Raw genomic sequence first — 54134 nt, 5'->3', positions numbered from 1 at the left:
CGTTTGGCATCGCCACCGTTCTGCTGATCCTGGCGTTGTTCGCGCAAAGCCTGCTCGCGCGTTGGCGCGGCAGGCTGATGGAAGCGGGCAGCAGGGGCAGGCGAGTGCTAGGCGTGTTGATCGTGCTGGTCGGCCTGTTGATCATCACCGGTACCGATCGTCACCTCGAAGCGGTGATCATCGGCGTATTGCCGGATTGGGTGACCAATCTCACGACGTCGCTGTAATCAACTGGCCAATCGCACTACGCGCTCGGCTATCAGTTCTGGCCGATAATACGGCCCGATTCCGCGTCGATCTGTACCCGGACCTTTACGCCTGCGTCATTCCTGGCTTTGGCGGTCCAGACACCGTCGTCGTAATCGACATCATGCACGTGCGTATAGCCTTCCGAGGAGAGCATGGCGCGGACGTCCGTTTCGTTAAGTCGTGAAACCTGCTTGTTCGGATAAGCCTCGCCGGTAATCGGGTCCACGCGTAGCTTTACGTGTGAACCATCGCCACTGTGCGCGCGTGCTGTCCACACGCCATTCCTGAAATCCACATCGTGCACGTCCGTATAACCCTGCTGGTTCAGCTGCGTGACGATTTGCTGCTGCGTCAACGCATGCGGCTCATCTTGTGCCATGGCTGCGCCAGCACAACCCAGTGCCAAAGCTAGGGTCAACGAAACAATCTTCTTCACGGACGTATCCCCGCTACCAGTGATGAGCTGGAGTTTTGGTCTCAAGCAATCAATCGGTAGTGAAGAAAAGATTAGCGCGATGGAGAACGTTCATGCTTGGCAGCATGGGCGGTTCAGCACGCATGCTGCCAGACAAGCGCGAGCAGCGATTGGGTGCCCCAAAGCTGTTCGGGACACCCGATCATCGGTCAGCTGGCGTCGTTTTCGAAGGCGGCCATGGCGAGATCGGCCTCCGTCTGGTCCGGGCTATCGGCGAACATCTGTTCGAACCAATTCAAAGTATTCCACTGATCATTGATGCCCTTGTACATGTATTCCTCTTGCAGCTTGGAATACTGCGATACCGGGCCGGGACCATTCTGCGGGGTCTGGCCCTGCTTCTTCTGGTCCAGATAGGTGCTGACTTCAACCTGGGCGGTGATGTTGTTGTACTTTTGCGTTTCCCAGCGCGCACGCAGATAGTCGGCGGCAATGGCGAGATTGGAGTCGTAAAAGTAGGCGGGCGTCCAGCGCATGTTGCGCAGGTCTTCGAACGACTTCTCAATGTCGCCGCCGTTGCGAGTCATGGCATCCTTGATGTAGGCATCGACCTTGCTGCGATCTTCCGGTGTCCAGGTGGTGGCCTGCTTCTTGTAATCGTCGATGCCCGATTGGATCACTTCCTTCGTCACCGCCGGATCCATGTCATGAACGCTCATGATGGACTGGCCATAGGTGTCGACCAACTGGTCGATGGTCGGCTGCAGCTCCGTCTTGTGCCGCTGCGGCAACGAAGCAATGTCATCGCCGATTTCCTGCTTCACGGCGGCACGAATCGCCTGCGCATCGTTCCACAGCACGCAGGGATCGCCCGCTTTGAGGTCGCTATTGTATTTGTCCACCGCGATATCGAGCGGCGACTCGCTATCCGGCGGTTCGGGGCGTTGATGAAAAATCATGGGAGCGTTTGCACTGATGGCAGAAACCATGGCCGTCGTCCTCGCTCTTGGGGGAGTGCAGGCGAGGCTAGCTATTTGCCGCTTCGAGGCGCATCTGGGGGCTTCCCGAGGTTTGCGCATCCAGCAGAGGACGGTCGAAAGAGCACGGAAATTGACCTGGTTAGTCGCGCTACCCCGCCAGGTCGACCTAAAAAGTGAGGCCGCTAGTCGCGCTAACACATTTGTGACCCTTAGGTAATTTGGGGGCGTATAACCTCTGCGCTGTTGGAGGGTGGGCTAGTGAAACTGCTTGCGATCTTCGTTGTGCTCCTGATCCCCGCCTCCGTTGCCGCGGCGGATCTGGTTAGGCGACCCGGCGCATCCATTTGGATCGCGCCCAGTACCTACAATCATCGCTTTACATCGGAGGCCGGCGACTGGTCTGCACCGCCCGCGACTTGGCACATCGCACAGTGGAATATTCCCAAGGACCTTGTCGGATCGAAAACTGCGCCGCCCGGCGCAGCATGGGATATCTCCAACTCTTATGGCCGCGTAGGTTTTATACCCAGCACCGGGGGCTACCAGCTGGCGCAGAACGGAGCCAAGTTACCAGCCTGCGGCACTGAATATGATCTGTTCCTTGAGCCAACGGATAGTGCAAATTATCCAGGCTATCCCCCTGGAATCATCCAGTCGATCAGCTTGAATGCCGCGTCTTCGATAAAGTTGAGCGCGGGCATCAACTTGGTCTATGAGTCGGTGACCGATCGCTGCGCTACACCCCATGTCAACTATGTCGCATATATCGCGTCATTGGAGTTGAATAATGCGGTACACAACCAAAGGCTCTTCATTCAAATCGATGTGAGAGACTCCCGACAGACACTGAATCATTACAGATCGTGGTGTCCAGGATATGAGACCGACGCTTATCCAAGGCAATTTTGTGAGGATACTGACGTTCGTAATTTTGGGGTTCCTGCTCTTGTTCCTGGCAATGGCCGCGCCTTCTTCACGATCGACCTATATAACGAGCTGCGAAATCTCATCCAGTCAGGGCATGTAAAATCGAGGGCATCGTCTACCAATCCGTATGATGTAAGCCTCGACACCGATCTGTCGCACTGGAAAGTTTCGCGCTTGTACGTTGGTCAGACACTGCAAGGCAGCGCTGTGGCGACATCACAGTGGGATTCGATTGGGCTGGTCGTGCAATAAGAGGCAAATGTCCGGCTTTCGCGTAGGCTGGGATGACAATCCCAGCTTCGGGATGCCGCTAGGAAAGCTGGGATTGTCATCCCAGCCTACGTGCTTCTCCCGGCAGCGTCGTCGTAGGCAGGTGCGCGCAGCGACGACGCTGGTCTGGCATCAACGTTTGCAGACCACGTCTGCTTAGTTATTTTCTGATGCTTCGCAGTGGTCGTTGGGGCAGGCGAAGTCGACTTCTGCGCCGCGGCCTGCAATCAGCCCGATATTAGGGCGTGTATCGACGAGTTGTCCGCCTTTCTCCAAGGTCACGGTATAGTCGCCCATGGGCAATGAGTTGATTTTGTAGCGTCCCTTTTTGTTGACGGTTTCATGCCGGTGCAGCCCCAGGGAACTGGTCGCCGTGACCACTTCCCCCGCGGGGGCTTGGCCGAAAATGGTGGACGAGGTTGCCTGTGCGTGCGCAGCCGAAGCAGGCAGGAAGCAAGCGACACCCAGTGCAATGGCGATGACCCCGCTGCACGTGGAAAGCGAACCGGAACGCGAGAGACTGCTGAAAGACACGATGTTGCGCATGGAAACTCCTGTATTACTCGTGACAAATCGGACGATTGCGCAAGTCGTATACGGCCTTGTTCACTGGCCGTCGGCTGGCGCCATGCTTGTTGATAAAGCAATACCGGTTTGTGCTTCCCTGCATCGGCTGTTCGCGTTACCGCGCTCCCTGTGCGCTGGGCAAGATATGTCCAGCGGTAATGGACCCATACCCCGATGGGTCGTTGAAAAAGTCGGACTTTTCCCCGGCCGATAATTGGCCATGAATGGCTTGGCTGTCAAATGCCTTTTGCCATACGGTGGTCAAAGGGGGCGTACTTCAATGCGTAGGCTGGGATGATAATCCCAGCTTTCCGCGCGGCATCCCGGATGCTGGGATTATCATCCCAGCCTACGCGCTAGTGCTTACTCAACGAGAGCGGCGCTTGTCCGGCTAGCCGAAGCGCTGTCTCATAGGCCGCATCGCGGCCCGCGTTCCAATCTTCAAACCTGAGCGGCACGATGTAGTCCGGCTGCAGCGTCTTGACCCTGACCGGATAAAACCAGTTGAGCCAAAAGCATTCCCGCCAGCTATAGCAGGGGTGCGCGTAGTCGTGCTTCGCGGTTTGGTAGAAAGCACACACTTTCAGGTTGGGTAGACAGGCTCTGCCGCCCTCGGAGAAAAAGGACAAGCGATCGCCGACCGGTTCGCCGACGATAGTGACCCGATCGCCTCCAGCGTCTTTGACGAACGCGGCCGTGGTGATAGCAGCAGAAAAGGTCAGCGAATCGGTGAGCACGAAGATGCGGCCGCGCGGTGCGAGCAAGTTCGGCAATGCATGGCTGAAGTGCCAAGTATTGGTGTAGTCGCCACCACCGTCGCCACGCAGATCGAGAATCACGGCGCAAGGTGGGGTAGCACGGAGAGCTGCCTCTGTTGCGACGAGAAATGGCGCAATTTTTTGACCATCGGCATCCCCGATGCTCTGCAATCGCACGACCTTCGCACAACTCCCTTCGGCGGAAAACAAACGATAGGGATTGTCGAAGTCTCGCCACGTTTCCGGCAACATCGCGGACTGCGGGTGGTAAGCGCTCCAGTCTGGCTCGTCGCTATCCTTGTTCGGCTCGGGCGACAACCAGCGCTCGCTGGAAGGCATGCTATCGCCCTTGCGCTTGGCATAAGCAGCCAGTCGGTGGGTCACGGTTCGACCGTCGGGCAGTGTGACGGTCCAGGTCGAAGCATCGGGGTTTGTGGCGATACCCAGGCCGTACAGCAAATCCTGCACAACGAGGAAAGCCGCATCATTCTCGCGCCGGAAGCCAACTACGCCGCCCCTGAGTGTGTCCAGTTGCGGCAATATCTGATCGATCATGTGCCCGTCGATGCTGTCCACGCGACCGCCAAGCATGTCGCGATAAGCCGGAGCCGCCCGAGTTACGTAGTAGCCTTCCGCGAAGCGTGTCACCCGCAGCGGAACCATTCGCGTGCCCTCATCGGATATCGCCGCCACGCGAGAATGGCCATTGTCGGCTAGCGCCATCAATTGCATTAGCGCTACGTGCAGCTTGGGCGATGGCAGCGCATCCGGTAGGGATATCAGATCGGCGAGGCGCGCTTCGGTAGCTTTCCGTGCAGCCGGCGAAAAAGCGCGATCAAGTGCTATCACCTTGGTGAAATAGTTGAGATCTTGCCGCTGTGCTTCGAGAGGAGACGTTGGCTTCGGATAATCAGCGCTCGGCGCAGAGGGGTGGAAATGGAAGCGAAACGTCAGGACCAGTCCGCCCCAGACCAAAACCAGGGTTAAGGCTACGCCTGCGAGAATACGAATTATTCGGCGGAGAATGGCACGCACTGATCACCTCTTTAGTTCAGCTCATGACTCTCAGTAGCATCAGCAGGTTGCATCGGCGGTCGAAAAAGTCGGTAGTGCCGTAAGTAACAGGAGATCAAAGGGGCGAGAACCTGTGGCATTCCCGCGATTTTTGGCAGTCATTCCCGCGTAGATAAGCACTAGGGTGATACCGTTTCAGAGCGAGTCGTCATTCTGGCGAAGGCCGGAATCCAAGCTTCGTACTTGCCATGGATTGACCGGCTTTCGCTATTGAAAAGCGCCTCGGTCTTCGCCGGTATGACGAGCAAAAGCATGGGCGCTGATGCAACTGTCAGGGTCGAATCTGCGGAAAAGTGTCCTCAATCGCCTTCATGGATTCGATTGCCCCGTTTGCCGAGTTGATGAAATAATGCCTCGGCTTTTGCCCCAGGCGTTCAGTCAATCTGTTGATGCCGGCTCCCCAGGGATTTCGGGATCGCGCGCCATTTCTGAAAGGAGAGCATCATGAAGAAGCTCAACTCGAACGGGATCAAGACTGCGGACCAGGAATGGTACGGGGTCGACAAGTTGGGGATCCTCTATCCAGCAGTCTCAAGCTGCGTTACGGTCACATGCGTCGTCAAGGGAGGGCTGGCGGGGTTACACCTAGCGTCGTTGGCTTTCCCGGCAGTCACAGACGCGGACATCGCTGAATACGGAAAGGTCGCTCAAGGCGCGACGGCAATGTACCTCGTGGGGATGCTTTCGCTCCGTTGGGAAGATGACTCCAAGGAGTCCAAGAGGAATTTTACGGGGCTGAAATATGGCGCCGCTGACGGCGGAACACTGATCGCCCGCCTGCGCGAGAAGACGGGTTTCACCGGAGTCGTGTGGGTAAAAGACACGTCGAGCCTGGCCGGCGAATTGGAGATTACCGCAACCCTTGCTGAGGGCGCCGTCATTTTCAAGGTGGCCGCCACCAACCTCGCCGAACAGCGGTTAGCCGATTTCACCTCCATCGGTGGCGACGTGATACTCCCTCCGCCGAATAACTCGTCTAGATGCGTCATCCTTTGACGCTGGGGCGGGAGCCGGGGGACAGTGTCCCCCAATCCGTCGCAGCGGCCCACTTGGGCGAATAGCTGGGCATAGCGCCTATAGCCCATCTGGGTGAGGAGACAGCCAAGCGCCGAATTTGTTACGTGCCACTGACACGTCGAACTCGGTGGGGAAAAAAAGATCAGCTCCGCCGTCGTAGGGAGCGAACGCCGCACGGCGGGCCGGGTTAAAAATCATCACTCGGCCAGTTCGGTCATCGGCCACTGCGCGTAAGAGCGAATCATGCTTTGCCTCTCCCCAGGTGAGCGGAGTACCAAAGAAATGAATTTCGTCATCCTCGTCTCCGGCCTGCATGAAGTGGGTCATTATTTTGGGAAGGGCGACATCGGCTTCCGATTCATTCCATGCTCCATCCTCGCCAAATCGCATCACGACCAAGAAGCATGCTTCATGCTCACCTAGAAGCATTCTTGCCGCCGCATAATTGCGATGAAGTATCTCCTGATACTCACGCTCCGTTTCAGCATATCGCTTCGACCCCGGAAGGCTGTGAATGCGAAGCCACCGACTTGAAACGGTGTGTCGACAGAGATAACCGGCCGGCAATGAGCCGGGAAAGGCGCTTTCCCAAGAAGCGAGTATCGAACACGGTTCCACGCTATGCCCTGCGTTTGAGGTAAGCGGCCGCTGCCGCAACGGGCCAGATGCTACCGCGACCCAACCATAGCGATCCACTTGAGCGAACAGTCGGCCGACAGTGCCCGTTTCACTGGTTGGGCGAGAACGGGCACATAGCTGAGGAATATCGGTGAAAAGATGGATGAGTCCTTTTGCCGATTTGTCGCCCTGGAGAAATCGGTGACTATTGACCTGGATGGCGAAATGGCGGCTCCATTGCTGTGCTGCATCCGGCGCTGAATCTTCTCCGCACCTTGAACAACTCGTGGTGGCTTGACTGAATACTATCGCCTGACGCGCAAGGAGAATTACCCCGGTAATGGCTAGCGCGAGTGCGCGTATTGTAGAAGGCATAAGAGCGCCCTACTCGTGAGTTCGAAAGTAGAACAATATGACTTCGTGTTTTTTGCTCACTATTGCGTTGTTTGATAGACACGAAGTCCCAGGAAAACGCCGTCCGTGCCGAACAAAAGTGCCATCAGCCCCTTCTTATCCGCGGATTGCGGATTTTTCACGTTTGGCAAGTCGTAGTTGTAAACATACACGTATCGACCGTCCGAATTGTGGTCCTCATGAAGTGGCTTACCAAGCACAGCTTTCACCTCTGCAGCCGTAGTTTGCCCCCGTTGGAATGAGTTGACCGTTTTAACATCCGTAATCGTGTCAGCCAGTGCCGACAAACAACAAAGACAGAGCATCAGCCCGACAAATAACGCTTTCATATTTCCCCTTGAGATTTGGATGGTTGTTGCACGCGTCGTACGTTTAGTCCGCTACGGGTCGAAAGACCACCACCGCTCTGCTCCCTGCAAGCGTTAAAAAAAACCGCCTATTTGCGCGTACAGCGTTGGTCTGCTGCATAGGCGTGGCGGTTGTGTTATTCGCAGTATCTGAGAAGGGCCTATCCTCTTCAACCGTTGGTGGATGAACAGATGGCGGCCGTATCAACTTTTTGGCAAATGGGCACCATACGGTGCGCTGTCGCCAAAACAGAAAAGGGCCTTTCGGCCCATTCTTACGCAACAGCTGGATTTAATGGTGGCCGGGGACGGAATCGAACCGCCGACACGGGGATTTTCAATCCCCTGCTCTACCAACTGAGCTACCCGGCCACAAAACTGCCATGCGTTGCATGGGAGCCGCTCATTAAATCGGATGTGGGCGATTACGTCAAGACTTAAGCCTCCGGTGGCTTGTAGCCCTCGGGCTTCTTCGCCTCGCCCCCGAACAGGAATTTCTCCATTTCCCCGTTTGGAGCCAAGTGAGATCGATGGCGTGGAGTCCCTTAGAGTTTGGGTCGCACCCGTTTCGTTGCCAAAGTCGGCATGAAGATCGATTTGTTCTCAAAGAAACGAGCTTGTGCTTCAAGGCTCGGATAGTGAGGGACTTCAAGCATCTTCAAGACGTCAGCGCCTTGCCCCAGAGCAAGCAGCCATCGCAAGAGGTTGTCTGGGGTGGGGGAGGGAGGCTCACGGTCATTTGTTTGATGTCCCTTCCCTTGCGCGTGCGCGGTCAGCTCTGTCCGATTGCCGGGATCTCAGGTTCAGCGCTATGCGATGGCCAGGCGTGACCTGGTCGTCGCAATTTGATAAAGACCACCAAATCAATGGCTTGAAGGGGTTTGAGGTGGATTGGTCATCGATAACATAACATTTGCACGATAACATCACTAATGTTATCGTGCATTTACGATGTTATTGAACTACGCGCCATGAATGCCCTCACTAATCGTGTCCAAACCTATCTCCAAGCCTTGGGGCTTCCGACTAGCGACGTGCGTCAGTGGCAGGGACAAAAGAAACTCCCCTACTACTTGCAGGACGCCTTCGATTTCGGCGAGATCGAGGTAGCAGGGCGGGACATTGTGCTCGCTCTGGACAAGCGCGGCATCGTGGCTCCAGCCCGAGAGATCAGGAATCGCTTGGATGCAGTGGAAGCGGTTGCTCAACGTAGAGCGGTTTATGTGGCGAGCGCTTTGGCGAGTTATCAACGTCAGCGACTCATTAAGCAGCGCGTCCCGTTCATTGTGCCTGGCAATCAGGTTTACCTGCCGGAAATAGGTGTGGTTTTGGATGAGCGCACGCGGGCACGGCAGGTTGTCGCCACTGACCCGATCACGATTGCGCCCGCAGCTCAGGCGATGCTTATTCGGTTGTTGCTGGACCCGATGCGACTGAAGGAGTGGCAGGCTGTACAGGTTGGTATCGACTTAGGCTATACGCCGATGACGGTAACCCGTGCCGTGCGAGAGTTGGTTGGAGCGGGCTTGCTGGACGCGCACATGACGGGGCGCTTTCAATACGTCGCGTTGAAAGGCTTGCATGCCGAGGTCTGGCGGCGTGCAAAGCCACTGCTCCGCACGCCGATCCATCGAATGGAGTGGATGCTCAGCACACCGCAGGCTAACAACAGAGTCCGACTTGCTGGTTTGAGCGCGCTAGCAGAGCACACGTTGCTGGCAGAGCCACGCATGCCGATCTATGCCATGACGCGGGCCGATTGGAAGCAGTTACAGCCGCCTAAGAACGAACGGGTGCCCGCTGGATCGGATGACGCCTATGTAATCCAGGTGTGGAATTACTCGCCTACTTTGCAAGGCGAAGGAAAAACGGTGGACCCACTTTCGCTAATCCTCAGCTTAGGCGAGCATCACGATGAGCGAGTCCAAGCTGCGATCAACGAACTCAAGGAGCAATTGCCATGGTGAGAGGGCTCGATCTGTTCAAGGCTCAATTCTCTGAACATACGCAGGAGTTTGTCTTGATCGGGGGCACGGCGTCGACCGTGGTCATGGAGCAGGCAGGACTAGAGTTCCGCGCTACTAAGGACCTCGACGTGGTTCTCCACGTCGAGGTTTTAACGCCAGCGTTCGGCGAGAAATTTTGGGCATTTGTCAAAGCGGGCGGGTATCAGGTGCGCGAAACAAGCACGACCGAGAGGCGCCATTTTTATCGCTTTCAAAAGCCAACCGATCTGAAATACCCCGCGATGATCGAGCTTTTTGCGCGGAAGCCTGATCTGATGCATCCGATCGCCGATGGCACTCTTACGCCGATTCCGTTCGAAGATGACATCACGAGCCTATCGGCCATCCTTTTGGATGATGATTACTACAAGTTCATCATGGATGGCCGAGTTGTGATCGATGGACTGCCGCTGGTGAAGGAAGATCGCATCATTGCTTTAAAAGCTGCGGCCTGGATGGAATTGACGCAGCGCAGGAACAGTGGCGAGAAGGTGGACTCTGCCAACGTCCGTAAGCACATCAACGACGTGCTGCGTCTATCTCAACTGTTAACGCCAGATACAAGCATCTCGATTCAAGGAAAGATTTTAGAGGACATGCGAAGGTTCATTGACGCAGCACGCGCCGAACCCAATCTCGATCCAAAGCAATTGACCATCAATACCACGGTCGACACCTTACTGGATCGAGTTGCGGAAGCCTACGGCATTGCCTGACCGTGCAATAAGGCGTTGCTGGTTGCGGCCAGCAATATCTCGCAGGCTCAACCTGGCCTCGACGATTTTCATCGCGCGGACTTAAAGCGTGTGGGATTCGCTATCGTCTCAAGCTGGGATGCGCTTGGACTACCAAGCCAGGAGGCTGCCATGCGTGGCATGGCAGTCGCTTGCTAAATTGGATATGGCGGGTTACGTCAAGACTCGGCTTCCGGCGGCTTGTAGCCCTCGGGCTTCTTCGCCTCGCCCCCGAACAGGAATTTCTCCATTTCCCCGCCCAGGAACTGGCGTGACTTGGGATCCAGCGGGTTGAGACGGTATTCGTTGATGAGCATGGTCTGGTGGGCCAGCCACTGCTGCCAGGCGGGCTTGGAAATCTCCGCGAAAATGCGTTGCCCCAACGGGCCCGGCCAGGGGGCGAAATCCAGGCCTTCGGCGTCGATGTCGAGCTTGGCGCAGTGAACGGTACGGCTCATCGGACTATCTCTGTTCGTTTGTTTACAACGCGGTGGGTTCTGGCAGCGCCATCAGCAGCGAGCGTACCGGGGCAGGCAGGCCCAGCTTGGGCAGCTCGGTGGTGGCGTACCAGCGTAGGTCGACATTATCGGCGAAGGCATGGGCGGTTGTCGCGCCGTACTTGGGGAGGCAGGCCGATGGCTGGGCGGGTTCGGATGGGCACGGCGTCTTGGATCGACAAGACGCTGGTGTCCAGGAAAGGGTCTTGCCGCAAAGGCCGCTCGGTGGTTGGCGAAAGACTCCATGCTGCAGTTTTCAACCGCGGCGTCAGGCAGACGCGTCAGCTAATCCAGTGCACCGTTCAAAGAATCGCCATTTAAAACCCGCATGTCTTTCGGGATCTCATAGGTGCGATCAAAGCACATCCAAAAAATCATCAATTCGTGCTTTATGGAGGCGATGGTCTTTGGTTTTATCCAGATGGAAAGAACCCTGGCGAGTGGCAACGCCATGAGGGCGGCGATGACGTAAATCTCTATGTCCAGCATGCCAAGAAATGCCTCGACATCAATGGAAGCGGCAAAGGGCGCTGCTGCGACACTCATGCACATAAGGCCGAAAACAATAAGGGCTAGCACTCTCATAAGTGAGGCTCTGGTACCTGGCCGCATCAATTCTTGAACGAGATTTCTTGGCTTGAACCACTCTGGATTGAGCCAGTCATCCCTCAATCGCGCCAAGGTCCGTGCCAGTTGTCTTATATACGCGTGAAGCATGGTGAGTCGCACTCCATGGCCACCGGCATCAATGGTAAAACAAGTTGCTTGGCATGCCAAAGTGGATGTAGTCAGCTTACTGGGGGAAATGCTGCCGCGATTAGTCAAACTACTCTGATGCCAGCAACGGCAGTACTTCGTCGACGAGGAAATCTATCCTCATCGAAAGCCTCGAAGCATTTTCTTCAGTGGGTGCGGCGTCCACTGGATAGACTTGACTGAGATCACTGCCGGCTTGAACGGCGATTACCCAATCCTTCATCAAACTGCAGTAAGTCAACAATGCATCGTGAGGATTCTTATCGTCGTCTGTCACCAAGTATGCAGATGGCAAGTCACCAACAATCACCCAAAGCCATTCTTCGACTGCTTTCTCCTGCTCAAGCCGCCGGGACACCTTAAACAGGAATATCTCGACCAATCCGCCTATGCCGTAACAGAAGTACTCATCCCTTACACCGTCGCACCAATGGAAGGACTCCAGATAGCTACGGGCTTCCTCTGCGGCCTGGTTAAATAGCTCTGTCTCCTCACCATCCTCACCGAGCATCTGCGTCAAGGAAACTGCTTGAGCTTTATTCAGATCCATTGGCGTCAGCTCTCATTCTGGGCTGGATGGGGCGGAGGCTGCAGGGATGGGGTGCAGGACGTCCGCGTTGCTTTGACATTCATCCATAAGAAATGCTCAACGCAACCAGCGGCTCCCCAATGCAACTCTTTACGACGCGGTAGGTTCCGGCAGTGCCATCAACAGCGAGCGTACCGGGGCAGGTAGGCCCAGCTTGGGCAGCTCGGTGGTGGCGTACCAGCGTAGGTCGGCATTATCGGCGATGGCACTAACGGTTGTCGCACCGTCGAACAACAGAGGCTGGATTTGCAGGCGATAGTGGCTGAAAACGTGCACGAAGGGCGTCAGCGATTGTGCGTCGTCGATGCGTGCATGCCGCTGTGCTTCGCGCCAGGCGTCGTCGGTGCCGTCGGCTTCCGGCAGGCTCCATAGGCCCGACCACACGCCTTGTGGGCCGCGCCGCTGCAGCAGCACGCGGCCATCGCTGTCACGCAGGATCAGCATGGTCGTACTGCGGGTGGGGATGGTCTTGCCTGGCTTGGGTGTCGGCAGCTGCGCGGTGAGATTGTCGCGGTGTGCGACACAGTCGGTCTGCATCGGACACATCGCACATAACGGACGCGTGCGCACACAGATGGTCGCACCCAGGTCCATGATTGCCTGCGTGTAGTCGGCAGTGCGTTCTGCTGGCGTGTGGGCCTCTGCGCGCTGCCAGAGTTGCTTCTCCACTTCACGCTCGCTTGGGTGCCCAACGATGCCGTGATAACGCGTAAGCACGCGTTTCACATTGCCATCGAGTATGGGAAACCTGAGCCCATAGGCCTGGGCCAGGATCGCACCCGCCGTGGAACGGCCGATGCCGGGTAGTGCCGCCAGCGCATCAAAATCACGCGGCAGTTCGCCGGCATGTTGTTCCACGCACGCTTGCGCGGCGCGATGCAGAAAGCGCGCACGACGGTAGTAGCCAAGGCCCGACCATAGCGCGAGCACCGTATCTTCATCCGCAGCGGCCAGGTCGTGCAGCGTGGGCAGCTGCTGCACGAAGCGCTGAAAGTAGGGGATGACCGTGACCACCTGCGTTTGCTGCAGCATGATTTCGGACAGCCATACGCGATAGGCATCGCGCGGATGCTGCCAGGGCAGGTCGTGGCGGCCGTGGTGATCGAACCAGGCGAGCAGGGCGGAGGCGAAGGAACTCACTGCGGTGGTGCTACAGGAGTTGTGGCAGCTGGCGCGGTGCTTGCCGCCGCTGCAGGCATCGCGTCGCCGGTTTGCACACTCAGCCCTTCGATATGGACCTTGCCTAGATCGAGCTTGGCCATGTCGATCTGGCCGTTGCCTGGAGGCGTGGACAACTTGGGGCCTTGCGGACTGGCAAGCTGGTTCCACCACTGCGCAAGCAAGAGCGGTGGCAGTTCCAGATCGATGTGGTTGTCGGCGCCGAGCAGCTTCAGGTGCAACAGCAAAGGTTTGTTCTGCGCGGCAGGCGCAAGCACGATGGCGGCATCGTAGTCGCCTTCGCCGGCCAGATGGAATTTGCCCTGCAATTGCATGGATGCATCGGTCGAACCCATCCAGCGCGCACGGCCGGCCAGGTGCAAGGTGGTAGCGCTGGTATCGGAAACGTGGATGTCGATGGCGTCCAGCTTCAGCGCGCCATCGACAATGCTGGGCACGCTGGAGAATTGCCAATTCAGCGGGGTGCCATCGGTTTCCTTGGCGGACAGGCTGACCCAGAACGCCTGGCCCGGCGCAAGGCGTCCGGTATCGAGCGATACATTGCTGAGCCATTCGCTGTTGTTCTGCACCACGCTGCCATTGCGGATGCGCACGCCGGTGGCGATGCGGGGAATCTGTTGCGGCACCGTGGCCGACTGCGGTGGCAGATTCATCAGCCATGCTTGCAGCGCATTCAGATCCACTCGCGGCGAGTTGATCTGCATCCGCGAGATCACCACCTCGTGCCCGAAGACCGTGTTCCATGGCAGTGCCAGCTGGCCGTTGGCCGCCAGCAGGATGGGCATGGCGTTGGCGCCCGCGTTGCTGGCGGTGAGCGTGATGCCTTCAAGTTGCAGGGCTGGGCGTGGAAACAGCGTCGGGCTGGCCGGGCTGGACAGCGTGAGCTGCAAGCCCGCTTCGTGCGCCTGCTGCTTCAGCATCGCGGTGAAGCGATCGGGTTGCAGCAGCAGGTACAGCTCCACCACCACAACCAGCACGACGCAGCCAATGATGCTGGCCAGGGCAATCAGCAATAGTCGCAGTGGACGCGGGATCGTCATCAGGCTCGCGCGAAATCGGCGGGAAGCAAACCGTCGACATAAGCTTCTGCATCGAATACCCGCAGGTCCGTCGCGGTTTCGCCCAGGCCGACAAAGCGGATCGGCAGGCCGAACTCGCGCGCCAGCGCGAACACCACGCCGCCCTTGGCAGTGCCATCGAGCTTGGTCACCACCAGGCCGGTAACGCCGACGATCTGGCGGAACTGGCGCACCTGGCTGATCGCGTTCTGTCCGGTGGTGCCGTCGATCACCATCAACACTTCGTGGGGTGCTTCCGGGTCGAGCTTCTTGAGTACGCGCGCGATCTTGCCCAGTTCGTCCATCAGGCCGCCTTGGGTATGCAGGCGGCCGGCGGTGTCGGCGATCAGCACGTCGGCATTGCGCGAGCGTGCGGCCTGCAGTGCATCGAAGATCACGCTGGCGGCATCCGCATCCTGGCCTTGCGAGATCACCGGCACCTGGTTGCGTTCGCCCCAGGTCTTCAACTGCTCGACCGCGGCAGCGCGGAAGGTGTCGCCGGCGGCCAGCAGCACCTGGTGTTGGTCGTCGCGCCAGCGGCGGGCCAGCTTGCCGATGGTGGTGGTCTTGCCCACGCCATTGATGCCGACGGTGAGCACGACGAACGGCTTGTAGCCGTTGACGTCCAGCGGTTTCTGCACCGGTTTGAGCAAGGCTGTCAGTTCCTGCCGCAGCGCCTGCAGCAGGGCGTCGGCGTCGGCGAACTCGCGCTTATGCATGCGCTTGCGCAGGTTTTCCACCAGCGAGGTGCTGGCTTCGATGCCGACGTCGGCGGTGATCAGCGTGGTTTCCAGTTCATCCAGCAGGCTGTCGTCCAGCTTGGGATGGCGGGCGAACAAGGAAGACAGCCCACGCGCAAAGCTGCTGCCCGACAGGCGCTCGCGCCAGCCTCGCTTGGCGGATGACGCCTCGGCCGCGGGCTCGATGGGGGAGGGGCTTTCCGCCACGGGCGGTGCCTCAGGCACAGGCGCCTGCGCAGCTTCAGCAGCTGCCGGCGTAGCCACTTCCTCGTTTTCCCCGGCGCCCTGGTCGGCGGGTTTCTTTTTCCAGAACTTGAGCATGTGGGGAGCAATTCAAAGACAATGCCGCACATGCTAACACCCCCATCCGTACTGTCCGCTGAGGCCGCCGCCGCATGAAGGCCATGCCCGGTCGAATCCGCATCATCGGCGGCAACTTGCGCAACTCGCGCCTGAACGTGCCCGATCTGCCCGGGCTCAGGCCCACGCCGGAGCGCGTGCGCGAAACCCTGTTCAACTGGCTGGCGCCGACGATTACTGGCGTCCGCGCACTCGATCTGTGCGCCGGCACGGGTGCGCTCGGCATCGAGGCGCTGTCGCGCGGAGCCGCAGCAGTCCAGTTCGTCGAGCCGGAGCGTGCCTTGGCGGAGGCCCTGCGTGGCAACCTCGCCCGGCTGAGGGCGGATACTGCAGAGGTGGCGCTGATGGACGCCACGCAGTTTCTGCGGGGCACACCACGGGCGTATGGGCTGGCCTTTCTCGATCCGCCGTTTGCCGCGCAGCTTTGGACGCCGCTGGCACGGCTGATGGAGCAGGGCGGCTGGCTTGCCGAGGGGGCGCAGGTTTACGTGGAGTCGCCGCGCGACCAGCCGCTTGCGCTGCCGCCGAGCTGGGTGCTGCATCGGGAGGGGCACGCCGGTGAGGTGCGTTATGCGCTCTATCGCCGCTCGCAAAACGATCCGTTAAGCTAATGCCTTCCTTGCCCGCAAGCCTTCCTTAAGTGAACCAGCCGCCGGTCAATAAACGCCTCGCCGTCTATCCGGGCACTTTCGACCCGATCACCAACGGCCACGCGGATCTCGTCGCGCGCGCAGCGCCGCTGTTCGAACGTATCGTGGTGGCCGTGGCCGAAAGCCCCAACAAGGGCAAGGGGCCGGGCTTCTCGGTACAGGAGCGCATCACGCTGGCGCGCCTGGCACTGGCGGACCTGCCCAACGTGGAAGTGCGCGGCTTCGATTGCCTGCTGGCCCAGCTCGTGAGCGAACTCGGCGCCGGCGTGATCATTCGCGGACTGCGCGCCGTGTCGGATTTCGAGTACGAATTCCAGCTGGCGAGCATGAACCGCCATCTCATTCCGCAGGCGGAGACGCTATTCTTGACGCCGGCCGAGCAGTACAGCTTCATTTCTTCCTCGCTGGTGCGCGAGATCGGTCGCCTCGGCGGCGACATTACCGGTTTCGTGCATCCGGCGGTTCAACAAGCCATGCGGCAGCGCTGGCAACAAAAGCAACCCGAAACCGAAGGGGACAACTATGCGTAAACTCACTCTGATCGCCACCGCCCTTGCGTTGACCGGCTGCATCGCCCTGTCCGCCTGCAACAACCAGCAAAATGACGGCCAGCAGCAGGCGCAGCAGCAGCAACAGGTGACCAAGCCCACCGATCCGAACGACAGCAAGGCCTGGGGCGCCTACCTTGGCCAGATCATGCAGAAGAACATGCAGGGCATGACTGCACCGCAGCCGTACGCCTACCTGGTGCCGGCCGGCGACACCGAAGAAGCCAAGGATGCCCGCGATCGTCAGCTCAGCAACATCCAGGACATCGTGGCGCGCGGCGTGCTGCCGGGTAACCTGCTGGCGGTCGGCGGCCCGGATTCGGGCAAGACGGCCGACGTGGTCACCACCGCCTTCAAGGATGCCAAGGCCGGTTCGTTCAAGGGCGTGATCGTGGTCGTGATCGGCGACAAGGCCGACCAGCAGCGCGTGGAAGACGTGCTGAAGCCGACGAATGCGACGATCCGCTACGTGCAGATGTAATCCGGCAAGATCGAGGCGGCGTAGGCTGGGATGCCAATCCCAGCATCGGGAGCGCACCGGAAAGCTGGGATTGGCATCCCAGCCTACGCCGCTAACGCAAAACTTTCGGCCGGCCCATGTAAACTAGGCAGGCATGTCCCTCAAGATCCTCGATACCTGCGTCAACTGCGACGTCTGCGAACCCGTCTGCCCGAACAAGGCGATCTCGCTCGGCGAGGACTACTACGTCATCGATCCCGCGTTGTGCACGGAGTGTGTCGGCCATCACGATGAGCCGCAATGCGTGGTCGTATGTCCGGTGGAATGCATCATCATCGATCCCGCGCATACCGAATCGCGCGAGCAACTCGAAGGTAAATACCAACATCTGATGGAGACCAAGGGATGAGGCTTGCATTGCGCTGGCGCGTGCTGCTGTGTGGCTTTCTATTGGGCACAAGCGGCGCATTCGCCGCGGATCAGCCCGCCCCGTCCACCCGAGCAGTACAGCTGGCGCAGCGCCCCGGCCATGCCGGCATTGCCAGCGCCAACACGCTGGCCACGGAAGCGGGCTTCGAAGTGCTGGCCAAGGGCGGCAACGCTTTCGACGCGGCGGTCGCGGTGGCTTCCACGCTGTCGGTGGTCGAGCCGGAAAGCTCCGGCATCGGCGGCGGCTTCATGGCCACCATGTACGTGGCTTCCAGCAAGCGCACCGTGTTCATCGATGCGCGCGAAACGGCGCCGGCCGCGGTCAATCCGAAGGACTATCTCAATCCCGACGGCAGCCCCAACCGCGATACCGCGTTGAAGGGGCCGTTGTCGGCAGGCATCCCCGGCGAGCCAGCCGGCCTGGCGTGGCTGGCCAAGCACTACGGCAAGTTGCCGTTCACCGTCTCGCTGGCGCCAGCCATTCGCACGGCTCGTGACGGGTTCAAGCCGGATGACCGCCTGCTGCATTCGATCAAGGAAGAGCAGCAGGACCTTGGCCGCTGGCCGGCTTCGGCAGAGAAGTTCCTGCCGGGCGGCAAGGTGCCGGCAGCCGGCGAAATCTGGCGCGATCCGGGCCAGGCGCACACGCTGGAGCTGCTGGCGAAGTATGGCGATGCCGGTTTCTACAGCGGCGAAACCGCGCAGAAGCTGGTCGATGCGGTACGCGCAGCCGGCGGCAACTGGACGCTGAAAGACCTGGCTTCCTACCGCGCGAAAGAGCGCACGCCCATTACCGTCGACTATCGCGGCTACCAGATCATCACCGCGCCGCCGCCGTCCTCCGGTGGTGTGGCGATTGCCGAGATTCTCAACATCCTGTCCGGCTTCAATCTGGACAAACTGGATGAAGCGCACCGCGTGCATCTGGTGATCGAAGCGATGCGCCGCGCGTTCCGCGATCACAACGATTATCTGGGCGATCCGGATTTCGTGAAGATGCCGCTGAACATGCTGTTGTCGCCGTATTACGCCGACGGCCTGCGTCAGACCATCCTGCCGGACAAAGCTACGCCTTCGTCGATGCTGGCGCCGTCCAGCGGCCAGGATCCGGGCATGCATACCACGCATTTCTCGATCATCGATGCCGACGGCAACATGGTCGCCATGACGTGCACCGTGAATTACACCATGGGCTCCACGTTCGTGGCCAAGGACACCGGCGTGCTGCTCAATGACGAAATGGACGATTTCGCGCTGGTGCCGAACAAGCCGAACGTCTACGGCCTGCTGGGCAGCAAGGCGAACGCGCCGGAGGCCGGCAAGCGCATGCTGTCGTCGATGACGCCCAGCATCGTGATCGGCCCGGATCGCACGGCGGTGATCGGCTCGCCAGGTGGCTCCACTATCATCACGCAGGTGCTGGAAGGCATGCTTGCGATCATCGATGGCGGCGACGCGCATCAGGCGGTGGCAAAGAAGCGCTTCCATCACCAGTTCATGCCTGACGTCGTGACCGTCGAGCCAGGTGCGTTCGATGCGGCGACGCAGAGCAAATTGACGCAAATGGGCTACACGTTCAGGCAACGCGACCCGTGGGGCTTCATGAACGTGGTGATCTGGGATCGGCGCAGCAACAAGCTGGATGCGGCGAGCGACCCGCGCAGGGATGATGGTCTGGGCAAGGTGCAGTAGCGCCCAAATTTGAGCGTAGGCTGGGATGGAATCCCAGCATTGCCATGCATGAGCTGGGATTGTCATCCCAGCCTACGCAAGCAGGCCGCAGTGCAGGGACGAGCAGCGAAATGCGATTAGGTGTTCCGGAAAATCTTCATGCAACTGTATTCCCTTGACGGCAATACCCAACAACTCGACGGCGGCGCGATGTTCGGCAATGCGCCCAAGGCCATGTGGTCGCGCTGGATCGAACCCGACGAGGCCAACCGCATCCCGCTGGCGTGCCGTTGCCTGCTGGCCAAGGATCTGGAAGGTCGCCACGTGCTGTTCGAAACCGGCATCGGCGCTTTCTTCGAGCCGGCATTGCGCGAGCGCTACGGTGTGGTGGAAGAGCACCACGTGCTGCTCGATTCGCTGGCGACCGTCGGTTTGTCGCATGAAGACATCGATGTAGTGGTGCTTTCGCATCTGCACTTCGACCACGCCGGCGGCTTGCTGGCGGCATGGGAACAGGGCAAACCGGCACGGTTGTTGTTTCCGAACGCGCGTTTCCTGGTCGGTGCCCATCATTGGCAGCGTGCGTTGAAGCCGCATCCGCGCGATCGCGCTTCCTTCATTCCCGAGTTGCATCAGCTGCTTCAGGACAGCGGGCGACTGGAACTGGTGGCGGGCGAGTATTCGCAGACGCTGGGACGGGCCGTGCGCTTTCACTTTTCCGACGGCCATACGCCTGGCCTGATGTTGTCGGAAGTGGCCGGCGTGGTTTTTTGCGCGGACCTGATTCCAGGGCGGTCCTGGGTGCATCTGCCCATCACCATGGGCTACGACCGTTTTCCGGAGGCGTTGATCGACGAAAAACGCGCCTTCCTGGAAGACAAGCTGGCACGCAATGTGCGGCTGTTTTTCACGCATGATCACGCTTGTGCGGTAGCGCGCGTGACACGCGACGACCGCGGGCGCTATGGTACGGCTGACGAACAGCCCGAACTGCGTGGCATCGTTTAAAAACGCCAACAGCCCTTAGCCGGAGGTTTGATGAGCGGCGAGCCAAAGCCACTCTCGATCCGTGAATTGTTGCTGCCTGCCTTGGGCGCGGTGCTGCTGCTGCTGGGCGCGGGGGTAGGGGCAGTGGTCGAAAGGGGCCAGCTCGATTACAGCGCGCAGATGAAACGGCACGGTGGCGACGTGCTGGATCTGGGTGGCGGCGGCCGTCCGGATGTGAGCCTGCAGGGTTACATGGTGCGTGTGGTCGGCCCCTTGCAGGTGGTCGAGGCACCGCTCGATCCGCAGTTCAACCAGCAATCCGAGCAGCCGACGCTGATACGCCATGTTCAGATGTTCCAGTGGCGCGAGCTTCGCTACGGCGATACGCCTAGCTATGAATTGGATTGGCAGGATCGTCCCGTCGATTCGGAAGCATTCGAGCATCCGCAAGGGCACGTCAATCCCGCCAAATTTCCGCTGGATGGGGCCCAGTTCGACGCGGGCCTGGTGCGCTTGAACGATTTCGTGCTCACTCCGGCCCTAGTGCATGCGCTGTCCGGCAGTGAACCGGTCAAGCCCGATCTGCGCCGACTGCCCAGCAATCTGGCCGCGAGCTTCAGTCTCTATCAGGATGGCTTGGTGACCAGCCCCGTGCCGTCGCACCCGCAAGTCGGCGATCTGCGGGTGACATGGGAAGCCGTGCCGGCGCAGATCGTCACGGTCGTGGCGCGGGTCGAAGGCAACAGGCTGCTGCCCGCGGCTGATGCGACCGACGGCGTCGGTTTCGCCGTGCAACCGGGGGATGTGCCGCTCTCGGTGATTTTTCCCGATACGCCGTTGCAGCCCGAGTATCCCTGGCCACGCCGGGTGCTGGCTGTGCTGCTGGCCGGCTTGGGCGCAGCCTTGCTGTTGCGCTGGCACTACCGGCGCGTCGACGCCATCCTGGCACCGGCCATCGCCATCCTGGTGATCGGAGCGGTTGATGCGGTGCTGTGGCTCGGCAATGGCAACTCGACCGCTGCGGCCTGGTTTGGGCTCGCCGTGGTGGGTGCGGCGCTGGGGTTTTGGCGCGCGCGCGCCCTAAGGGTCACCGCTTAGGCGATTGCCGCCTTCCTGCCGTGAATACGAGCTTGCGTCGGCCCTGTAGGGTCCGGCCGCCCGTTGCGATGCAGGGCCCTTAGGCCGCTTTCACCCCCCTTGCGTTCGGGCTCGCTTTGGACTAAAACATATATAAACACGTATTTCGCTAATGAATATAGCGGCGATGTCGCAAGGAGCGGAAACGGCATCGCGTGGAGATGAAAGAGGGCGGCCCCATCGAGCGGACCGGACCCTCAAACGGGACGATGCAGTACTGGGTGATGGAGCGAGGCCGTTTGACTTCCCCTGTTTCTCAGTCGGTGCTCGAACGAGCCTGATCATCGACATGCATTTTGGGGGACCCTCAAATGCGCAACGCCAAATGTTTCAAGCTGGCCAGGAAATGGAAAGTGTCGCTCAAGCGAACGCGGGCGGCCGAGGAAGGAGGCGAGCCTGGCCATCGCTTCAGGAATGCCGCGTTTCAAACCCATGCAACTGCTCTACATGAGCGCCCTTGCGCGGCCGCAAAATACACCTGCATCCGGGGCGACAAGCCCGTCGGGCCGCTCGCCAGCCGGGGAAGAAGCATCGGCTATGAGCTGATCGACAACGCAAGAGTCTTCAGCGAGTTGTCGCATGACGTGGTGCGGCTGATCGACGAGGTGGGCCACACCACTTCGAAACTGGTTCCGCCGGACACGCTGGATTGCCAGGAAACGCATCATTTTTCCCTGCTGGCCAGTCAGGCGCTGAAGAACGCACAGCGAGGCTCGGCCACGTGCAAGCAGATCGATACGATCATCGCCGACAGCGTGGATCGCATTCGCCAGGGCATCATCGTGATGGAGCAGGCAGGCCTGCAAATGCTCCAGGTGATCGATTCGGTGATCCAGGCCTCCGAGGTCACCAGCTTCATGGGCGGCGTACGCTCGTCCGCCTCCCAACCTACCCCTGATTTCGTAGATGAAGCTGACGATGGCGGCCTGCTGTTGCTGGAAAGCGTCGTGGCGGTGCAGGATCTGAAGTGCTGGGCGCTCGTGCTGAAGAGAAATCTGCAAACGCTGCGTTTGTCCGGGTACTACGAGGAGGCCTATGCGACCCAGCAGGTTGGCAACGCTAGAGGGTAGGCTGGGATGTCAATCCCAGCATCTGCGAGTCTGTCGGAAAGCTGGGATTTTCATCCCAGCCTACAAGAGCTTTAGCTGAAGGACTCGGCGTGCTCGATGAACCACAATCCCGCGAACAGTTTCGGGTCGATCGAATAGCCATCTTTCGCACGAGCTAGCAGCCATGCGCCGGCTTCGCTCCGCGGCACTTCGTGCACGATGATGTTTTCGGTGGTGTCGCCGCCGCCGTCGCTCACTTTCACCAGATCGTGCGCGCGCACGAAAGCGATCATTTCATTGCTCATGCCGGACGATGACGGGCCTTCGTGCACAAAGCTGACGCGGCTGCAGCGATAGCCGGTTTCTTCTTCCAGTTCGCGTTGCGCGGCCACGAGCGAGCTTTCGTGCTGCTGATCGGCCAGGTCGCCGACCAGGCCGGCCGGCATTTCGATGGTGAATTTTTGCACGGCTACGCGGTATTGCTCCACGAACAGCACTTTGTCTTCCGGCGTTACGGCAAGGATGATCACGGCGCCGCCGGGGTTGTTGCGTTCGGCGTATTCCCACCGGCCACGTCGGCGCAGGCGCAACCAACGCCCCTGGTAGAGCATTTCGGAGGGAGCGTCAGCGTCTTCGGGTTTGCGTTGGATGTCGTTCATGAGAATCGTTTTCGCCATAAAGCCTTGTCCCCCATTATGGAAGCTCATGCACGGGGTAGGAAGGCATTCATCTAGGGAAAGCCCTAATTGCGGCGCGATGGCGAAGAATCTCAAATGTCGGTGATTGCCCCCAGGATTAGAGGTCCGCGATGCGTCCCGCAGATTCCGGCTCCGTCTCCGTCACGCCCTACGTTGCGCCTCCGGCCCCGGCCCCGCAATACACAGTGCAGCCGCACGACACGGTACAAAGTGTCGCCGCCGCTTACAGCGTCACCCCGGAAGAGCTGGCGCGGACCAACCACATCGACGTAAACAGCGATCTCTCGCACATCACGGTGCTCAGCTTGCCGTCCAATGCGGTGGCGCCGGCGCATAACGATCAGCCGCCAGCGCCACAAACGCCCTCGCAGAAGACCGATGCCGCGATCGCTGCTTACGATGCGGCCGTCAAGCAACGCGACGACGACGTTCGCAACGCGCCACACAATGGCGCGATCCGGCAGGACATTTCCACCTCGGACTCCGCTGCCGTGGATCAGGCCAAAAAAGCGATGGACGCGGCGATCCAAGATGAAATCGGTGGCCAGATTGCCAGTCGCAATAGCGGCGTGCCTGCCGAGTTCCAGACGCCCACCGACCAGATCATCAAAAGCGCTGGCGACGCCATCGCAGCTCGGCACCAGGGGGATTCGGCGGCGCAGTCGGCCATCAGCGCCTCGGTCGGCGCCTATCAGCTGCAGCAGCAAACCAATGCGCTGATTCCCTCGTTCTCCGGCCCGTGGAGTGCCAGCGACAAGCTGGCCGCGCTAAGCAATAACCTGCACGGACAATCTCAAGACGTTATCGATCACGTCATTGCCGACCCTCGCGTGCAAGGCTGGATCCAGGATGCCGCCAAGGAAGCAACCGGCAAGCCGACCGTAGACTGTGCCAAGGATCTCGCCGACCTGGTGCAGAAAGTGCCGCCGGATCTCGCCCGGCAAGTTATCCAGGCCTGGTGGACTCCTTCGGATGCCAATGATCTGGCGGCGCAATTGTCGCCAGGCAACGTTGCCACTATCGCCGCGACTGACAAAGACACGTACAAGAATCTTTCCATCATCTACGGTGCTTTGGGTGACGATCCGCAAAGCCAAACGCTGAAGCAGCAGATTGCGAGCACGATCGCCAGCCAGCAGCAGGACAATCCTACGTTCGCCCAGCGCACATTTACCGACGCCATCAGCGAGGGCGGCAATGCGCAGCTGGCCATCGACGTGGCAAGCCAAATGCAGGCCGCAGGCAAATCGGATGCCGCCAGGAGCATCCTGTCTGCAGCAACGATGGGGACGCACAATCTGCAAAAGCAAACGCTGGCGCAAGACGTGCAGGCGTATGCCAAGCAAACGCAGGAACTCAATGAGCTGATCAAGGATCTCGGTCCGGGCCTGAGTCCGCAGCAGGAACAGCAGGCCATCAACTCGTATATGGCCTCCAAGGGCAAGGATTGGCAGGATCAGCTCGGCTCGATCAAGGACAAGCTGGTGAGCGATTCACGCGCATTCAGCAATGACCTCGGCGAGCTGCTGGACGTGCCGGACAATCTCAAGGCTTTTGCCCCGACGCGGGACGGCTTGGGCAAGCTGACCGACGACGACACTACGCGTCAGGCGATCGCGTTTGCCGCCTCGCAAGACCCAAGCATTTTCGACGGCAAGGATGCCGGCGAAGCCGCCAAGCTCATGATCGAGGTTTCGCATAAGAACAAGGAGTTTGTCACCAGCATCGGGCCGGCCTATCTCTCACGCAACTTGCTGCCCGCGCTTGCCGGCCTCAATCCCAATGATCCGGCCAGCGTAGCCAAGGTCAACGGCGCGCTGGCCAATCTCAAGGAGGTTGCCGGGTTCATGGGACTGCCCCAGTCCGATATCGAGGAGGGCACCAAAAAGCTGCAGGAGGAAATTGAAGCGCTCAAGACGGAGTCGCTGGCGGACGCCTCGCAGGGCAAGGGCATCAATGCGGTGGCCGCGACGCGCAACGAGCTGAGCGAAATGAAGGAGATGAGCTTCAGCAGCGGTCCTGCAGGCGTGTTGTTCCGCGCCGCCGCGCTGGCCATATCCGGCGGTGCGCTGCTCAATCAGAGCGGCACGACCGCGGACGATCCCAGCACCAAGAACCAGCTTGCCGAGCTGGCGGTCTCGGTGGGCGCCGTCCAGGATACGGCGGCCTTCGGCACCGCGGTCGGCATGGTCGACCGTAGCGGCGGCGTGGGCAAATGGGCGCTGGGCGCGAACCTGGCGGGGCAGGCCACCGAAAAATTCATCGGCATCCTCAACGTTTTGTATTTCGCCAATTCCGCTCAGGAAGGCTACGAGAAGCACGATATGCCCACGGAGGTCTTGTCGCTGGTGGGCGCTGCGGGAGTCGGTTTAAGCGTATTCGGCGGTGCCGATGCCCTGGGTGGCATGGCCGGTCCCATCGGCTTGGGTATCGCCGTGGTTGCGTCGTTGGGCATCGGTGTAGCCGAGCATTACGCCAACGAACGCGAATATCACGAAGCGGAAGACAAATTCCTGGAAGGCGCAGGGATCGAGGACGCAGGCGCGCGCTCACAGATGATCAGCGTCGGCGGCGAACAGCTCCAGGCCATGCGCGATCGCGGTATGTCGACGCAGGAAATTCAGGACATCGCCAAGAACAACCCCGAATGGATGCACATCGCCTACACCAATGATCCACTCGGTCGCCCTTATTGATGCGACATGGAAAGATCAGGCGCTGGTAAGCGCGCGCAGGCGGTTACGTGTCAGGGGGCCAAAACGAAGCTGTTCGCATAAAGCTTCGAGCGTGTCCATGCCGCGCTGCCGTACCAGTAGTTCGGCGCCGCCTTCGATCGGGGCATCCAGGGCGATGCGCGTGAGCCGACGATAAAGCCTGGCGGCATCGGCGTGCTCGCGCAGTTTCGCCGCGCAACTGGCCGCGCCTCGCAAGCGCAGGAAGGGCACTTCGTCCACGCGGTCGAGCAACGCGTCCAGGCTGCCGAAATGCGCGAGCAGTGCAGCAGCTGTCTTCGCACCAATGCCCGGCACGCCGGGGATGTTGTCCACGGCGTCGCCACATAAGGCAAGGTAATCCGCTACCTGCGCAGGATGCACGCCCAGCCGCTCGAACACGCCGGCCGGCCCCCAACGCAGGTTGCGCGCGAAATCCCATTGCTCGTCATGCTCGCCAAGCAACTGGCCGAAATCCTTGTCGGCCGAGACGATCACGCTGCGGAAACCGTGCGCGCGCAGGCTCCATAGCGTGCTGCCGATCAGGTCATCCGCTTCGAAGCTGTGGTCGATCATCATGCGAATGCCGAGCGCCTCGGTTACGGCGCGGCACAATACGAATTGCCTTTCCAGATCGGGAGGCGGCAGCTCGCGGTTCGCCTTGTACGCCGGATAGATGGCATTGCGGAAGGACGTGGTGAGCGAGGCGTCGAAGGCGACGGCCAGGTGGGAGGGCTTTTCCCGCTCCAGCAGTTCGCACAGAAAGCGCGTGTAACCGTGCACCGCGTTGACCGGATGACCGTCGACATCGTGAAACTCGTCCGGCATCGAATGCCAGGCGCGGAACACGTACAGGCTGCCGTCGATCAGGTGTGCGGTAGGCAGGTTGGATCGCACGTGCTTAGCCCTTCCACTCGGTAAGGAGGTCGTCGAGCGCAGGGCGATCGCGATCGGGAATCTCGGTTTGCGGCGTGCCGACGTGCACGAAGCCGATCACGCATTCGTTGTGCGCCAGGCCGAGCAGTTGGGCCACTTCCGGATCGTAGGCGGCCCAGCCGGTCAGCCACTGGGCGCCGAAGCCGAGCGCATACGCTCCTTGCAGGATGTTGTAGGCCACATTGCCGGCGCAGAGCTTCTGCTCGATTTCCGGAATGCCGTTGTCGTGGTCGATGCGCGCGATCACCACCATCACTAGCGGCGCGAAGGTATAACGCAGGCGTTCTTTTTCGCGCTTGGATTCGGGCAAGTCCGGATCGCGCCGAATCGCGCGTTCGGCCAGCAACGCACCGAACTTCAGCTTGGCGTCGCCGCGTAAGGCGATCAGCCGGAAGGGGACGAGCTTGCCGTGATCGGGAACGCGAATGGCAGCTTCCAGCACGGTGCGCAGGGTGGCCGCGTCGGGCGCCGGCTCGCCGAGCTGGCGGGAGGGCGCGGAATGGCGTTGCTGCAGCAGGGAAAGCGCGTCGAGCATGGGGAGGGGGTCTGGGAAAAGGCTTATCGTACAACCGTCTGCGTCCAGTCACGATGCCTTTCAGTCACGCAGACTTGGGATCGGCGCGGAACATAGAATCCGCGTACCTCCAAGGAGCGCACCGTATGAAGCTGCTGCTAGGTTTGGCCGCAAGCCTGCTGATCGCTTTCGGGTCTGTATCGCACGCTGGGCAAGCTGCGATCGGCGAAGGGGATTTTTCCACCGATGACGGTGCCCACATCCACTATTGGCAGGCCGGGCAGGATCATGCGGCGCCGGCCCTGGTGCTGATCCCCGGCTGGACGCTCAGCGCAACCCTGTGGCACGAGCAATTGCAGCGGTTTTCCGCGCAGCGTCGCGTGATCGCGGTGGACTCGCGATCGCAGGGGGCGTCATCGATCATGCTGACCGGCAATACGCCAGAGCGGCGCGCCCAGGATCTGCACGAATTGCTGGCCTCGCTGGGTATCCATCGCATTGTGCTGGTGGGCTGGTCACAAGGTGCCCAGGATGTCGCCGCCTACGTGCAGCAGTTCGGTACGGACTCGCTGGCCGGCGTGGTATTCGTGGATTCGCCGGTTTCCGCGGGCACGAACGAAGTGGATCTGCGCAAGGAGTTCACCAAGGCCATTCTTGCCGGCCTGTCGCGCTATGCGGCTCAGCCGGCCGATTACAGCGCGGGCATGGTGCGTTCCATCTTTCGGCATCCGCCGCCCGACATCGATGCAGTGATTGCGCAGGCGCAACGCACGCCGCCCGCAGTGGGGGCCGCCATGCTGGTATCGGATATCTTTGGTGCCGATCGCCGGCCGGCATTGTCCAAGATCGACCGCCCTACGCTGGTGATCGCCGCAGGAAGTTCGCCCTTGCTTGAGGCGCAGAAACAAATGGCGGCAGCTATTCGCGGCGCACGCTTCCTCGTCTTGCCGAACACGCGGCATGCCTTGTTCGTGGATGATCCACAGGCATTCGACGCAGCGTTGCAGCAACTGCTGGATGCCGCGGGCTCAAGCTGAAGGAGCCAGCCTGAATCCTTCGGGCAGCAGGCTCCCCACCGTCGTCTGCCGTCGGGCGCCGGCCGTGTTGGCCAGCAGCACCGGCATGTCGCCAAGGCACAATTCGGCCAGCACTTGGCGGCAGGAGCCACAGGGCGTCACCGGCTCCGGCGTATCGGCAATGACCGCGATGGCGATGAAATCACCCGGTTTGTAGCCGGCTGCGATGGCGCTGAACAGCGCGGTGCGTTCGGCGCAATTGCACAAGCCGTAGGCGGCGTTTTCCACATTGCAGCCAGCAAACACGCTGCCATCGGTGGTCTGCAAGGCGGCGCCCACCTGGAACCGGGAGTAGGGCGCATAAGCCAGGTCGCGCGCGCTGCGGGCAAGGTCCAACAGGGTAGTACCGTCGAACGGCTCGGACACCTTGGGATTCCTCACGGGCCAGGATCTGGCTGCTCAGTCTAACCCGCGCATAGGCTAGGATGGGAAGACTCATCCGCAGGAGATGGCCGATGTCGTTCACCGTGTCCGCATTGCGCGAAACCGCTGCCGGCGAACGCCGTGTGGCGATTACGCCGGAAGTGGCAAAGAAACTGCTTGGCAAGGGACTGCGCGTGCTGCTGGAACACGATGCGGGAAAGTCGGCGGGCTTTCCGGATGCCAGCTATGCGGACGTCGCCTTCGGCACCGGCGCCGAGGTTATGGCGCAGGCCGATCTGCTGGCTTGCGTGTTGCCGCCCGATGACACGGCACTGGCTGGTCTGCGCGAGGGCGTCGTCGTCGTAGGGCAGTTGCGTCCACACGGTGCGACATCACGCGTTTCGACGCTCTCGCAGAAGAAGCTAACCGCGTTCGCACTGGAGCTGTTGCCGCGTACCACGCGCGCGCAGGCCATGGACGTGCTGAGTTCGCAAGCCGCAGTGGCAGGGTATCGCGCCATGCTGATCGCCGCCGAGCACGCGCCGAAATTCTTTCCCATGCTGACCACGGCCGCAGGCACCATCCGGCCCTCGCGCGTGTTGGTGATCGGCGCTGGCGTGGCCGGCTTGCAGGCCATTGCAACGGCGCGGCGCCTCGGTGCGCAAATCGAGGGCTACGATGTGCGCCCGGAAACGCGCGAACAGGTCGAGTCGCTGGGCGCGAAGTTCCTGGAGTTGGGTGTGAGCGCGGCGGGTAGCGGTGGCTACGCGCGTGAACTCACGGCAGAAGAGCGCGCTGCGCAGCAGCAGGCTCTGGCAGAGCACCTGAAGGTCTTCGACGTGGTGGTCAGCACGGCGGCCGTTCCAGGGCGTGCAGCGCCAAAGATTCTCACGACGACCATGATCGAAGGCATGAAACCCGGCGCCTTGATTGTCGATCTTGCCGCCGAAAGCGGCGGCAACTGCGAACTTACGCGTCCTGGCGAACGGATCGAGCACGGTGGCGTGACCATTCTCGGCCCGCTCAATCTCGCGGCCGGCGCGCCGTTGCATGCTTCGGAAATGTACGCGCGCAATATCTACAACTTTGCCGAGTTGCTGGTACGCGACGGCGCCTTGCAGCCGGATTTCGAAGACGAGCTGGTAGCGAAAAGCTGCGTGACGCGCAACGGCGAGGTGCTATTCAACGCCTGATGGTGCGTAGGCTGGGATGCCAATCCCCAATCCCAGCATTGCCATGCACGCAGCCACGCGATGCTGGGATTGCCATCCCAGCCTACGACGCGCGGATCAATGCCGGCCGCGAGGCATGCCGAAGGCGTGTCCGGCAGGCAAGGTCGAACCCGGCCCCATGTGGTTCAGCCACTGTCGATGCTCTTCGGGCGACTGTTCCTGCCATCGGCGGCGCAGCGCTTCACGCTGATCGGGTGGCAGCTGCTGGAAGCGCTTGAAGGCCTCGTGCAGTTGCTGCTGTTTGTCAGCCGGCAAGGTGTCGTACAGATGCTGGTTCTGGCGCGCCTTTTCGCGCTGCTCGGGCGTCATCTGCTGCCAGCGCTGGATGCGCTCGCGGATTTCCTGCTGGCGTTCCGGCGGCAGTTTCATCCATTCCTGCGTCCGCTGGACCATGTGATCCTGCCGCGCCGGCGGCATCGTGTCCCACTGCGAGTGCAGCGGTGCAAGCAGGTATTGCTGCTGCGGGCTCAAACTGTCCCAGGGGTGGGTGCCCTGCGCATACGACGGCGCCGCGATCGAAAGACCGAGTACAAAAACCAGCAGGGTTGGCAGGCGCATTCTTCGTAGCAGCATGGATCAGCGATTGGCCTGGCTGCTGTCATTGGCAGCGAGCCAGCTATAGAAATCGAGGTTTTGGTAAAGACCAGGATCGGCTTTGTCGGCGCCGGGCGGCAAGTATTCATTCTCCTGCTGCTCGGTCATGGCCGTGGGCTCGCCTTCAGCATGTGGTCGGGGCGAGGGCTGCCAGATCATAAGCGCAGCCAGCGCCACGGCGGCCAGCGCACCCACCGGCACCAGCACACGTGCGCGATGATGCGGCGACGCGGTAGCAGCTTCGAGGGCGGTACGGCGTGCAGCGCGCAAACGTCCGGCGGTGACCGGGTCGATGCTTTGGCTCGCCTCCTGGTAGAGCGCGCGGACGCGCTTTTCGAATTGTTTGTCGGACGAGTTCATCGCCACTCCTCCAATTGCTCGCGCAGGTGTTGCATGGCGCGCGAGAGGTGGGTTTTCACGCTGCCCTCCGAGCAGCCCATCGCCATGGCGGTTTCGGCCACATCCAGCCCTTCGAGCACGCGCAGCATGAAGGCTTCGCGCTGTCGCTGCGGAAGCCGCTTCACGGCTGCGGCAAGGTCCGCATAGGACTGTTCGCCATGGAGTTTTTCCAGCGGGTCCGGACCGTTGTCGGCCGGCTCCCAAATCGGTAGCTCGTCGCCGTCGTCGTCATGGCCGCCGCCCAGCCAGCCGACCACGATGGAACGCACCTTGCGCCGGCGCTGCAGATCCACGATGCGTCGGCGCAGGATGCCCCAGAACAGCGGTGTCCATTCTTGTGCGGGTTTGCTGCGGTAATGCTTGACCAAGCGCAGCATGGCGTCCTGCACGGCATCCAGCGCATCCTCGCGATTGCCCAGGTGCAGCTCGGCCATCCTGAACGCGCGCCGCTCCATGCTCGCCAGGAACGCGTCCAGGCTGGTTGGCGCAGCCTGACCGTCCTGCGCAAGAAGTTCCGCCTCGAAAACGGCCGAGACGCTGTTCATGGCGCCGTTCTCCGAATCGTCCGGGCGAGCATTCTGGGGCTCCATCTGTTCGACTCTCGCCATCAACGCACGGAGCCCGCGCAGGTTGACTTTGGCGGCTCCCCTAAGCGCCCGCCCGCCTCGTGGCAGCCGTCAGCAGGCCCCAAGGCTTCCCAACTGACCCGGCGGCGCGGCGTATTGCCATGGATCGCGGTGACCCGCTCACCGTATGATGCGGCGAATATGACCAATTGGCGGGGGAAGCACATGCTGGATGGGTTCCTGGCGCTTTATATCTTCATGCTGGCTGCGTTCACGGGCTACGAGATCATCGCGCGGGTGCCGGTGATCCTGCACACGCCGCTGATGTCCGGCTCCAACTTCATACACGGCATTGTGCTCGTGGGAGCCATGATAGCGCTAGGTCATGCGCACACAGCGTTTGAACTTGCGATTGGCTTCATCGGCGTACTCCTGGGTGCCGGCAATGCGGCCGGCGGTTACGTGGTCACCGAACGCATGCTGGAGATGTTCAAGTCCAGCAAGCCGGGGCAGCGCAGCAGGGAGGCCAAGTGATGGCCTGGCCGCAGACGCTGATCGACGCCTGTTATTTCATCGCAGCTCTCCTGTTCATCCTCGGCTTGAAACGCATGAGTTCCCCGCGCACGGCGCGCGGGGGCATCGTCTGGGCCGGCTTCGGCATGCTGCTGGCGGTGGTGGCCACTTTGCTGCTGCCGGACATGCAGAACCGCGGCTTGATCATCGCTGCCGTGCTGGTCGGGGTGGCGGCGGCATGGTGGTCGGGCCGGCGGGTGGCGATGACCGCCATGCCGCAGATGGTGGCGCTGTACAACGGCATGGGCGGCGGCGCGGCGGCGGCGATTGGCGCCTCCGAGCTGGTCAGTCACGCGCGGGATCTGGTGGCAGGCGCACCTGCGCCGAACACCTTCCCGTTGATGCCGGAAAGCTGGTCGCAACTGCACGGCGCGGCAGCCGTTGCGCCGCTTAGCCCGGTGGCGCTGGCCTTGGGCGTACTCGGAGCATTGATCGGTTCGGTGAGTTTTTCCGGTTCGTTGATCGCCTTCGCCAAATTGCAGGGCTGGCTGGACCGGCGTTTCGTTTTTCCCGGACAGCAAGTGGTGAATCTGCTGGTGTTGGCGGCAGCGCTGCTGATGGGTGTGGCGCTGGGCAGCGGGCACATCACCATTGCCCTGGTTTGCGCGTTCTTTGTGTTGGCGCTGCTATTCGGCCTGCTGATGACGCTGCCGATCGGCGGCGCCGACATGCCGGTGGTGATTTCGCTCTACAACGCCTTTACCGGCCTGGCGGTGGCGTTCGAGGGCTTTGTGTTGCAGAACGAGGCGATGATCATCGCCGGCATGGTGGTGGGTGCGGCCGGTACGCTACTGACGCAACTGATGGCGAAGGCGATGAACCGCTCGATTGGCAACGTGCTGTTCGGTAACTTCGGTGCTGCGGCGGGCGGTGCTGCGCAGGCCATCAGCGGCAGCCAGAAGCCGATTGAAGCCGCCGATGCCGCGGTGATGATGGCTTATGCCGAGCGCGTGGTGATCGTGCCCGGTTATGGCATGGCGGTGGCGCAGGCCCAGCACAAAGTGTGGGAATTCGCGCAAGTGCTGATCGCGCGCGGGGTGAAAGTGAAATTCGCCATTCATCCCGTGGCCGGCCGCATGCCCGGCCATATGAACGTGCTGCTCGCCGAGGCCGGCGTGCCGTACGACCTCATCGTGGATATGGAAGACATCAATCCGGAATTTCCCGTTACCGATGTCGCGCTGGTGATCGGCGCCAACGACGTGGTCAATCCAGTAGCGAAAACCGATCCGTCTTCGCCGATCTACGGCATGCCGATTCTCGATGTGGCCGACGCCAAGCAGGTGATCGTGGTGAAGCGCGGCAAGGGCACCGGTTTTGCCGGCATCGAGAACGCGCTGTTCTACGCGGACAACGCGCGAATGCTCTACGGTGACGGCCAGGCGGCAGCTGGCCAGCTGGTGGCCGAGTTGAAAACGCTGGACGGCTAAGGCGCCGGTACATGTAGGCTGGGATGACAATCCCAGCCTATGCGTTAACCTGGTTTGCGTGCGGTGGCGGCAGGCGAACGCATTGCCGTCACTACCGCAACCACAACGCCAACGGCAGCCCAGGCGATATCAAGCTTGCTGGTTGCCAGGCGCATGAAGTCCAGCAGCATCGGCAGGCCCGCCGTGCGGGCCGCGTCGAGCAGACCGTAATCGGTCATGGCGGAAATGTTGACGGTGGTGATCAGCACGCGGCAGTACACGCTTGCCACCACCGTGGCCAGCGCCGCCAGCAGCGCGGCATTCCATTTCTTGCCGTGCACCCACTGCCTGATCGCGACACCGAGCAGCCAGCCGGCCAGTACGGCCAGCCAGGGCAACGGCCGGTGTAGGAACACGGTAGGCAGCAGCCAGACGGCACCGGCCGCCAAGCCCAGCATCAGCGAGCAGAACAACGCGAAGCATTCGCCCACGATCTGGCGCAGGGTCATGGCTGGTTACCAGGGATGGCGGGGAACATGATCACGTGCTGTCCTGCGGCGAGGCAAAGCGGGCATCTTAACGTGAGTTAGGACCGGCTATGGCCTTGAGATTGGTAGGTTAAGCCTGATCTTGAGGACAGGGCCTAGCAGCGGCCGGCATAATAGAGGACCGGATCGCCGCCGGTCGGCTTTCCTTAATGATTTCCAAGAGATGGCATGAGCGGTTTCAGTCTTAGCAGCGAGCCCTTCACCCTGGAACGGGATTGCAAGGCAGTGATGGTGCCCCAGGGCGAGAACGTGGTGTTGCCGGCCGGCCAGGTGGGCTACATCACGCAGGCGCTTGGCGGCAGCTTTACCGTGTATGTGGAAGGCAACCTGTTCCGCATCGCCGGCAACGATGCCGATGCGTTGGGCAAGGAGCCGCCGCCGCCGCTTGAGCTGCCCGACAACGCCACCGACTCCGATGTGGAACAGCTGGTCTGGCAGCAGTTGCGCACCGTGTTCGATCCGGAGATTCCGATCAATGTGGTCGAACTCGGCCTGGTCTACGACGTGAGCCTGGAGACTATCGCCCAGGACGAGCGCAAGGTGTACGTGAAGATGACGCTCACCGCACCGGGCTGCGGCATGGGCGATGTGCTGGTCGATGACGCGCGCACCAAGCTCGAACTGGTCCCGACCATCAAGGAGGCGGATGTCGACCTGGTGTTCGATCCGCCGTGGAATCACTCGATGATGTCGGAAGTGGCGAAGCTGGAAACCGGCATGCTTTGAAGCCGGGCAGGGTTACCTGCTCACTTCTTCGAACCGGTTCGCCTCGCGATTCTTGCGCACTTTTGCCGGGTCCCACACGCGGCCATTCATGGCGATGTAAACGCCTTCGGGCAGCGTCTGCACCGCGGCTACCGCACAGCCGATGTTGAACACCGCGTCCGAGCCCTGGAAGCGCGCGGGGTTCAGTGCGCCGGTAAGCACGATCACCTTGCCCTTGATGGCGGCTAGTTCCTGCGCGGTCTCCACCATGGTGTCGGTGCCGTGCGTCACCAGCACGTGGCGGCCAGGTTGCGCTTCGATGGTGGAGCGGATCAGTGCGCGATCTTCCTGGGTAATGTGCAGGCTGTCCTTGCGCAGGATCGGAATCACGTCGAACTGGAACGCCACGCCGAGCTGGCTGAGGATGTCGCCGATTTGCGGCGCGCCGATCTTGTAGTCCGACTTGTCGTCGAAGTAGATCTTGTCGATGGTGCCGCCGGTGGTGACGATGGTCAGATGCTGCATGATCGAAGCTGGCGTCGGGAGGGGAGCGGGCATTCTAACCGGTCTGGCGCGGCCCATCATTCCAGCAGCAGGCGCGTATCCTCCCCGTCGATGTCGGACAAGCGCAGCAGGCCGTGGCCCAGGAAGCGGCGCAGCGCCGCCGACGGTCGTTTGTCGCCGCGTGGGGTCGACCAGGCATCCTGGCGCGCCAGCAATGCCGCCGCTGCGCAGCGCGCCAGCGTGAAGGCGACACCGCGCGCTCCGGCTTCCAGGGTGGGGCGGTCGAGCTTTCTTTCATCCAGGTGCATGGCAGTGGCATCCAGGGCCGCGTGCACGGTAAACGAAGCGGGAGTGTTGTGGGCGGGCTTTAACCAGTGGCCGATGAGCTTGCGCAAGGCGGCAAAGCCATCATGGCTACCCAGCGCGCGCAGGCTGTCCAGCGACAGCACGTTGGTGGTGCCCTCCCAGATGGGATACACCTGCGCATCGCGCAGCAAAGGCGGCAGGCCGGTATCTTCGATGTAGCCGGCGCCGCCAAAGCATTCGAGCGCTTCCGAACACAGGCGGACCGCCATCTTGCCCGTCCACAGTTTCACCAGCGGCGTGAGCAGGCGCAGCGAGGCGGCTTCATCCGGGGATGCGGCGCCTTGCTCCACGCGCCCCAGCAGATGGGCCACTTCGAAAACCAGCGCAAAGGCGCCTTCGAATTCGGCCTGCATATCGGCGAGCGTCTGCGCGTGCAAGGGGTGTTCAAGCAATGGACGGCCAAACGCATGGCGGCGTCGGGCATAGTCGCGCGCAAGGCTGACTGCGCGCGCCATGCTGGCGACCGCCCCGATCGCGTTCCAGGTACGTGTGATATTGAGCATTGGCGCGATCTGCCGCACGCCGTTGGCAAGTTCGCCCACGGGCCAGGCAGGCAAGCCTTCGAGGTGGATTTCCGCGGTGGGCAGTTCGTGCGTGCCGAGCTTGTCTTTCAGGCGATCGATGACCAGCTCCGGCTTGCGCTCGCTACCGTTCATCGTTTCCACGTAGAACAGCGCGAGCGATGCGGCGCCACCACCTGCATCCCCCGGTCGTGCGAGCGCCAGAGCAGCTTCGCCCACCACGGCGGAGCTGAACCATTTGCGGCCATACAGACGCCAATGGCCTTGGGCATCCTGCCTGGCCACGGTTTCGGTGTTGCCTACATCGGAGCCGCCCGGGTTCTCCGTCATCCATTGTCCGGACAACCAGAACTGGCCGGCTTCGCGACTGAGGAAATGCGGCAGGGCGCGGTCGATCAAAGCCCGGTTGCCGGAGGCTTTCAGGGCGGTGGCGGCGCCATCGGTCATCGCCAAGGGGCAGGTGTAGAACTCGCTGGCGACGTGGTAGACGTAAGCGCGTGCGAATTCTTCTAGCCGCGCGAATTCGTGAGCCTGGTGTCCTGAGGCGAGAATGCCGTGGCGGGTGGTCAGTCCGGGGCCTTCAAGCCATGCCGTGGTCAGTTCGACATGATCGACGCGGCGGCCCCAGGCATCCCATTGCGTGAGCACCGGTTTGCGCCGCGTGCTGTGGCGGCTGCGCTCGAACGCCATCAGGGCGTAATCGCCCAAAGCGTCGAGATCGGCAGCGAGTGCGGCACGCCGTTCTTGCGGCAGCACGCGATCGAGCAGGGCGATCAGCAAGCGATCGTCGCGATACGGGTGGGCGAGTTGCGGGGCGTCTTGCAGGAATCCCATGCTGGTTACCTCGGCAAGTTTGCATGTAGGCTGGGATGGCAATCCCAGCTTTCCACTGGCATCACGATGCTGGGATTGTCATCCCAGCCTACGCCCTTCGCCGGCGTCTTACGCCCGCGCCAAGCGCGGCAATCAGCGCCAAGGCAAGCAACACTTCCAGCAAAGCCGGCACGCGCTCCTGGGCCGAACTCCAGCTTTCGGCAACGCCATGGCAGAAATAGAACAGGCTCAACATGCCTGCCCATAGCAGGGCGCGCCTTACGTTGCCAATCGCCAGGAACGGTAGCAGCAGCGGAATGACCGTCACGGACAGCACCAGCCACATCGGCAAGTGCTGTGGCGGAAACAGCCACGCATACCAAGCGCATTGCAGCAGGATCAGCGCGACCCACGCCGTTATGCCGATGCGGTAGGTGAGGCTCATGCGTTGGCCGCCAGCTTACGCGCGGTATCCGCCAGGCGCCGGCCCAGCGCGCGTGCAAGTTCGCGCTCGTGCTCGCTGATGCCGTTCTCGCCCTTGGGGCCTGCCACATGGCTGGCACCGTAGGGTGTGCCCCCGCTTAGGGTGTGGCTGAGGGCCGGTTCCGTGTACGGAATGCCCAGCAGGAGCATGCCGTGGTGGAGCAGGGGCAGCGCCATGCTCAGCAAGGTGGATTCCTGGCCGCCGTGCATGGTGCTCGTTGCCGTGAACACGGCGGCCGGCTTGCCGACCAGCGTGCCGCTGGCCCACTCGGCCCCGGTACTGTCCAGGAAATGTTTCAGGGGGGCGGCCATGTTGCCGAAGCGTGTCGGGCTGCCCATGGCCAGGCCTATGCAGTCGTGCAGGTCCTGCCGGGTGACGTATGGCGCGCCTTCCTCCGGTTCCGGCGGCTGCGCTACCTGGGTGACCGGAGCCACCGGCGGCACCTGGCGCAGGCGGGCGCGCAGGCCGGGGATTTCCTCCACGCCACGGGCGATCAGGCGTGCGAGCTGGGCGGTGTGGCCGGTGCGGCTGTAGTACAGGACCAGGATGTCGCTCATTCGGTTTGGGTGGTTCGGACGGGATGGGGTAGTGTACGGGTGAGATCAGGGATGTTGATAAACCAGATGAACATGCGTTTCGACCGCGATCGCACGATGACCTTCGGGCGCTTCCTGTGGAAGCGCTTTCTGGACGACAAGTGTTTCGAAACGGCCGGCGCGCTGTCGTATACCACGCTGGTCTCGCTGGTGCCGCTTACCGTGGCGGTGTTGGCCATGTTCGCCGCGTTTCCGATGTTCGAGGAAGCGCGCGATACCCTGATCAATTTCGTCTTCAGCAATTTCGTGCCGGCGGCGGGCGAGACGGTGCAGAAGGCGCTGCTGGACTTTGCCTCCAACGCCAGCAAGCTCACCGGCATCAGTGTCCTGGTGATGCTGTTCAGCGCGGTGTCGATGATGATCAGCATCGAAGACCGCCTCAACCGCATCTGGAAGGTACGCCAGCACCGCCCGTGGGGGCCGCGCCTGTTGCTGTACTGGGCCGCGCTTACGCTTGGACCGATCCTGGTGGTCGGCGGTATTGCGGTGACGTCCTATGTGGCCGCGGTGCCGATGCTGCGCAATGCCGGCGAACAGCTCGGTATCGGGCAGGAGCTGCTGAAAGCGATGCCGTTCGTGGTGACTTTTCTCACGCTGTGGCTGCTGTATACCACCGTGCCCAATCGGCGCGTAAACCGGAAGCACACGGCGATCGGCGCGCTGCTAGGTGCCCTGCTGTTCGAACTCGCACGCTGGGGCTTCACCAACTACGTCCGCAGCGCCCAAAACTATCAGCAGATCTATGGTGCGCTGGCGATCATCCCGTTGCTGCTGTTGTGGATCTATCTGTCGTGGGTGATCGTGATCCTGTGCGCGTCGGTATCGGCGTCGATGTCCGCGTTCGAATACCAAAAGCCCTGTGATGCGATGCCCGAAGGTTCGGAATTCCTCGGCCTGCTAGTGGTGCTGCGCCATTTCGCGGACGCACAACGTGCCGGGCGATGCGTGGATCCGGTCGTCATTCGTGAAGCGGAACCTTGTCTGCGCAGCGAGGCGATCGCGACCTATTTCGACGATCTGCGTCGTGCCGGTTTGATTCATCGCGGCGAGACGGGCGGGTGGTCGCTGGTGCGCAGCCTGGATAGCACCGACCTGCTGCAGGTCTATCGGCACAGCGGTTATCGCCTGCCGTTGAATCCGGCCGAACATGTCGCCGCCTCGGGCATCAAGCTGCCGCAGGAGCTGCTGTCCCTGCTTGCCCGGCTGGCGCACTCGCTGGACGCCGCGCTCGGCACCCGCCTGGACAGGGTTTATCCTGTCTCGCCTCCTACGGCGCCTCCTCGCCAGGTCACCCACAAGCAGGAATCGGAAACATGAAGTTGTTCGCATCGTCTCTGTTGCTGGCTGCAGGTTTGCTGGCCGCGCCTGTGCACGCCGCCATGCCTGCACAGCCTTCGCTCAAAGTGACGACCTTGGACGGCAAGCCGTACGACCTGGCTGCCGAGCGGGGGCATTGGGTGATCGTGAATTTCTGGGCGACCTGGTGCGTGCCGTGCATCAAGGAAATGCCGGGGATTTCTCAGTTCGTAAAGACGCACCCGAATGTGCGCGCCATCGGCATCGCTTACGACGACACGGATGCTTCCGACATCCGTGCCTTCCTGGTCAAGCATCCGGTGAGCTTTCCGGTGGCCCAGGTCACGATGGACAAGCCGCTGAAGGATTTCGACGAACCGCTCGGCTTGCCGACCACCTGGTTGATAGGGCCGGACGGTAAGGTGGCCAAGCATTTCATGGGGCCGGTCACGCCCGCTTTGCTTAGCGCAGCGATAGGAGGATGACATTGATGACTTGCCTGAGGCACTGCGTTTTGCACATACGCACCAGGTGAGCTATCCGATGGCACAGGGTTTGAGGGACCGGATATGAAGCGATTTGCCCCATTGCTCTTGCTGATAGCGGTTGCTTTCATGGTGTCGCACTTGACCGGCATGCCGACACGGCCATCGTTGAAGGTGACCACGTTGGATGGGCATCCCTATGACCTGACTAGCCAACGCGGGAGTTGGGTGATCGTGAATGTCTGGGCCACCTGGTGTGAGGCGTGCATCGAGGAGTTGCCGGGCCTCTCCCAATTCGTAAGCGCGCATCCGGACATCAGTGCTATCGGCATCGCCTATGACGACACCGATCCGGCACAGATCCGGGCCTTTCTGGAAAAGCATCCACTCAGTTATCCGGTGGCGCAGATCAGGATGGAACAGCCGCTCGGGGATTTCGACCGGCCACGGCTCATACCCACTACTTGGGTGATCGCACCCAATGGCAAGGTCGCCAAGCGCTTCGTGGGAGAGGTCTCTTCAGCTCAATTGAGTGCGGTGATCGGAGAGTGACAACATGAGCGGCGTTCGCTTCATTGTCAGTGGCAAGGTCCAGGGCGTGTTCTTCCGCGCGAGTACGCGCAACGAAGCGATGCGGCTGGGCTTGCATGGCCACGCGCGCAATCTTTCCGATGGTGGGGTGGAGGTGGTCGCGAGCGGCAGCACGGAAGCTTTGCGCGAACTGGAGCAATGGCTTTGGGAAGGACCTCCCGCCGCGAAGGTCGCCGAAGTGACTCGCAGCGACTATGCCGGCGAAGTGCGCGCGGGGTTCCTGGTTTTCTAGATCGTAGGCGGGGATTGGCATCCCAGCCTACAGGTCGATATGCGCCGGTGGCCGCCCAATGCGGTAGCGCGCGCTGATCGTCAGCACCGCACGCCGGAAGTCCGCCGCGAAGCCGCGCACGTCGAACAACGGACTGCGCTCGCGTTGCTGCGTAATGTGCTTGCGCAATGTCGCCAACGCTGCCGGATCGTTGCCCAGCGCGGTGGCCATGCCGATGAAAGAGTCGTTGTCGCTCGTGATCAGTTCGGGCAGGCCCAAATGGTGCAGCAGGCTCGTTACGGTGCGCGAAGCCATGGTCTTGCCGGTACGAGTGAGCACCGGGCATCCGGCCCATAACGCATCCGCAGCAGGGGCGCGCGAGTTGATGGGTAGCGTATCCAGGTACAGATCCACGTGCGCGTAGCGTGCCAGAAGCTCCGGATAGGGCAGGCGCGGCATGAAGATCAGGCGCTCGGGTGCAACATCGAGTGCGGCTGCCGCCTGGCGCAGGCGTTCGTCGGTATTGGCCGGCCCTGTGAGTAGCCACAATACGCTATCGGACACTTGCTGCAGGATCAGCATGCAGCGCGCGAACACCGCCGGGTTGATGGCCTGCGTTTCATTGAAGCAGGCGAATACGATGGCTTGCTCCGGCAGGCCACAAGCGGCACGCGATGGCACTTCCGACCGCACTCGCCGCGGATTGTTCGGTTGATGGCAGCGCTGGAGGCGGATGACCTTTTCGCTGACATGTTCACGCAGCTCCTGCGGCAGCACGATGGCATCGGTAAGCAGGTAATCCATCCACGGTGCGCCAGAACTGCCGTTGTAGCCCAGCCAGTTGACCTGAACGGGTGCGGGGCACAACGCCATCAGTTCGGCGTTGCCACGGCTGCGATAACCGTTGACGTCGAACAACACTTCGATGGCCATGCCATGAATGCGCTGTGCAATCTCGGCGCGATTCAGCGCGGAAACGTCATGCAGCGTTGCCGCTGCCGAGAGGCGCTGCCGCACGGAACTGCCGTCGTCCGGCATCATGGCGAACAGATGAACGTCCAGATCGCTTTCGGCCAATGCCTCGATAACGGCGACGATGTGCTGGCCGAACGCTGTTTCGTTCAGACCCTCCACCAGCATGCCGAGGCGGACTGGTGTATCGGGCATGGGCAACTGGTGGCGCAGCTTGAGTTGCTGGCGAAACGCCGCCGCCTGGCTTTCTATGATCGACGCATAGGTTTTCGCGCAACGCAGTTGCATGCCGGCGTCGGCCTCTTCGGCAAGAAACGCGAATGGATGCACGCCCGGCGCGTCTTCTGAGACCGCGCGGATCACCCGTTCGCTGAGTGCATCGATGTCCTGCCAGCGGCACAGCCGGCGGCGCACGAACAGCAATTGCCCCATCACCGGCACTGAATCGGGCGCGCGCGCCAGCGCTTCGGTAAAAGCGTCGTGGGCGTTAATGAGATCGCCGGCTTCATCGAACATCAGCGCGGCCTGGAGCATGTGCTGCACTTTGTCGGGCGCCAGCTTGCCGGCTTGCAGCAGCGAAGCGGCGGCCTCTCGTGGGCGGCGTTGCAGGTGCAGCAAGTGACCTAGCATCGCGTGGGCGACTTCCGCGTTCGGTACCTGCTGCAATACTTGGCGCACCAAGCTTTCGGCTTCCGCCAAACGCCCCAGTTCCATTTCCGCGGCAGCCAGGTTGAGGCGCAAGGAGGGATGCTGCGGCATGGCCTGCAAGGCTTGCGCAAAGGCATCGCGTCCTTGCGCATGTTGCCCGTTCGACATATAGGCCGCGCCCAGCGCTTGCAGTAGTGCCGGATGCCCGGATGCCCTGGTCTGTGCCTTTTGCAGGCGCTCGATGGCGGCGCCGACTTTGCCGTCGGCCATGGACAGGGAGGCCAGGTTGCACTGCAGTTCGATGTCGTTCGGCGCCAGTTCCGCGGCGCGATTCATCGCCGTCTGCGCCTCGCGACGCCGGCCCAGGCGCAGCAGGGCTACGCCGTGCAGGCGAATCAGCTCGGCCGATACCGGAAATTGCCTGCGTGCCTCGCCCGCGAAGTTGGCTGCTTCCTCATTGGCGTCGCGCTGCAGCAGCCCGGTGAGCTTTTGCAGGGTGGAGCTGATATCGGTGAGTGGCGCGTTGGTCATCGGCTGGCAGCAGGGCAAAACGAACAAAAGGGGGTAGGCCTGCCATCAGCGCCGGCATGACGAGCTGGAAAGACTGCCCCTGTAATACGGCTTTAGATTAGCGCGAACCGCGGCGGTCAATGTCCGGCGAGCGATTTCAGCTCGTCTGCCTGGTGTTCCCGCGCGAGCGTGCCGAACAGCTCGTCCAGCTGGCCTTGCATGACATCCGGCAGGTTGTGCAGGTCCAGGCCGATGCGGTGGTCGGTAATCAGGTTGTCCTTGTAGCGATAGGTGCGGATGCGCTGGCTGCGATCGCCGGTGCCCACCTGCAGGCGCCGCGACTGCGCCTGCTCGGCCGTCTGCTTGGACTGTGCCTCGTCCAGCAGGCGCGCCTTGAGCAGGCTCATGGCGCGGGCGCGGTTCTTGTGCTGACTGCGCTCATCCTGGCATTCCACCACGATGCCGCTGGGCAGATGCGTGATGCGGATCGCCGAATCTGTCTTGTTGACGTGCTGGCCGCCGGCGCCGGAGGCGCGAAAGGTGTCGACCTTCAGGTCGCCTGGCGAGATCTGGATGTCCTCGATCTCGTCCAGCTCCGGCAGCACCGCCACGGTGGCGGTGGAGGTGTGCACGCGCCCCTGCGACTCGGTGACCGGCACGCGCTTCACGCAATGCACGCCCGACTCGAATTTCAGCCGGGAGTAGGCGCCCTTGCCTTCCAGGCGGGCGATGATTTCCTTGTAGCCACCATGCTCGCCGGGATGCTCGCTGAGGACCTCCACTTGCCAGCGCTGGCGCTCGGCATAGCGGGTATACATGCGGAACAGGTCGCCGGCGAAGATGGCGGCTTCGTCACCACCGGAACCGGCGCGCACTTCAAGGTACAGGTTGGCTTCGTCGCGCGGATCCTTGGGGATCAACAGGCATTGCAGATTGCTGTCGAGTTCGGCCAGGCGGGCTTCCAGCTGCGGAATATCCTCGGCGGCCATGTCGCGCAGCTCCGGATCGTCCAGCATGGCGCGCGCATCGGCGAGCTCGCGTTCGGTGTTCGTCAGCTCGCGCATGGCGTCGGCGACCGGCTGGAGCTGCGCGTATTCGCGCGACAGTTCGCGGAAACGCGTGTTGTCGGCCAGCACCTCGGCCTGGCCGAGCAGCAGGGCGAGTTCTTCGTGGCGCTCGACGGTGGCTTCGAGTTTGCTGCGGATGGAAGGTGTCATGAAGGATCTAAGGCTGGGGAGGAAAGGCGTGCGAAACGATGCATAGCGCGGCAGCCAGCCGCACTCGCTATTCGTCGTTCGCTTCCAGCTTTTCGTCTTCGCCCAGGCCGTACAGCCGCCCGGCGGCATGCAGCAGATCGTAATCGCCGCTGAGTGTGGCTTCGCGCAGCCGCGCACTGGGATGGTGCAGCAATTTGTTGGTCAGGGTATTGGCCAGGAAGGCCAGGGCTTCGTCAGGCGACTTCCCGCGCGCTAACATCGCGCGCGCCTTGTCCAGCACCTGGTCGCGATAGGTTTCGGCATGTGCGCGCAGGTCTACGGCGGGATTGCGGATGGTCAGCGCACGGCGCCAGGCCATGTAGCGCTCCACCTGCAGGTCGATGATCGCATCCGCCTCACGCGCCGCGTTTTCGCGCGAGCGGCGGTTGTCATCGATGACCTGGCGCAGATCATCAATGCCGTAGAGATAGACGTCCGGCAGTTCGCCGACCGCCGGTTCGATATCGCGCGGTACGGCAATGTCCACCATGAACATCGGTTTGCGGCGGCGTGCGGCAATCGCCTTTTCCACCACCGCGCGGGTCAACACCGGCTGCCGTGCGGCGGTGGAGGCGATCACGATATCCGCCTCGGCCAGATGCTGCGACAGATCGCTCAGGGCAATCGCATAGCCGCCGTGGCGACCCGCCAGTTCCTGCGCGTTTTCCAGCGTGCGATTGGCCACGATCAGTCGGCGCACCTGTTTTTCGGCCAAGTGGCGCACCGCCAGCTCGATGGTGTCGCCGGCACCGATCAGCAGCACGCAGGCCTGGCGCAAGTCGGTGAACACACGTTCGGCCAGCCGCACGGCCGTGAAAGCCACCGATACGGTGTGCGCGCCGATGCGCGTATCGGTACGCACGCGCTTGGCCACGGCGAAGGTGTGCTGCAGCAGGCGATCCATGGGCGCCTTCAGCACATGGGCCTCACGCGCCTGCTGATAGGCATCCTTCACCTGGCCGAGAATCTGCGGTTCGCCCAGCACCATCGAATCGAGGCCGGTGGCGACCCGAAACATGTGCCTCACGGCAGCTTCGTCATCATGGCGATACAGGAACTCGTCAAGCTTGCCGGGAGTCAGACGGTGGTGGCGGCTGAGCCATTCTTGTGGAACGTTCTCCGCGCCTGCCGTTACGCTGACGTAAAGTTCGGTACGGTTGCAGGTGGAGAGGATCAGCGCTTCGTCAACGCCGGGTTCGCGCGCAAGCTCGCGCAGCGCTTCGCTGGCCGCGCTTTCGTCGAATGCCACCTGCTCGCGCAGGTTGACCGGCGCGGTGAGATGGTTGAGCCCGAGGGCGATCAGCTTCATGGCGTAATGCGAGTGAGAGCGACGGGCGTTGGCCGGCGTAAACTAAGTACGCCAAAATGGCGAATTGGTTGGAGGAATAGTGTGCTGAGCGGGACGGTCGAGTTCAAGCAAGTGCGGCGCTTTGTAGCTGGTGGGTTGGTCGTGCTTGGGCTGGCCGGATGCGCGGTGGCACCCCATCGGGCAGGCGGCCCGTCGATGGCGTCACCGCAGCCGCTGACGCGAATGGTAGTGGCTACGCCAGACCCGGACCACGACCTGCTGGCCCAGTTGCTGGCTGGTGAATTGGCGTTGTCGAGCTCGGATCTCAAGGCCGCCTCACAGTCCTATGCCAAGGCGATGCTGATCTCCAGCGATCCGGAGGTGGCCGGCAAGGCCGCCGCCCTGGCCATCGCCATCCATGATCCGGAGGGCGCCCGGCAAGCCATCGACCGTTGGCAGAAGCTGGGTGCGAGCACCGCGCAGCTGGCACAGGCTCGGGCCCAGCTGGCCATGGAGCAAGGGCAGGCCGAGGAAGCCAGCCGCCAGCTGGGCTTGCTGATCGGCAGCGGCGACAAGGATGCGTGGCGCATGTTCGGCCGCGTCCTGATCGGCAGTCGCGATCCGGCGCTGGCCGGACGCCTGCTGGAATCCCTCGCTACGCCCGACCATCTCCCGGCCGACCCCAAGGCGTGGCTGGCGATGAGCGAGCTGGGCGAGCAATTGAACCGCCATGTCTACGCCCAGCAGATCGCCGATGGCGCTCTGAAGCGTTTCGGCACGGCTGAGACGTATGCCTGGGCCGCCCAGCTCAAGCTGAACAACGGCGACCGCAGCGGGGGGCTCAATCTGCTGCGCCAGGCGCAGGTGAAGGACCCGAACAACATCGGTCTGCGGCTGACCTATGCGTCCCTCCTGGGTCAGAGCGGCCAGTACACCCAGGCGAGCCATCTGCTCGAAAAAGGTCCGCAGAACGCGCAGACCTATGCGCTGCGCGCCGCCTTGGCCGCCAACGCCAAGGACAACAAGACGCTGCAGCAGGTTTATGCGCAGCTCTCGCAGGCCCCGGACGAGGTGCGCAACACCAGTGTCTACCTGCTCGGCCAGCTTGCCGAGGTGCTTGGCCACAAGGACGAGGCGCTGAAGTGGTACGACCAGGTATCGGACGAGGACGACCATGCCTTCGACGCCGACCTGCGCAGCGCGATCCTGTTGCAGGACCTCGGGCGCAGCGCGGAGGCGCACCAGCAATTGGCGGAGATGCAGACGGACTATCTGGATCAGCCCGCGCAGCTGCGTCGCGCCTATGAAGTGGATGCCGACCTCTATCTGCGCGAGAAGCGCTACCCGGAGGCGATCGATTCCTTCAGCCATGCGCTGCAGGTAGTGCCCGATGATCCGGATTTGCTGTATGGGCGCGGGCTGGCGTACGCGGAGATCGGCAAGATCGATCCGGCCGTGGCGGATTTTCGCCGCCTGCTGACGATCAAACCGGGCGACGTCGACGCCAGCAATGCGTTGGGCTTTACGCTCGCCGACGCGGGGCGCGATCTGTCGGAAGCCGAGCAACTGATCGCCGCGGCGCGCGCGGCAAAGCCGAACGATCCTTCGATCGCCGATTCGTGGGGCTGGCTGCAGTATCGGCTCGGCCACCTGGATCAGGCCGCCGAGGTGCTGCGCAACGCGTGGCAGAGCGGCAAGGACGCCGATGTCGGTGTTCACCTCGGCGAAGTACTGTGGAAGCAGGGGCATCGGGAGCAGGCGCAGCAAGTGTTCGATGAGGTGCGCCGAGAAGATCCGCACAACCTCGCCCTGCAACAAACCTTGAAGCGGCTGGAGCCATGAAGTCATCTCTACGTGTTTTTGCAGCGCTCGCGCCGCTGCTGCTGGCAGCGTGCGCGCCCCAACAACTGGTGCGCAACAAGGGCGATGCAGCTGCATTGGCGCAGCAGGATGCGCGCGAACAGCAGCTGGCGAGCGCCAATCACTGGGTCTTGCAAGGCAAGCTGGGTGTGTCCAACGGCCAGGATGCAGGCAGTGGCGGTTTCACCTGGACCCAGGACGGCGATCACTACGAGTTCGTTTTTCGCACGCCGATTACAGGCAAGAGCTATCGTCTGACCGGCAACCCCGATGGCGCCGAGCTGGATGGCGCGGAAGGCGGTCCGCAACGCGGGCCGGATGCAGAAAGCCTGATGCGCCGTGCGTTGCACTGGGAGGTTCCGCTCGACGAACTGCGTGCCTGGGTACTCGGCTTGCGGGCGCAAGGTATGCAGGCCGACCTGAGTTTTGGCGACGATCGCTTGCCTTCGGTGCTGCAGCAGGACGGCTGGACGGTGAGTTATCCCGCCTGGGACATGACGCACCAGCCACCGCTGCCGGCGAAGGTGTTTGCCGAAAAGCCGCCGTATAAGGTGCGCCTGGCGATCGAATCGTGGAGCCTGCAGTGAGTTTTCACCTTAAGGATTTGAACTGATGTCATTCCGCATCCAGCGCGCCACGGCCGCCCATGTAGACGTCATTTGCGACATCGAGCGCACAGCGGTGCAATTGTTTCGCGATCATCCGGCGTGGCGGTTCTATTCCCGCCTCTCCATCCCGAAGGACCTGCTCGCCGAAGAAATTCGGCGCGGCTTCGTGTGGGTGGCCCTCGATGAAGCAAGCGGCGATGTAGTGGGTTTCGTATGGCTCGACGTGGAATTGCACAGCGATGTGGTGAGCCTTGCCGAGATCGACGTGCTGCCGGAGTTTCATCGGCGCGGCATCGGCTCGGCGTTGCTTGAGCATGCCTGCGCCTGGGCGCAGGAGAAGGGTTATCGCCGCATGGACCTGGGGACGCTGCCCGACGTGCCGTGGAACGCACCGTTCTACACCAGGCATGGCTTCGTGGTGGTCGACAAGAACGATCCCGCCTACGCCTATGCACTCGAGCGCGACCGCGAAAATGGGTTTCCGCAGGAGTTGCGCGTATTCATGTCGCGCTCGCTTTCGGCCTGAGAAGGTGCGCGGTCAACAAATTGAATTGACACGCATTGCGCCTCCCGCCACAATTTTCCTTCTTTGCTCCCCGGCGAGCCCTTAGCGCAGGTCCGGATAGCAGATTCCCAACCAATACTGGGGCGTCGCCAAGCTGGTTAAGGCACGGGATTTTGATTCCCGCATGCGTAGGTTCGAATCCTACCGCCCCAGCCATTTCGCAGCGGGAGCCGTTCGGCTTCCGTTTGCGCAGTCCGGGAATGGGCTGCATGGCATCGGGCACTTGCGTGCCCGAAGATTTTCAAGCTCCATTCGGGCACGTACCGGAGGGGCGGGTCGGAAGGGGCGGGAGCGCGCCTGACCACCCAAGCTGACTCCATAAGCCAGGTTCTGAGGAAAACAATCGTGGATACGCCCACCCCGATGCTGTTTACCGGCAATGCGCACCGTGCCCTGGCCGAGGATATCGCCCATCGCCTGGGGATCCCGCTGGGCAAGGCCCTGGTCGGCAAGTTCAGCGACGGCGAAGTGCAGATCGAGATCGAAGAGAACGTCCGCCGCCAGGAAGTGTTCGTGGTGCAGCCTACCGGCGCACCCAGCGCGGAGAACCTGTTCGAGCTGCTGACCCTGGTCGATGCGCTCAAGCGCGCCTCCGCGGCCAGCGTTACCGCGGTGATGCCGTATTTCGGCTACGCCCGCCAGGATCGCCGCCCGCGTTCTGCGCGCGTGCCGATCACCGCCAAGCTGGTGGCTCGCCTGATCGGCACCGCTGGCGTGGACCGCGTGCTGACCGTCGACCTGCATGCCGACCAGATCCAGGGCTTCTTCGACGTGCCGGTGGACAACGTCTACGCCTCGCCCATCCTGCTGGCCGACATCTGGCGCAGCTACAGCATGGACGACCTGATCGTGGTCAGCCCGGACGTGGGCGGCGTGGTGCGCGCACGCGCCATCGCCAAGCGCCTGGACGATGCCGATCTGGCCATCATCGACAAACGCCGCCCCAAGGCCAACGTGGCCACGGTGATGAACATCATCGGCGACGTGGAAGGCAAGACCTGCGTGATGGTGGACGACATCGTCGACACCGCCGGCACCCTGTGTGCGGCGGCTGCGGCCCTGAAGGAGCGCGGCGCCCGCAAGGTAGTCGCCTACTGCGTGCATCCGGTGCTGTCGGGCGCGGCAATCCGCAATCTGGAGGGCTCCCAGCTCGACCAGCTGGTGGTCACCAACACCTTGCCGTTGCGCGAGGATGCCAGGAACTGCGCCAAGATCCGCCAGCTTTCGGTGGCGGAACTGCTGGCGGAGACGATCCGGCGCATCGCCTTTGGCGAGTCGGTGAGTTCGCTCTACATCGACTGAGCGAGGCTCCGCGGGGCGTAGGCTGGGATGACAATCCCAGCTCACCGCGCAGCCTCCCAATGCCGGGATTGCCATCCCAGCCTACGCGCTGGGCGGCCTCGCGTATTTTTCGGTATACTTATGCGCTTTTCCGCCCGCATCCGCGGGCGTTCCGGCTCTCCTGGTCGCGGGGGAGTCAGTTTGGTCGCCGCGAGGCGGCTTTCAAAAACCTAAGGCAATACCAACATGGCCAAGACTCATGAAATCGTGGCGCAAGTGCGCAAAGACGAGGGGAAAGGTGCGAGCCGCCGCCTGCGTCGTGCGTCCTTCGTGCCCGCAGTGGTTTACGGTGCGGGTCAGCCCGCCGAGAGCATCCAGATCGAGCACAACACCATCCTGCTCGCCGCCAAGCACGAGTGGTTCTTCTCCTCGGTGCTGGACCTGAACGTCGACGGCAAGGTGCAGAAGGTGCTGGTGCGCGACTGGCAGAAGCATCCGTTCAAGCAGCAGATGCTGCACATGGACTTCCTGCGTATCAACGAGAACGAAGCGATCCGCGTGAACGTGCCGGTCCACTTCCTCAACCAGGAAAAGTCCCCGGCCGGCAAGACCGCTGGCGTGGTGATCTCGCACAACCTCAACGAAGTGGAAGTCTCCTGCCTGCCGAAGGATCTGCCGGAGTTCATCGAACTGGACCTGGCCGACCTCAAGCCTGGCGACATCATCCACCTGTCGCAGCTGAAGCTGCCGGCGAACGTGGAAATCCCGGCGCTGCATCTGGGTGCCGATCACGACGTGGCCGTGGTTACGGCTGTGACCGTGCAGGAAGAAGTCGACGCGGCGCCGGCCGAGGGTGCCGAAGGCCAGCCGGCCGCCGAAGCTTCCAAGGAACCCAAGAAGTAAGCCGTTTGGCCTCCTACTCCCTCTCCCTTCCGGGGAGAGGATTGGGCTGAGGGGCCACACTTGCGGCCAACTCCAAGCTGATCGATGGCAGGCCTACGACTCATCGTCGGACTGGGTAACCCCGGTACCGAATACCTCAGAACCCGGCACAACGCCGGGTTCTGGTTTGTTGACGCCCTGGCAGCAGGGCAGGGCGAGCGCTTCGGCTTCGACGGCAAGCTGCATGGCGAGACCTGCAAGCTGCGCATCGGCGGCGAGCCGGTATGGCTGTTGAAGCCGGCCACCTTCATGAACAAGAGCGGCATCGCTGTCGCTTCCGCGTTGCGCTACTACAAGATCGAGCCGGAGCAGTGCCTGGTCGCTCATGACGACCTGGATCTTCCCGCCGGCGCCGTGCGCCTGAAGTTCGATGGCGGCCACGGCGGCCAGAACGGCTTGCGCGACATCATGGCCCATCTGGGCCACGGCAAATTCCATCGCCTGCGCCTTGGCATCGGTCATCCCGGCCACAAGGACCAGGTTACGCCGTGGGTGCTGGGCCGGCCTTCGGCCAAGGACGAGGATGCGATGCTGGAGGGCATTGCCGGCGCACTGGATGTGCTGCCGCTGGCGGTCGATGGGCAGTTCGACAAGGCCATGCAGCGGCTGCACACACCGGCAAAGCGTTGAGTTGCCGATCGCCACTTAACTATTTCGTTTTTCACTTTCAACCCCGGATCAAGAAACCATGGGCATCAAATGCGGCATCGTCGGCCTGCCTAACGTCGGCAAATCCACCTTGTTCAACGCATTGACCAAGGCGGGCATTGCCGCAGCCAACTTCCCGTTCTGCACGATCGAGCCGAACGTGGGCGTGGTGCCGGTGCCCGATACGCGCCTGCAGGCGTTGTCGGACATCGTCAATCCGCAGAAGGTGATCCCCACCGCGGTGGAGTTCGTCGACATCGCGGGCCTGGTCGCGGGCGCCTCCAAGGGCGAGGGCCTGGGCAACAAATTCCTGGCGCATATCCGCGAGGTGGATGCCATCGCGCATGTGGTGCGCTGCTTCGAGCACACCGACATCGTGCACGTGGCGGGCAAGGTCGATCCCATTGCCGACATCGACACCATCGATACCGAGCTGGCACTGGCCGACCTCGATTCCGTCGATAAGGCGCTGAACCGTGCCGAGCGCGCCGCCAAGGCCAATGACAAGGAAGCCTTGGCCAAGAAGCCCGTGCTGCAAAAACTCGCCGCCGGTCTTAATGAGGGCCGGACCGCGCGCAGCCTGGGCCTGGATGACGAGGAAAAGGCGCTGGTGCGCGACCTGTTTCTGCTCACCCTGAAGCCGCTGATGTACATCGCCAACGTGCGCGAGGACGGTTTTGAAAACAACCCGCACCTGGACGCCGTGCGCCAGCGTGCAGTAGCCGAAGGCGCCGAGGTGGTGCCGGTGTGCGCCGCCATCGAAGAAGAGCTTTCGCAGCTCGAAGACGCCGACCGCGACGAATTTCTCAAGGACCTGGGACTCGAAGAGCCCGGCCTCAATCGCGTGATCCGCGCCGGCTACAAGCTGCTCAACCTGCAAACCTATTTCACCGCTGGCGTGAAAGAAGTGCGCGCCTGGACCATCAAGCGCGGTTTCACCGCACCGCAGGCGGCTGGCGTGATCCACACTGATTTCGAGCGCGGCTTCATTCGTGCCGAAACGGTGGGCTATGACGACTTCATCCAGTACAAGGGCGAAGCCGGCGCCGCCGCCGCGGGCAAGCTGCGCAAGGAAGGCAAGGACTACATCGTCAAGGATGGCGATGTGCTGCACTTCCTGTTCAATGTCTGAGTTTGAGCCGGCCCCGCGCAAGCGGGGCTTTTTCCATGCGAGCATAGATTTGCCCGTATGGAGTGGATGCTCATGTCCCATGATGCATTGAGGATACGACTCGCCCAAGCAGATGATGCTTGCGCCATCGGCGTACTGAGTCGTCGCGTCGTGCGACGCTGGGTTTTGCCCGAGCAATCGCCAAAAATTGGCCGCGAATTGCTACTGCGTCTTTCTGCCGGCTCGCTGCGTCAGAAGATCATCGAAGGCCAGCGTTTCCACCTGGCCTATTTGGGCGAGGTATTGGTGGGCGTTGCGGCGATGCGTGACGACAGCCATCTTTTGCATCTTTACGTCGGTACTCGCTATCAGGGGCGGGGCATTGCGCGGCGGCTGTGGCAGCGCACTTTGAATGACGCTGTTCGGCGCGCTGGTACGCGGCGATTTACGCTTAACGCAACGCGCTGTGCCGTACCGGTTTATGTACGACTAGGCTTTCATGCAGAAGGGCCGGAACGGCCATCTCCCAGCGGTGTGATCACCACGCCCATGAGCCTTCGGCTGACGACGCGGCGCAACAAGCAGGCATAATGTCGTCTTGCGATTGGCGTACCCGTTGGAGTGTCCATGTCCGGCCAGCAGCACGAAGTCACCCTGCGTTTTCTTGCCCAACCCACCGATGTGAACTTTGGTGGCAAGGTGCACGGCGGCATGGTGATGAAATGGATCGACCAGGCCGGTTATGCCTGCGCCGTGGGCTGGAGCGGGGCGTACTGCGTGACGGTAGCGGTAAGCGGCATCCAGTTCGTCAAGCCGATCCTGATCGGCGACATGGTCAGCGTGCGGGCCAAGCTGATTCATACCGGCACCTCCAGCATGCAGATGGCAGTGGACGTTTTGGCACGCGATCTGCGCACGGGCGAGGAGCGCCTGGCGACCAGTTGCGTGATGGTGTTCGTGGCGCTGGACAAGGCCGAGGGCAAGCCTACGCCGGTGCCGCCATGGACGCCGCGCGACGAGAACGAACGTCAGTTGCAGGAGCAGGCGCGACATCTGCTTGAGCTTTCCAAGGGCATGGCGCAGTACGTGGATACGCGCGGCGCGGGAAACGACTGAAGCAAGATGGCGCTTTGCTCGAAAAAATCTTGGAAAATCGGCCGCTTCCCCTGGTTCAGGTGTTGACACATCCGGCCTCGATCCACACAATAGCCGTTCTTTGTTGGAGGGATACCCAAGCGGCCAACGGGGGCAGACTGTAAATCTGCTGGCTTACGCCTTCGGTGGTTCGAATCCACCTCCCTCCACCAGTCAACTTCACGGGTAACTGTGTCAGGCTGGAAGGCTGGTAGCAAAAGCGGTTGAATTCGCTGATGCGGTCCAGAGACGAGTTCCGCACCGAGCGGGAGTAGTTCAATGGTAGAACCTCAGCCTTCCAAGCTGATGGTGCGGGTTCGATTCCCGTCTCCCGCTCCATTGATCTCGTCAGGTTTTTAAGGGTCCGGCAGGATGCCGGTCTACTCTTCGCCGTCATGGAGGATGGTCGAAAGATTTGCTCATGTAGCTCAGTCGGTAGAGCACTTCCTTGGTAAGGAAGAGGTCGCTGGTTCGATTCCAGTCATGAGCACCACCTATGTGGCTACAAGCGGTATCGCCTGATAGCTCGTTTAGATTTCCTTATCACTCAGACTCCATCGGGATTTTGCGCTCATGGCAAAGGGTAAATTCGAACGCACCAAGCCGCACGTGAACGTGGGCACGATCGGTCACG

At 61.7% G+C, this 54134-nt stretch carries 59 protein-coding genes and 5 tRNA genes (1 of these 64 running past the window's edge); 36 read left to right on the top strand and 28 right to left on the bottom strand.

Annotated elements, in window-relative coordinates; translation table 11 throughout:
- Positions 1–227: the end of a cytochrome c biogenesis CcdA family protein gene (locus QQJ96_RS12380; RefSeq protein WP_284332313.1), read on the top strand. Its footprint begins 499 nt before the window's first position; 227 of the gene's 726 nt are visible here — the last part of the coding sequence; its start codon lies beyond the left edge, outside the window; its stop codon occupies positions 225–227.
- 32 nt (positions 228–259) lie between these two features.
- On the opposite strand, the gene QQJ96_RS12375 is transcribed toward QQJ96_RS12380, so the two are convergent.
- Both QQJ96_RS12375 and QQJ96_RS12370 read right to left on the bottom strand, forming a co-directional pair.
- Positions 260–685: a PepSY domain-containing protein gene (locus tag QQJ96_RS12375; RefSeq protein WP_284332312.1), complete on the bottom strand. Its 426-nt coding sequence runs from the start codon at positions 683–685 to the stop codon at positions 260–262.
- A 188-nt stretch (positions 686–873) separates the two neighbouring features.
- A complete protein-coding gene (locus tag QQJ96_RS12370; protein WP_284332311.1) occupies positions 874–1623 on the bottom strand; it encodes a hypothetical protein in 750 nt (249 codons plus the stop codon).
- Positions 1624–1902: 279 nt separating this feature from the next.
- Here QQJ96_RS12370 and QQJ96_RS12365 point away from each other — a divergent pair, with 279 nt between their 5' ends.
- A complete protein-coding gene (locus QQJ96_RS12365) occupies positions 1903–2823 on the top strand; it encodes a hypothetical protein (RefSeq protein ID WP_284332310.1) in 921 nt (306 codons plus the stop codon).
- 174 nt (positions 2824–2997) lie between these two features.
- On the opposite strand, the gene QQJ96_RS12360 is transcribed toward QQJ96_RS12365, so the two are convergent.
- Both QQJ96_RS12360 and QQJ96_RS12355 read right to left on the bottom strand, forming a co-directional pair.
- Positions 2998–3387, bottom strand: coding sequence for a carboxypeptidase-like regulatory domain-containing protein (locus tag QQJ96_RS12360; RefSeq protein ID WP_284332309.1), 390 nt, complete (start codon positions 3385–3387; stop codon positions 2998–3000).
- Between the two features lie 377 nt (positions 3388–3764).
- Positions 3765–5201, bottom strand: coding sequence for a S41 family peptidase (locus QQJ96_RS12355; RefSeq protein WP_284332308.1), 1437 nt, complete (start codon positions 5199–5201; stop codon positions 3765–3767).
- A 483-nt stretch (positions 5202–5684) separates the two neighbouring features.
- Here QQJ96_RS12355 and QQJ96_RS12350 point away from each other — a divergent pair, with 483 nt between their 5' ends.
- Positions 5685–6236, top strand: a complete 552-nt coding sequence (locus QQJ96_RS12350) for a hypothetical protein (protein WP_284332307.1) — start codon at positions 5685–5687, stop codon at positions 6234–6236.
- A 78-nt stretch (positions 6237–6314) separates the two neighbouring features.
- On the opposite strand, the gene QQJ96_RS12345 is transcribed toward QQJ96_RS12350, so the two are convergent.
- The 3 genes from QQJ96_RS12345 to QQJ96_RS12335 all read right to left on the bottom strand — a co-directional run bounded on the left by QQJ96_RS12345 (position 6315) and on the right by QQJ96_RS12335 (position 8008).
- Positions 6315–7250: a DUF3885 domain-containing protein gene (locus QQJ96_RS12345; RefSeq protein WP_284332306.1), complete on the bottom strand. Its 936-nt coding sequence runs from the start codon at positions 7248–7250 to the stop codon at positions 6315–6317.
- Between the two features lie 59 nt (positions 7251–7309).
- Complete coding sequence (gene bamE, locus QQJ96_RS12340; RefSeq protein WP_284332305.1) at positions 7310–7618, bottom strand: outer membrane protein assembly factor BamE domain-containing protein; 309 nt, start codon at positions 7616–7618, stop codon at positions 7310–7312.
- Positions 7619–7932: 314 nt separating this feature from the next.
- Positions 7933–8008, bottom strand: a tRNA-Phe gene (locus QQJ96_RS12335).
- Positions 8009–8607: 599 nt separating this feature from the next.
- Here QQJ96_RS12335 and QQJ96_RS12325 point away from each other — a divergent pair.
- Entirely contained in the window at positions 8608–9603 is a 996-nt protein-coding gene (locus tag QQJ96_RS12325; protein ID WP_284332304.1) for a hypothetical protein, read from the top strand.
- Positions 9597–10358: a hypothetical protein gene (locus tag QQJ96_RS12320; RefSeq protein ID WP_284332303.1), complete on the top strand. Its 762-nt coding sequence runs from the start codon at positions 9597–9599 to the stop codon at positions 10356–10358. The genes QQJ96_RS12325 and QQJ96_RS12320 overlap by 7 nt, the downstream gene beginning before the upstream one ends.
- Positions 10359–10555: 197 nt before the next feature.
- Here QQJ96_RS12320 and QQJ96_RS12315 read toward each other — a convergent pair whose 3' ends face one another.
- From QQJ96_RS12315 to ftsY, 6 genes are all read right to left on the bottom strand, one after another.
- On the bottom strand, positions 10556–10834 hold the full coding sequence (locus QQJ96_RS12315; protein WP_284332302.1) for an oxidative damage protection protein: 279 nt from the start codon (positions 10832–10834) through the stop codon (positions 10556–10558).
- Positions 10835–11158: 324 nt separating this feature from the next.
- Positions 11159–11419, bottom strand: a complete 261-nt coding sequence (locus tag QQJ96_RS12310) for a hypothetical protein (protein ID WP_284332301.1) — start codon at positions 11417–11419, stop codon at positions 11159–11161.
- A 280-nt stretch (positions 11420–11699) separates the two neighbouring features.
- The gene (locus QQJ96_RS12305) at positions 11700–12179 is read right to left on the bottom strand and encodes a hypothetical protein (protein ID WP_284332300.1); all 480 of its coding nucleotides are present in this window, start codon (positions 12177–12179) and stop codon (positions 11700–11702) included.
- A 129-nt stretch (positions 12180–12308) separates the two neighbouring features.
- Positions 12309–13358, bottom strand: a complete 1050-nt coding sequence (gene mutY / locus QQJ96_RS12300) for an A/G-specific adenine glycosylase (protein WP_284332299.1) — start codon at positions 13356–13358, stop codon at positions 12309–12311.
- Positions 13355–14437, bottom strand: a complete 1083-nt coding sequence (locus QQJ96_RS12295) for an AsmA family protein (protein ID WP_345782707.1) — start codon at positions 14435–14437, stop codon at positions 13355–13357. The genes mutY and QQJ96_RS12295 overlap by 4 nt, the downstream gene beginning before the upstream one ends.
- Positions 14437–15516, bottom strand: coding sequence for a signal recognition particle-docking protein FtsY (ftsY, locus tag QQJ96_RS12290; protein ID WP_284332298.1), 1080 nt, complete (start codon positions 15514–15516; stop codon positions 14437–14439). The genes QQJ96_RS12295 and ftsY overlap by 1 nt, the downstream gene beginning before the upstream one ends.
- Before the next feature lie 74 nt (positions 15517–15590).
- Between ftsY and rsmD the strand changes: the two genes are divergently transcribed.
- From rsmD to QQJ96_RS12250, 8 genes are all read left to right on the top strand, one after another.
- On the top strand, positions 15591–16166 hold the full coding sequence (rsmD, locus tag QQJ96_RS12285) for a 16S rRNA (guanine(966)-N(2))-methyltransferase RsmD (protein WP_284332297.1): 576 nt from the start codon (positions 15591–15593) through the stop codon (positions 16164–16166).
- A 29-nt stretch (positions 16167–16195) separates the two neighbouring features.
- Positions 16196–16735: a pantetheine-phosphate adenylyltransferase gene (gene coaD, locus QQJ96_RS12280; protein WP_284332296.1), complete on the top strand. Its 540-nt coding sequence runs from the start codon at positions 16196–16198 to the stop codon at positions 16733–16735.
- A complete protein-coding gene (locus QQJ96_RS12275; RefSeq protein ID WP_284332295.1) occupies positions 16728–17234 on the top strand; it encodes a hypothetical protein in 507 nt (168 codons plus the stop codon). Before coaD ends, QQJ96_RS12275 begins: the two co-directional genes overlap by 8 nt.
- 133 nt (positions 17235–17367) lie before the next feature.
- Positions 17368–17622 carry a YfhL family 4Fe-4S dicluster ferredoxin gene (locus QQJ96_RS12270; RefSeq protein ID WP_284332294.1) on the top strand — a complete coding sequence of 85 codons (255 nt, stop codon included), beginning with the start codon at positions 17368–17370 and terminating at the stop codon, positions 17620–17622.
- Positions 17619–19334: a gamma-glutamyltransferase gene (gene ggt / locus QQJ96_RS12265; protein WP_284332293.1), complete on the top strand. Its 1716-nt coding sequence runs from the start codon at positions 17619–17621 to the stop codon at positions 19332–19334. Before QQJ96_RS12270 ends, ggt begins: the two co-directional genes overlap by 4 nt.
- Positions 19335–19472: 138 nt before the next feature.
- Positions 19473–20321, top strand: a complete 849-nt coding sequence (locus QQJ96_RS12260; protein WP_284332292.1) for an MBL fold metallo-hydrolase — start codon at positions 19473–19475, stop codon at positions 20319–20321.
- Positions 20322–20351: 30 nt separating this feature from the next.
- On the top strand, positions 20352–21398 hold the full coding sequence (locus QQJ96_RS12255; protein WP_284332291.1) for a TMEM43 family protein: 1047 nt from the start codon (positions 20352–20354) through the stop codon (positions 21396–21398).
- A gap of 392 nt (positions 21399–21790) precedes the next feature.
- Positions 21791–22507 (top strand): hypothetical protein, encoded by a 717-nt coding sequence (locus tag QQJ96_RS12250; protein WP_284332290.1) that lies wholly within the window; start codon positions 21791–21793, stop codon positions 22505–22507.
- Between the two features lie 71 nt (positions 22508–22578).
- On the opposite strand, the gene QQJ96_RS12245 is transcribed toward QQJ96_RS12250, so the two are convergent.
- Entirely contained in the window at positions 22579–23145 is a 567-nt protein-coding gene (locus tag QQJ96_RS12245) for an NUDIX hydrolase (RefSeq protein ID WP_284332289.1), read from the bottom strand.
- 149 nt (positions 23146–23294) lie between these two features.
- On the opposite strand from QQJ96_RS12245, the gene QQJ96_RS12240 reads away from it, so the two are divergent.
- Entirely contained in the window at positions 23295–25880 is a 2586-nt protein-coding gene (locus QQJ96_RS12240; RefSeq protein ID WP_284332288.1) for a LysM peptidoglycan-binding domain-containing protein, read from the top strand.
- Between the two features lie 15 nt (positions 25881–25895).
- Here QQJ96_RS12240 and QQJ96_RS12235 read toward each other — a convergent pair whose 3' ends face one another.
- Positions 25896–26792 carry a 5'-3' exonuclease gene (locus QQJ96_RS12235; RefSeq protein ID WP_284332287.1) on the bottom strand — a complete coding sequence of 299 codons (897 nt, stop codon included), beginning with the start codon at positions 26790–26792 and terminating at the stop codon, positions 25896–25898.
- A gap of 4 nt (positions 26793–26796) precedes the next feature.
- Entirely contained in the window at positions 26797–27366 is a 570-nt protein-coding gene (locus QQJ96_RS12230; protein WP_284332286.1) for a nitroreductase family protein, read from the bottom strand.
- A 125-nt stretch (positions 27367–27491) separates the two neighbouring features.
- On the opposite strand from QQJ96_RS12230, the gene QQJ96_RS12225 reads away from it, so the two are divergent.
- Positions 27492–28382 (top strand): alpha/beta fold hydrolase, encoded by an 891-nt coding sequence (locus QQJ96_RS12225; protein WP_284332285.1) that lies wholly within the window; start codon positions 27492–27494, stop codon positions 28380–28382.
- Here QQJ96_RS12225 and cdd read toward each other — a convergent pair.
- On the bottom strand, positions 28374–28787 hold the full coding sequence (gene cdd / locus QQJ96_RS12220) for a cytidine deaminase (protein WP_284332284.1): 414 nt from the start codon (positions 28785–28787) through the stop codon (positions 28374–28376). The two genes, QQJ96_RS12225 and cdd, sit on opposite strands and share 9 nt — an antisense overlap.
- A gap of 89 nt (positions 28788–28876) precedes the next feature.
- Here cdd and QQJ96_RS12215 point away from each other — a divergent pair, with 89 nt between their 5' ends.
- Entirely contained in the window at positions 28877–29977 is a 1101-nt protein-coding gene (locus QQJ96_RS12215; protein ID WP_284332283.1) for an NAD(P) transhydrogenase subunit alpha, read from the top strand.
- A 96-nt stretch (positions 29978–30073) separates the two neighbouring features.
- Here QQJ96_RS12215 and QQJ96_RS12210 read toward each other — a convergent pair whose 3' ends face one another.
- The 3 genes from QQJ96_RS12210 to QQJ96_RS12200 are packed head-to-tail and all read right to left on the bottom strand — an operon-like array spanning position 30074 to position 31554.
- Positions 30074–30574, bottom strand: coding sequence for a DUF3106 domain-containing protein (locus QQJ96_RS12210; protein WP_284332282.1), 501 nt, complete (start codon positions 30572–30574; stop codon positions 30074–30076).
- An 18-nt stretch (positions 30575–30592) separates the two neighbouring features.
- Positions 30593–30970 carry a DUF3619 family protein gene (locus QQJ96_RS12205; RefSeq protein WP_284332281.1) on the bottom strand — a complete coding sequence of 126 codons (378 nt, stop codon included), beginning with the start codon at positions 30968–30970 and terminating at the stop codon, positions 30593–30595.
- Positions 30967–31554, bottom strand: a complete 588-nt coding sequence (locus tag QQJ96_RS12200; protein ID WP_284332280.1) for an RNA polymerase sigma factor — start codon at positions 31552–31554, stop codon at positions 30967–30969. The genes QQJ96_RS12205 and QQJ96_RS12200 overlap by 4 nt, the downstream gene beginning before the upstream one ends.
- 246 nt (positions 31555–31800) lie before the next feature.
- Between QQJ96_RS12200 and QQJ96_RS12195 the strand changes: the two genes are divergently transcribed.
- Positions 31801–32109, top strand: a complete 309-nt coding sequence (locus QQJ96_RS12195) for an NAD(P) transhydrogenase subunit alpha part 2 (protein ID WP_284332344.1) — start codon at positions 31801–31803, stop codon at positions 32107–32109.
- Positions 32109–33578 carry an NAD(P)(+) transhydrogenase (Re/Si-specific) subunit beta gene (locus tag QQJ96_RS12190; protein ID WP_284332279.1) on the top strand — a complete coding sequence of 490 codons (1470 nt, stop codon included), beginning with the start codon at positions 32109–32111 and terminating at the stop codon, positions 33576–33578. Before QQJ96_RS12195 ends, QQJ96_RS12190 begins: the two co-directional genes overlap by 1 nt.
- Before the next feature lie 44 nt (positions 33579–33622).
- Here the strand turns inward: QQJ96_RS12190 and QQJ96_RS12185 are convergent, their stop codons facing one another.
- Positions 33623–34066 carry a hypothetical protein gene (locus QQJ96_RS12185; RefSeq protein ID WP_284332278.1) on the bottom strand — a complete coding sequence of 148 codons (444 nt, stop codon included), beginning with the start codon at positions 34064–34066 and terminating at the stop codon, positions 33623–33625.
- Between the two features lie 207 nt (positions 34067–34273).
- Between QQJ96_RS12185 and sufT the strand changes: the two genes are divergently transcribed.
- The gene (gene sufT / locus QQJ96_RS12180) at positions 34274–34831 is read left to right on the top strand and encodes a putative Fe-S cluster assembly protein SufT (RefSeq protein ID WP_284332277.1); all 558 of its coding nucleotides are present in this window, start codon (positions 34274–34276) and stop codon (positions 34829–34831) included.
- Between the two features lie 12 nt (positions 34832–34843).
- Here the strand turns inward: sufT and QQJ96_RS12175 are convergent, their stop codons facing one another.
- The 4 genes from QQJ96_RS12175 to wrbA form a co-directional block, all read right to left on the bottom strand.
- Positions 34844–35335 carry an asparaginase domain-containing protein gene (locus QQJ96_RS12175; RefSeq protein WP_284332276.1) on the bottom strand — a complete coding sequence of 164 codons (492 nt, stop codon included), beginning with the start codon at positions 35333–35335 and terminating at the stop codon, positions 34844–34846.
- A gap of 56 nt (positions 35336–35391) precedes the next feature.
- Complete coding sequence (locus QQJ96_RS12170) at positions 35392–37035, bottom strand: acyl-CoA dehydrogenase family protein (protein ID WP_284332275.1); 1644 nt, start codon at positions 37033–37035, stop codon at positions 35392–35394.
- Between the two features lie 88 nt (positions 37036–37123).
- On the bottom strand, positions 37124–37459 hold the full coding sequence (locus QQJ96_RS12165; protein ID WP_284332274.1) for a DUF2069 domain-containing protein: 336 nt from the start codon (positions 37457–37459) through the stop codon (positions 37124–37126).
- Positions 37456–38055: an NAD(P)H:quinone oxidoreductase gene (gene wrbA / locus QQJ96_RS12160; protein WP_284332273.1), complete on the bottom strand. Its 600-nt coding sequence runs from the start codon at positions 38053–38055 to the stop codon at positions 37456–37458. The genes QQJ96_RS12165 and wrbA overlap by 4 nt, the downstream gene beginning before the upstream one ends.
- Positions 38056–38121: 66 nt before the next feature.
- On the opposite strand from wrbA, the gene QQJ96_RS12155 reads away from it, so the two are divergent.
- From QQJ96_RS12155 to QQJ96_RS12140, 4 genes are all read left to right on the top strand, one after another.
- Positions 38122–39411: a YihY family inner membrane protein gene (locus tag QQJ96_RS12155; protein ID WP_284332272.1), complete on the top strand. Its 1290-nt coding sequence runs from the start codon at positions 38122–38124 to the stop codon at positions 39409–39411.
- Complete coding sequence (locus QQJ96_RS12150) at positions 39408–39875, top strand: TlpA family protein disulfide reductase (RefSeq protein ID WP_284332271.1); 468 nt, start codon at positions 39408–39410, stop codon at positions 39873–39875. The genes QQJ96_RS12155 and QQJ96_RS12150 overlap by 4 nt, the downstream gene beginning before the upstream one ends.
- 84 nt (positions 39876–39959) lie before the next feature.
- On the top strand, positions 39960–40427 hold the full coding sequence (locus tag QQJ96_RS12145) for a TlpA family protein disulfide reductase (RefSeq protein WP_284332270.1): 468 nt from the start codon (positions 39960–39962) through the stop codon (positions 40425–40427).
- Between the two features lie 4 nt (positions 40428–40431).
- Positions 40432–40698 carry an acylphosphatase gene (locus QQJ96_RS12140; RefSeq protein WP_284332269.1) on the top strand — a complete coding sequence of 89 codons (267 nt, stop codon included), beginning with the start codon at positions 40432–40434 and terminating at the stop codon, positions 40696–40698.
- Positions 40699–40725: 27 nt separating this feature from the next.
- On the opposite strand, the gene QQJ96_RS12135 is transcribed toward QQJ96_RS12140, so the two are convergent.
- From QQJ96_RS12135 to hemA, 3 genes are all read right to left on the bottom strand, one after another.
- Positions 40726–42828, bottom strand: coding sequence for an O-linked N-acetylglucosamine transferase, SPINDLY family protein (locus QQJ96_RS12135; RefSeq protein ID WP_284332268.1), 2103 nt, complete (start codon positions 42826–42828; stop codon positions 40726–40728).
- Between the two features lie 116 nt (positions 42829–42944).
- Positions 42945–44024, bottom strand: a complete 1080-nt coding sequence (prfA, locus tag QQJ96_RS12130) for a peptide chain release factor 1 (RefSeq protein ID WP_284332267.1) — start codon at positions 44022–44024, stop codon at positions 42945–42947.
- Positions 44025–44091: 67 nt separating this feature from the next.
- Positions 44092–45372, bottom strand: a complete 1281-nt coding sequence (gene hemA / locus QQJ96_RS12125; protein ID WP_284332266.1) for a glutamyl-tRNA reductase — start codon at positions 45370–45372, stop codon at positions 44092–44094.
- 195 nt (positions 45373–45567) lie between these two features.
- Between hemA and QQJ96_RS12120 the strand changes: the two genes are divergently transcribed.
- The 13 genes from QQJ96_RS12120 to QQJ96_RS12060 all read left to right on the top strand — a co-directional run bounded on the left by QQJ96_RS12120 (position 45568) and on the right by QQJ96_RS12060 (position 53993).
- The gene (locus tag QQJ96_RS12120; RefSeq protein WP_284332265.1) at positions 45568–47193 is read left to right on the top strand and encodes a tetratricopeptide repeat protein; all 1626 of its coding nucleotides are present in this window, start codon (positions 45568–45570) and stop codon (positions 47191–47193) included.
- Positions 47190–47798: a lipoprotein insertase outer membrane protein LolB gene (gene lolB, locus QQJ96_RS12115; RefSeq protein WP_284332264.1), complete on the top strand. Its 609-nt coding sequence runs from the start codon at positions 47190–47192 to the stop codon at positions 47796–47798. The genes QQJ96_RS12120 and lolB overlap by 4 nt, the downstream gene beginning before the upstream one ends.
- Positions 47799–47823: 25 nt before the next feature.
- The gene (locus tag QQJ96_RS12110) at positions 47824–48345 is read left to right on the top strand and encodes a GNAT family N-acetyltransferase (protein ID WP_284332263.1); all 522 of its coding nucleotides are present in this window, start codon (positions 47824–47826) and stop codon (positions 48343–48345) included.
- Positions 48346–48463: 118 nt separating this feature from the next.
- Positions 48464–48540, top strand: a tRNA-Gln gene (locus QQJ96_RS12105).
- 207 nt (positions 48541–48747) lie between these two features.
- Entirely contained in the window at positions 48748–49686 is a 939-nt protein-coding gene (locus tag QQJ96_RS12100) for a ribose-phosphate diphosphokinase (RefSeq protein WP_284332343.1), read from the top strand.
- Between the two features lie 225 nt (positions 49687–49911).
- Entirely contained in the window at positions 49912–50568 is a 657-nt protein-coding gene (locus QQJ96_RS12095) for a 50S ribosomal protein L25/general stress protein Ctc (protein ID WP_284332262.1), read from the top strand.
- A gap of 84 nt (positions 50569–50652) precedes the next feature.
- Positions 50653–51237 carry an aminoacyl-tRNA hydrolase gene (gene pth, locus QQJ96_RS12090; protein ID WP_284332261.1) on the top strand — a complete coding sequence of 195 codons (585 nt, stop codon included), beginning with the start codon at positions 50653–50655 and terminating at the stop codon, positions 51235–51237.
- 58 nt (positions 51238–51295) lie between these two features.
- Complete coding sequence (gene ychF / locus QQJ96_RS12085) at positions 51296–52387, top strand: redox-regulated ATPase YchF (protein WP_284332260.1); 1092 nt, start codon at positions 51296–51298, stop codon at positions 52385–52387.
- A gap of 72 nt (positions 52388–52459) precedes the next feature.
- A complete protein-coding gene (locus QQJ96_RS12080; RefSeq protein WP_284332259.1) occupies positions 52460–52957 on the top strand; it encodes a GNAT family N-acetyltransferase in 498 nt (165 codons plus the stop codon).
- 36 nt (positions 52958–52993) lie between these two features.
- Positions 52994–53482 (top strand): acyl-CoA thioesterase, encoded by a 489-nt coding sequence (locus QQJ96_RS12075; RefSeq protein ID WP_284332258.1) that lies wholly within the window; start codon positions 52994–52996, stop codon positions 53480–53482.
- Between the two features lie 105 nt (positions 53483–53587).
- Positions 53588–53673 (top strand) — tRNA-Tyr (locus QQJ96_RS12070).
- 92 nt (positions 53674–53765) lie between these two features.
- Positions 53766–53839: transfer RNA gene (locus tag QQJ96_RS12065), tRNA-Gly, on the top strand.
- Positions 53840–53917: 78 nt separating this feature from the next.
- Positions 53918–53993, top strand: a tRNA-Thr gene (locus QQJ96_RS12060).
- Positions 53994–54134: the final 141 nt, after the last annotated feature.

This window comes from Dyella flagellata (assembly GCF_030160275.1).
GTDB lineage: Bacteria > Pseudomonadota > Gammaproteobacteria > Xanthomonadales > Rhodanobacteraceae > Dyella_B > Dyella_B flagellata.
The sequence above is the reverse complement of the archived record's forward strand: the minus strand, read 5'-3'. Positions and strand labels throughout refer to the sequence as shown.

Coding starts and splice junctions, on each gene's coding strand:
- QQJ96_RS12370 (WP_284332311.1), bottom strand. CDS start 1,623: ATGATTTTTCATCAACGCCCCGAACCGCCGGATAGCGAGTCGCCGCTC.
- QQJ96_RS12360 (WP_284332309.1), bottom strand. CDS start 3,387: ATGCGCAACATCGTGTCTTTCAGCAGTCTCTCGCGTTCCGGTTCGCTT.
- QQJ96_RS12350 (WP_284332307.1), top strand. CDS start 5,685: ATGAAGAAGCTCAACTCGAACGGGATCAAGACTGCGGACCAGGAATGG.
- QQJ96_RS12345 (WP_284332306.1), bottom strand. CDS start 7,250: ATGCCTTCTACAATACGCGCACTCGCGCTAGCCATTACCGGGGTAATT.
- bamE (WP_284332305.1), bottom strand. CDS start 7,618: ATGAAAGCGTTATTTGTCGGGCTGATGCTCTGTCTTTGTTGTTTGTCG.
- QQJ96_RS12325 (WP_284332304.1), top strand. CDS start 8,608: ATGAATGCCCTCACTAATCGTGTCCAAACCTATCTCCAAGCCTTGGGG.
- QQJ96_RS12320 (WP_284332303.1), top strand. CDS start 9,597: ATGGTGAGAGGGCTCGATCTGTTCAAGGCTCAATTCTCTGAACATACG.
- QQJ96_RS12315 (WP_284332302.1), bottom strand. CDS start 10,834: ATGAGCCGTACCGTTCACTGCGCCAAGCTCGACATCGACGCCGAAGGC.
- QQJ96_RS12310 (WP_284332301.1), bottom strand. CDS start 11,419: ATGAGTGTCGCAGCAGCGCCCTTTGCCGCTTCCATTGATGTCGAGGCA.
- QQJ96_RS12305 (WP_284332300.1), bottom strand. CDS start 12,179: ATGGATCTGAATAAAGCTCAAGCAGTTTCCTTGACGCAGATGCTCGGT.
- QQJ96_RS12295 (WP_345782707.1), bottom strand. CDS start 14,437: ATGACGATCCCGCGTCCACTGCGACTATTGCTGATTGCCCTGGCCAGC.
- ftsY (WP_284332298.1), bottom strand. CDS start 15,516: ATGCTCAAGTTCTGGAAAAAGAAACCCGCCGACCAGGGCGCCGGGGAA.
- rsmD (WP_284332297.1), top strand. CDS start 15,591: ATGAAGGCCATGCCCGGTCGAATCCGCATCATCGGCGGCAACTTGCGC.
- QQJ96_RS12275 (WP_284332295.1), top strand. CDS start 16,728: ATGCGTAAACTCACTCTGATCGCCACCGCCCTTGCGTTGACCGGCTGC.
- QQJ96_RS12270 (WP_284332294.1), top strand. CDS start 17,368: ATGTCCCTCAAGATCCTCGATACCTGCGTCAACTGCGACGTCTGCGAA.
- ggt (WP_284332293.1), top strand. CDS start 17,619: ATGAGGCTTGCATTGCGCTGGCGCGTGCTGCTGTGTGGCTTTCTATTG.
- QQJ96_RS12260 (WP_284332292.1), top strand. CDS start 19,473: ATGCAACTGTATTCCCTTGACGGCAATACCCAACAACTCGACGGCGGC.
- QQJ96_RS12255 (WP_284332291.1), top strand. CDS start 20,352: ATGAGCGGCGAGCCAAAGCCACTCTCGATCCGTGAATTGTTGCTGCCT.
- QQJ96_RS12245 (WP_284332289.1), bottom strand. CDS start 23,145: ATGAACGACATCCAACGCAAACCCGAAGACGCTGACGCTCCCTCCGAA.
- QQJ96_RS12240 (WP_284332288.1), top strand. CDS start 23,295: ATGCGTCCCGCAGATTCCGGCTCCGTCTCCGTCACGCCCTACGTTGCG.
- QQJ96_RS12230 (WP_284332286.1), bottom strand. CDS start 27,366: ATGCTCGACGCGCTTTCCCTGCTGCAGCAACGCCATTCCGCGCCCTCC.
- QQJ96_RS12225 (WP_284332285.1), top strand. CDS start 27,492: ATGAAGCTGCTGCTAGGTTTGGCCGCAAGCCTGCTGATCGCTTTCGGG.
- QQJ96_RS12215 (WP_284332283.1), top strand. CDS start 28,877: ATGTCGTTCACCGTGTCCGCATTGCGCGAAACCGCTGCCGGCGAACGC.
- QQJ96_RS12210 (WP_284332282.1), bottom strand. CDS start 30,574: ATGCGCCTGCCAACCCTGCTGGTTTTTGTACTCGGTCTTTCGATCGCG.
- QQJ96_RS12205 (WP_284332281.1), bottom strand. CDS start 30,970: ATGAACTCGTCCGACAAACAATTCGAAAAGCGCGTCCGCGCGCTCTAC.
- QQJ96_RS12200 (WP_284332280.1), bottom strand. CDS start 31,554: ATGAACAGCGTCTCGGCCGTTTTCGAGGCGGAACTTCTTGCGCAGGAC.
- QQJ96_RS12195 (WP_284332344.1), top strand. CDS start 31,801: ATGCTGGATGGGTTCCTGGCGCTTTATATCTTCATGCTGGCTGCGTTC.
- QQJ96_RS12190 (WP_284332279.1), top strand. CDS start 32,109: ATGGCCTGGCCGCAGACGCTGATCGACGCCTGTTATTTCATCGCAGCT.
- QQJ96_RS12185 (WP_284332278.1), bottom strand. CDS start 34,066: ATGACCCTGCGCCAGATCGTGGGCGAATGCTTCGCGTTGTTCTGCTCG.
- sufT (WP_284332277.1), top strand. CDS start 34,274: ATGAGCGGTTTCAGTCTTAGCAGCGAGCCCTTCACCCTGGAACGGGAT.
- QQJ96_RS12175 (WP_284332276.1), bottom strand. CDS start 35,335: ATGCAGCATCTGACCATCGTCACCACCGGCGGCACCATCGACAAGATC.
- QQJ96_RS12170 (WP_284332275.1), bottom strand. CDS start 37,035: ATGGGATTCCTGCAAGACGCCCCGCAACTCGCCCACCCGTATCGCGAC.
- QQJ96_RS12165 (WP_284332274.1), bottom strand. CDS start 37,459: ATGAGCCTCACCTACCGCATCGGCATAACGGCGTGGGTCGCGCTGATC.
- wrbA (WP_284332273.1), bottom strand. CDS start 38,055: ATGAGCGACATCCTGGTCCTGTACTACAGCCGCACCGGCCACACCGCC.
- QQJ96_RS12155 (WP_284332272.1), top strand. CDS start 38,122: ATGAACATGCGTTTCGACCGCGATCGCACGATGACCTTCGGGCGCTTC.
- QQJ96_RS12150 (WP_284332271.1), top strand. CDS start 39,408: ATGAAGTTGTTCGCATCGTCTCTGTTGCTGGCTGCAGGTTTGCTGGCC.
- QQJ96_RS12145 (WP_284332270.1), top strand. CDS start 39,960: ATGAAGCGATTTGCCCCATTGCTCTTGCTGATAGCGGTTGCTTTCATG.
- QQJ96_RS12140 (WP_284332269.1), top strand. CDS start 40,432: ATGAGCGGCGTTCGCTTCATTGTCAGTGGCAAGGTCCAGGGCGTGTTC.
- QQJ96_RS12135 (WP_284332268.1), bottom strand. CDS start 42,828: ATGACCAACGCGCCACTCACCGATATCAGCTCCACCCTGCAAAAGCTC.
- prfA (WP_284332267.1), bottom strand. CDS start 44,024: ATGACACCTTCCATCCGCAGCAAACTCGAAGCCACCGTCGAGCGCCAC.
- hemA (WP_284332266.1), bottom strand. CDS start 45,372: ATGAAGCTGATCGCCCTCGGGCTCAACCATCTCACCGCGCCGGTCAAC.
- QQJ96_RS12120 (WP_284332265.1), top strand. CDS start 45,568: ATGGCGTCACCGCAGCCGCTGACGCGAATGGTAGTGGCTACGCCAGAC.
- lolB (WP_284332264.1), top strand. CDS start 47,190: ATGAAGTCATCTCTACGTGTTTTTGCAGCGCTCGCGCCGCTGCTGCTG.
- QQJ96_RS12110 (WP_284332263.1), top strand. CDS start 47,824: ATGTCATTCCGCATCCAGCGCGCCACGGCCGCCCATGTAGACGTCATT.
- QQJ96_RS12100 (WP_284332343.1), top strand. CDS start 48,748: ATGCTGTTTACCGGCAATGCGCACCGTGCCCTGGCCGAGGATATCGCC.
- QQJ96_RS12095 (WP_284332262.1), top strand. CDS start 49,912: ATGGCCAAGACTCATGAAATCGTGGCGCAAGTGCGCAAAGACGAGGGG.
- pth (WP_284332261.1), top strand. CDS start 50,653: ATGGCAGGCCTACGACTCATCGTCGGACTGGGTAACCCCGGTACCGAA.
- ychF (WP_284332260.1), top strand. CDS start 51,296: ATGGGCATCAAATGCGGCATCGTCGGCCTGCCTAACGTCGGCAAATCC.
- QQJ96_RS12080 (WP_284332259.1), top strand. CDS start 52,460: ATGTCCCATGATGCATTGAGGATACGACTCGCCCAAGCAGATGATGCT.
- QQJ96_RS12075 (WP_284332258.1), top strand. CDS start 52,994: ATGTCCGGCCAGCAGCACGAAGTCACCCTGCGTTTTCTTGCCCAACCC.